Origin of the sequence: Azotobacter bryophylli (assembly GCF_042643485.1) — a bacterium.
In the GTDB taxonomy this organism is placed as follows: Bacteria; Pseudomonadota; Gammaproteobacteria; order Pseudomonadales; family Pseudomonadaceae; genus Azotobacter; species Azotobacter bryophylli.
In genome coordinates, this window is the sequence record NZ_JBHRSJ010000029.1 from 61036 (window position 1) to 116487 (window position 55452).

Sequence of the window (55452 nt, forward strand, 5' to 3'; positions counted from 1 at the left end):
TGCTGTTCGAACCGGGGCGCTCCCTGGTGGCCAACGCCGGCGTGCTGCTGACCCGCGTGGAGTACCTCAAGCACACCGAGCACAAGGACTTCGCCATCGTCGATGCGGCGATGAACGACCTGATCCGCCCGGCCCTGTACCAGGCCTGGATGGACATAGTGCCGGTGACTCCGCACGGCGGCGAAGTCTGCAGCTACGACGTGGTCGGACCGATCTGCGAGACCGGCGACTTCCTCGCCAAGGACCGCGAACTGGCCCTGGTCGAGGGCGACCTGCTGGCGGTGCGCTCGGCCGGTGCCTACGGCTTCGTCATGAGTTCCAACTACAACACCCGCGGCCGCGCCGCCGAGGTGCTGGTGGACGGCGAGCAGGCTCATCTGGTGCGCCGCCGGGAGACCCTCGAAGAACTCTATGCCGGCGAAAGCCTGCTGCCGGAGTGAGCCCATGCTGCTGCGCTTTACCAAGATGCACGGCCTCGGCAACGACTTCATGGTCCTCGACCTGGTCACCCAGCACGCGCACATCCAGCCCAAGCACGCCCGCCAGTGGGGCGACCGGCATACCGGGGTCGGCTTCGATCAGTTGCTGATCGTCGAACCGCCGAGCAACCCGGACGTGGACTTCCGCTACCGCATCTTCAATGCCGACGGCTCGGAGGTGGAGCAGTGCGGCAACGGTGCGCGCTGCTTCGCCCGTTTCGTGCTGGACAAGCGGCTGACCACCAAGAAGCTCATCCGGGTGGAAACCAAGAGCGGCATCATCGAACTGGACGTCCGCCCGGACGGCCAGATCTGCGTCGACATGGGCCCGCCGCGGCTGGAGCCGAAGGACATCCCCTTCCAGGCCGAAGCGGCGTCGCTGAGCTACCCGGTCTCGGTCGACGGTCGCCAGGTCGAGCTGGCCGCGGTCTCCATGGGCAACCCCCATGCGGTGCTGCGGGTCGACGACCTGGACAGCGCGCCGGTGCACGAGCTGGGGCCCAAGCTGGAGCACCATCCGCGCTTCCCGCAACGGGTCAACGTCGGCTTCCTCCAGGTCATCGACCGCCAGCGCGCCCGGTTGCGGGTCTGGGAGCGTGGCGCCGGCGAGACCCAGGCCTGCGGCACCGGCGCCTGCGCCGCCGCGGTGGCCGCCATCCGCCAGGGCTGGATGGATTCGCCGGTACAACTCGAACTGCCGGGCGGCCGCCTGTCCATTTCCTGGGCAGGTCCCGGCCAGCCGGTTATGATGACCGGGCCTGCCGTGCGCGTATTCGAAGGACAGATTCGCCTATGAACGGGTATCCGCCATGACCGACAAGACCTCTGCGCCAGCGCGTATCGATGCCGAGGCGGTGGCCGCCTATCTGGAAGCGAACCCGGAATTCTTTGTCGGCCGCGACGAACTGCTCGGCGAGCTCCACGTCCCGCACGAGACGGGAGCGGCGGTTTCGCTGGTGGAGCGGCAGATCAGGCTGCTGCGCGAGCGCAACCTCGATCTGCGCACACGCCTGTCGCAGCTGATGGACGTGGCCCGCGACAACGATCGCCTGTTCGACAAGACCCGCCGCCTGGTGCTCGACCTGCTCGACGCGCAGAGCGTCGAGGAAGTGGTCGGCCTGGTCGAGGACAGCCTGCGCCATGAGTTCAAGGTTCCCTTCGTCAGCCTGACCCTGTTCGGCGAGCACGCCAGCCCGGTCGGCCGCTGGGTCAGAGTCAGCGAGGCTCATCAGGCCATCGGCGGGCTGCTGGCGCGCAACAAGACCCTCTGCGGCGTCCTGCGCAGCCACGAGCTGGCCTTCCTGTTCGGCGAGGAACAGCAGCAGCTGATCGGCTCGGCCGCGGTGGCGGCCCTCGACCATCAGGGCCTGCACGGCGTGCTGGCGATCGGCAGCCCCGACCCGCAGCACTACAAGAGCAGCCTCGGCACCCTGTTCCTCGGCCATATCGCCGATGTCCTCGCCCGCCTGCTGCCGCGCCTGACACCCCCGCTGCGAACGGTGAGATAGCGATTGCGCCCGCTCGGAAGCGGGACGACCAGCCGTCCGATCCGGGCGCCCGGCTCCGCCGCGCAGGCATATCGGGTATGCGGGCCTGCTGCGACCCGGCCCTAGGAGTGATCCCCATGCAAGCCGACCTCGAAGCCTTCCTCGAACACCTGCGCAGTGAACGCCAGATGTCGGCGCACACCCTCGACGGCTACCGGCGCGACCTGTCCAAGGTGCTCGCCTGGTGCGAGCAGGAGCAGCTCGCCGCCTGGGCGGCGCTGGACACTGCGCGCCTGCGCCGGCTGGTCGCCCGCCTGCACCAGCAGGGCCAGTCCGGCCGCAGCCTCGCCCGCCTGCTCTCGGCGGTTCGCGGTCTCTACCGCTACCTGCTGCGCGAAGGGCGCTGCCGGCACGATCCGGCCGCCGGCCTGAGTCCGCCCAAGGGCGAGCGCCGGCTGCCGCGCGCCCTCGACGCCGACCGCACCCAGCAGTTGCTGGACGGGGCGGTCGAGGACGACTTCATCGCCCGCCGCGACCACGCCATCCTCGAACTCATCTATTCCTCCGGACTGCGCCTCGCCGAGCTGGTCGGGCTGGATCTCGACCGGCTCGACCTGCCCGCAGGACTGGTGCGGGTGCACGGCAAGGGCAACAAGGTGCGCGAACTGCCGGTGGGCCGTAAGGCCCGCGAGGCCCTGGCCGCCTGGTTGCCGCTGCGCGCGCTGACGCGGCCGGCCGACGGCGCGCTGTTCGTCAGCCGCCAGGGTCGCCGCATCGGACCGCGCGCGGTGCAGCTGCGAGTGCGTGAGGCCGGCGTGCGGGAGCTCGGCCAGCACCTGCACCCGCACATGCTGCGCCATAGCTTCGCCAGCCACGTCCTCGAGTCCTCCCAGGATCTGCGGGCGGTGCAGGAGCTACTCGGCCATGCCGACATCGCCACCACGCAGATCTACACCCACCTGGACTTCCAGCATCTGGCGGCCGTCTACGACCAAGCCCACCCGCGAGCGCGCCGCAACAAGAGCAGTGACGCATGAGCATTCGACTGATCACCTTCGACCTGGACGACACCCTCTGGGACGTCGCGCCGACCCTCGAGAGCGCGGAGGCGGCCCTGCGCGACTGGCTGGCGCGCAACGCCCCGCTCCTAGGCGGCGTTCCGGTCGAACATCTGTGGACGATCCGCAGCCGGCTGCTGGACGGGGAGCCGGCGCTGAAGCACCGCATCAGCGAACTGCGCCGCCGCGTCCTGTTCACAGCCCTGCAGGAGGCCGGCTACGCCGAGCCCGAAGCGCGGGAAATGGCCGAACAGGCGTTCCAGACCTTCCTCGCCGCGCGCCATGAGGTACAGATCTTTCCCGAGGTGCAGCCGACCCTCGAGGTCCTCGCCAACCGCTACCTCCTCGGCGTGCTGACCAACGGCAACGCCGACGTGCGCCGTCTGGGCCTGGCCGACTACTTCCGCTTCGCCCTCTGCGCCGAGGAACTGGGCATCGGCAAGCCGGACCCGCACCCCTTCCGCGAGGCGCTCAGGCTCGGCGGGGTGCCGGCCGAACAGGCGGTGCACATCGGCGACCACCCCGGCGACGACATCCAGGGCGCCCAGCGTGCCGGCCTGCGCGCGGTCTGGTTCAACCCCGGCGGCAAGCCCTGGAGCCACGAGGGCCGTCCCGATGCCGAAATCCGCAGTCTGGCCGAACTGCCAGCTCTGCTCGCCGGCTGGCGGGACTGAAGCGCAGGCGATGGACCTCGATGCTCCGGGGCACCCGGCGGGTACCGGCAGGTCCGACCGCCACTACCACCACTACCGGATGCTCCTGCCAACACTCGTCCTCTTCGCCGGGGCCCTCTCCGGCGGCATCCAGGCCCCCGGTCTGCTGGCCGGCATCCTGTTCGTCGGCTGGGTCCTCCCCTTCCGCCGGCGTCTGCCGGAAGGCCTGTGGCTGGCCGGCGTGCTGCTCGCCGGTCTGTCCCTGGCCGCCCATCTGCTACCCGGCTTCACGCCGCTGACGCTGGCCGCGCCACGCCGGATCAGTCCCGACGCGGCGCCCTATGCCGTGCGCCTGCACTGGGACAAGCTGCTGCTCGGCGCGATGCTGCTGGCCTGGTGGTGGACGGCGCGGCGCAGAGCGCCCGCGCGACCGCTGCGGGCCTGGGGCTGTGCGCTGGCGACGCTGGCGGCCGTGCCGGCTCTGGCTTTCGCCTTGGGACTGGTGGCCTGGCAGCCGAAATGGCCGCCGGAGTTGCTCCCCTGGCTGGCGGTCAATCTCGCCGGCACGGTGCTCGCCGAGGAGCTGCTGTTCCGCGGTCTGCTCCAGGGCATCCTGGTGAACCGCTGCGGCGTGCCCGGAGGAATCGCCCTGGGCGCCGCCCTGTTCGGCCTGGCGCACGCTCCGTTCGGCCCGGCATTCGCTCTGGTCGCCGGCGCGGCGGGTCTGGGTTATGGCTGGGTGATGCAGCTGTCCGGCCGTCTGGGCGCGACCGTCCTGCTGCACGCAGCGGTCAACCTGTCGCACTTCCTACTGTTGAGCTATCCGCTGTGCCTGGGCTGAAGGCATGAAAAAGGCGACCCGGGATCGCTCCAGGGTCGCCTTCTTGCACCGCCATCGATCAGGAATCAGATGGGGCGGCTACCGTACTTGCTATCCGGCTTCTTCGGCGGGTCGGCGACCACGTTGGGCTCGACTTCCTGCACCTTGCCGCCACGGGCGAGAAACTCCGCCATGGCGCGCTCCAGGGCTTCGCGCTCCCGCTGCTTGGCCTCGATGCTCGGCATTTCCTCCTCGCTGACGACGGCCTTGGACTTCTTGCCCGAAGCTACCGCCCGATCGCTGCCGTCGTCTTCATCGGCATCGCCTTCATCGGCGGCCTCGAGCTCCTCGCCCTCGTCCTCGTCGCCTGCTTCCAGTTCTTCTTGTTCCAGTTCTTCATCGCTCATGTTCGACCCTCACGACTTGCACACAGCAGGTTGGTTGTAGCCACGACAGCGGTCGCACTCGGGTCGACCGCCGCCAGATAAATCAGATCGCCTGGCCATGCAGGGTGGCCAGTACGCGACGGGCACCGCCATGTTCGCGGTGCTCGCCGAGGTAGATCCCTTGCCAGACGCCCAGGGCCAGGGTCCCGTCTCGCACCGGCAGACTCAGCTGGCAACCCAGCAGGCTGGCCTTGAAGTGCGCGGGCAGATCGTCGGGCCCCTCGTAGTCGTGCTCGTAGCCCTTCTCGCCCTGGGGGACCAGGCGGTTGAAGAAGCGCTCGAAGTCCCGACGCACCGCCCCGTCGGCATTTTCGTTGACCGTCAACGAAGCAGACGTGTGCTGCAGCCAGAGGTGTAACAGACCCACGCGACAAGTCGACAGTTCCGGCAGGGCTGCGAGCAGCTCCTCGGTCACCAGATGGAAGCCGCGCGGGCGCGGACGCAAGGTAATGGTCGTCTGTTTCCACATGATTATCACCAACCCGAGAAACTACCCCACTAGACGATAGGGCAAGCTCTGGCATGGGTTCAGGGCAGCGTTCGGCAGAGACCGGCTGCGCCTCGTGCCCCCCATTCGCGGACGATCGAGCTGCGCCGGATACGGGGCCTTGATGGTTGCGCGGGGAATTCTAGCGCGGCGCCAGAAAAAGCAAAGGGCGCCGTGAGCGCCCTTTGCGGATTTTGCCTGCGGCCGCGAAACCGGTAGCCCACGGCGGTAATGTCGGGATGCGCCGGGAGTCCCTTCAGCGCATACCCGGCTCACTCAGAGGCTGTAGCCCCGCTCGTTGTGCAGCGAGAGGTCGAGACCGACGGTTTCTTCCTCTTCGCCGACGCGCAGGCCCATCACCAGGTCGATGACCTTGAGGATCACGAAGGTGGCGATGGCGGTGTAGCCGACGGTGAAGATCACACCCTTGAACTGGACCCAGACCTGGGCGGCGATGTCTTCCACCTGACCGAAGCCACCCATGGCCGGTGCGGCGAACACGCCGGTCAGCAGGGCGCCGACGATACCACCGACGCCGTGCACGCCGAAGGCGTCCAGGGAGTCGTCGTAGCCGAGCGAGCGCTTCAGGCTGGTGGCGCAGAAGAAGCAGACCACGCCGGAAACCAGGCCGATCACGATGGCGCCCATCGGGCCGGCGGTGCCGGCCGCCGGAGTGATTGCGACCAGGCCGGCGACCACGCCCGAAGCGATACCCAGCGCGCTCGGCTTGCCGTGAGTGACCCACTCGGCGAACATCCAGCCCATGGCTGCGGCAGCGGTAGCGATCTGGGTGACCAGCATGGCCATGCCCGCCGTGCCGTTGGCGGCGACCGCCGAACCGGCGTTGAAGCCGAACCAGCCGATCCACAGCATGGCGGCACCGACCAGGGTGTAGCCGAGGTTATGCGGAGCCATGGCCACGCTCGGATAGCCCTTGCGCTTGCCCAGCACCAGGCAGGCGACCAGACCCGCGACGCCCGCGTTGATGTGGACCACGGTGCCACCGGCGAAGTCCAGCACGCCCCAGTCCCACATCAGACCGCCGACACCGGCCCAGACCATGTGGGCGATCGGCGCGTAGACCAGGACGAACCAGACCGCCATGAAGACCAACAGGGCCGAGAACTTCATGCGCTCGGCGAAGGCGCCGACGATCAGCGCCGGCGTGATGATGGCGAAGGTCATCTGGAAAGTGATGAAGACGCTTTCCGGGAAGGCACCGACCAGGCTGTCGGTGGTCAGTCCCTTGAGGAAGGCCTTGGACAGACCGCCGATGAAGGAATTGAAGTTCACCACCCCAGCCTCCATGCCGGTGGTGTCGAACGCCAGGCTGTAGCCGAAGATGACCCAGAGCAGGCTGATCAGACCGGTGATGGCGAAGCATTGCATCATCACCGAGAGAACGTTTTTCGAGCGCACCATGCCGCCGTAGAACAAGGCCAGGCCGGGAACGGTCATGAAGAGGACCAGCGCCGTCGAGGTGAGCATCCAAGCGGTATCGCCGGAGTTCAGCGTCGCTTCCTGGGCGCTGGCCAGGGTAGGCAAGAACAGGGATGTGAGGGCTGCTAGCCCTGCGCTTTTCCGCAGAGTCATAAAGGGGAATCTCCTGGGGCGAGGGGATCGGGGGCTTAGATCGCGTCTGTGCCGGTTTCGCCGGTACGGATGCGGATGGCCTGTTCCAGGTTGACGACGAAGATCTTGCCGTCGCCGATCTTGCCGGTGTTGGCAGCCTTGCTGATGGCCTCGATGACGCGATCCAGCTGGTCATCGGCGATGGCCACCTCGATCTTCACCTTGGGCAGGAAATCCACGACGTATTCGGCGCCGCGGTACAGTTCGGTATGGCCCTTTTGCCGGCCGAAACCCTTGACTTCGGTGACGGTAATGCCTTGCACCCCGATCTCCGACAGAGACTCACGTACGTCGTCCAGCTTGAACGGCTTGATGATGGCAGTGACTAGCTTCATGAAAACTCTCTCCGTGTAAGGTGGACTTGCCCCAGGTAATACCCCGGCTGCAAGTCTAAGCGCAGTGTCTGGCTTTTGAAACGCGCCGACGGCTCAAGGCCAGCCTTTTCGACAGCACCCGGCTATACGGCAAAGCTCCCATGCCTCGCCTAGGCAGCGGGCGACAAGAAGGAGCAACCTCATCCTCGCCCAAGCAGGAATCTTGCCAAAACTGCCTTATCCGCTACTCCAACCCGGTTTTCGCCCAGCGACAGCCATGAATCCGCAGAGAACTGCCAGCAAAAAGCCTCGACTTCCCGATATCCCATATATTTCATATTGTTATTTGCCCATTCGAGGACAGGTTCGCTGCCGGCCCACGCCCGCCACCTCCCAAGCACAATGCCAGCACGACGCGCCATTTGAGTGCAGCAACCGATCGGCTTCTGTTCAAAAACTGTGCACCCGTTCGACAGCGGCAAGGGGGACCATGCGTGCTAAACTGCCCGCCGATTGTTTCCGGAATCGCACCATGCTGCCGCCCAAAGCCCTGTTCGATACGCTCACCTCTCACGCCTCGCGCCTGTTCAACGGCGAAACGCCGCTGCCCCCCCGCGAATTCGAAGCGCAGTTCAAAGCCCTGCTGCAGAGCGCCTTCAGCCGGCTCGATCTGGTCAGCCGGGAAGAGTTCGACAGCCAGATGGTCGTCCTAGCCCGCACTCGCGCTCGCCTGGAAGCCCTCGAGGCCAAGGTGGCCGAACTGGAAGCCCGTCTGTCCCCCGAGCCCCAAACGCCGCCCAGCGAATAACCCCGCGGACGGCATGCGATCAAGGAGAGATCCATGTCCCTGGCCATCGTCCACAGCCGCGCCCAGGTAGGCGTCGAGGCGCCCGCCGTCACGGTGGAGGCACACCTGGCCAACGGCTTGCCGGCGCTGACCCTGGTCGGACTGCCGGAAACCGCGGTGAAGGAGAGCAAGGACCGGGTGCGCAGCGCCATCCTCACCTCCGGCTTCGACTTCCCGGCCCGGCGCATCACCCTCAACCTCGCCCCCGCCGACCTACCTAAGGACGGCGGGCGCTTCGATCTGGCCATCGCCCTCGGCATCCTCGCCGCCAGCGGCCAGTTGCCGGCCGAAAGCCTGGGCGCCCTGGAATGTCTGGGCGAGCTGGCCCTCTCCGGCAACCTGCGCCCGGTGCAGGGCGTCCTCCCGGCGGCACTGGCCGCCCGCGAGGCCGGACGCACCCTGGTGGTACCGCGGGCCAATGCCGAGGAGGCCAGCCTGGCCTCCGGACTGACCGTGCTGGCCGTAGACCACCTGCTGGAGCTGGCCGCCCACCTCAACGGCCAGAGCCCGCTTTCGCCCTACCAGGCCCAGGGCCTGCTGCGCCAGGCGCTCCCCTACCCCGACCTCGCCGAAGTGCAGGGCCAGGCCGCGGCCAAGCGCGCCCTGCTGGTGGCCGCGGCTGGCTGCCACAATCTTCTGTTCAGCGGCCCTCCCGGCACCGGCAAGACATTGCTGGCCAGCCGTCTGCCCGGCCTGCTGCCGCCGCTGGACGAACGCGAAGCCCTGGAAGTGGCGGCGATCCACTCGGTGGCCAGCCACGCGCCGCTCACAGCCTGGCCCCAGCGCCCGTTCCGCCAGCCGCACCACAGCGCTTCGGGGCCGGCCCTGGTCGGCGGCGGCAGCCGGCCGCGGCCCGGCGAGATCACCCTGGCCCACCAGGGTGTGCTCTTCCTCGACGAGTTGCCGGAATTCGACCGCAAGGTTCTGGAGGTCCTGCGCGAGCCCCTGGAAAGCGGCGAGATCGTCATCGCCCGGGCCAGCGACAAGGTGCGCTTTCCGGCGCGCTTCCAGCTGGTGGCGGCGATGAACCCCTGTCCCTGCGGTTACCTGGGCGACCCCAGCGGGCGCTGCCGCTGCACGCCCGAGCAGATCCAGCGCTACCGGGCGAAACTGTCCGGCCCGCTGCTGGATCGCATCGACCTGCACCTGAGCGTCGGCCGCGAGCCCACCGCCCTCGGCGCACCACGATTGGACGGCCCGGACACCGCCACGGCCGCCGCCGAGGTGGCCGTGGCGCGCGACCGGCAGATCAGGCGCCAGGGTTGTGCCAATGCCTTCCTCGACCTGCCCGGCCTGCACCAGCATTGCGCACTGACCGACGAAGACCGCCAGTGGCTGGAACGTGCCTGCGAGCGCCTCGGCCTGTCGCTGCGTGCCGCCCATCGCATCCTCAAGGTGGCCCGCACCCTGGCCGATCTCGAGGCGGCCGATGGCATCGGTCGCGGGCACCTGGCCGAGGCCCTGCAATACCGCGCCAGCACGGGCTGAGCGGGAAGCATCGCATCAGCGGTCAAGGCAGACAGCCAAACGCCTGATAAAATGCCGGGCTTTCCCCTTCCCAGCGAATCGCCCATGTCCCGACTCAATCCCCGGCAACAGGAAGCCGTGAACTACGTCGGCGGCCCGCTGCTGGTGCTCGCCGGCGCCGGCTCCGGCAAGACCAGCGTGATCACCCGCAAGATCGCCTACCTGATCCAGCAGTGCGGCATTCGTGCCCAGCACATCGTCGCCATGACCTTCACCAACAAGGCCGCGCGCGAGATGAAGGAGCGCGTCGGCCACCTGCTGCGCGGCGCCGAGGGCAAGGGGCTGACGGTTTCCACCTTCCACAACCTGGGCCTCAACATCATCCGCAAGGAGCATGCGCGGCTCGGCTACAAGCCCGGCTTCTCGATCTTCGACGAGGGCGACATCAAGGCGCTGCTCACCGACATCATGCAGAAGGAGTACTCGGGCGACGACGGCGTCGACGAGATCAAGAACTACATCGGCGCCTGGAAGAACGACCTGATCCTGCCCGAGGAAGCCCTGGAGAAGGCCCGCACGCCCAAGGAGCAGACCGCCGCCATCGTCTACCTGCACTACCAGCGCACCCTCAAGGCCTATAACGCGGTGGACTTCGACGACCTGATCCTGCTACCGGTGAAGCTGTTCCAGGAACACCCGGACGTGCTGCAGAAGTGGCAGAACCGCATCCGCTACCTGCTGGTCGACGAGTATCAGGACACCAACGCCAGCCAGTACCTGCTGGTCAAGCTCCTGGTCGGCACGCGCAACCAGTTCACCGTGGTCGGCGACGACGACCAGTCGATCTACGCCTGGCGCGGCGCGCGGCCGGAGAACCTGATGCTGCTGAAGGAGGATTACCCCTCGCTGAAGGTGGTGATGCTCGAGCAGAACTACCGCTCCACCAGCCGCATCCTCAAGTGCGCCAACGTGCTGATCGCCAACAACCCCCACGCCTTCGAGAAGCAGCTGTGGAGCGAGATGGGCCATGGCGACGAGATCCGCGTGATCCGCTGCCGCAACGAGGACGCCGAGGCCGAGCGGGTGGCCATGGAGATCCTCACCCTGCACCTGAAGACCGGCCGCCCCTACAGCGACTTCGCCATCCTCTACCGCGGCAACTACCAGGCCAAGCTGATGGAGCTGAAACTGCAGCACCACCAGATCCCCTATCGCCTCTCCGGCGGCACCAGCTTCTTCGCCCGTCAGGAGGTGAAGGACCTGATGAGCTACTTCCGCCTGCTGGTCAACCCGGACGACGACAACGCCTTCCTCCGCGTGATCAACGTGCCGCGCCGGGAGATCGGCTCGGCGACCCTGGAGAAGCTCGGCAACTACGCCAGCGAACGGAAGACCTCCATGTACCAAGCGGCCGGCGAACTCGGCCTCGGCGAGCATCTGGACAGCCGCTTCACCGAACGTCTGGCGCGCTTCACCCGCTGGATGGACGGCGTGCGCCAGCAGTGCGCGCAGAACGATCCGATCGCCGCCCTGCGCAGCATGGTGATGGACATCGACTACGAGAACTGGCTCAAGCAGAACGCCTCCAGCGACAAGGTCGCCGACGCGCGCATGGGCAACGTCTGGTTCCTCATCGACGCCCTGAAGAACACCCTCGAGAAAGACGAAGATGGCGAGATGACCATCGAGGAGGCCATCGGCAAGCTGGTCCTGCGCGACATGCTCGAGCGTCAGCAGGAAGAGGAGGAAGGTGCCGAGGGCGTGCAGATGCTCACCCTGCACGCCTCCAAGGGCCTGGAATTCCCCCACGTGTTCATCATCGGCGTGGAGGAGGAAATCCTCCCCCACCGCTCCAGCATCGAGGCCGACACCATCGAGGAGGAACGCCGCCTGGCCTACGTCGGCATCACCCGCGCGCGGGAGAACCTGGTGCTGACCTTCGCCGCCAAGCGCAAGCAGTACGGCGAGGTGATCGACTGCTCGCCGAGCCGCTTCCTCGACGAACTGCCCCCGGAAGACCTGGTCTGGGAAGGCCAGGAGGACGCTCCGGCGGAGGTGAAGACGGCCCGCGGCAAGAGCGCGCTGGCGGATATCCGGGCGATGCTCAAGCGCTGAACCGCATCCTCGAGCCGCCGGGCCGGCCGCGGATGCGCAGAGCCCCCGGTTCCCGACTATGCTGCTCTGAGAAGCCGGATCGGCCGGGAAGCGCGCGAAGGGAGGCGAAGATGGACGCAGACGGATTACTGGCCGCCGGGCTGTTGGCGGCAGGCATCGGGCTCGGCGCCACGCCGGGCGCCGCGGCCGAGCAGGAGGTGACCGCGCAGCAGGTGGTGTCCGCGATGGAGAAGGCCTTCGGCGTCACCCCGGGCGAGCGCCGCAACCACATCAAGGGCACCTGTGCCGCCGGCCGCTTCGTCGGCCTTCCCGCCGCGACCGCCTATAGCCGCTCGGCGCTGTTCTCCGGGCAACCGGTGCCGGTGGTCGCCCGCTTCTCGCTGGCCGGCGGCAATCCCAGGGCGCCGGACACGGCCAGGACCCCGCGCGGCATGGCCCTGGAGTTCCGCCTGGACGGCGGGGCGCTGCAGCACATGACCATGATCAACACCCCGGTGTTCGGCGCCGCGCAGCCGAAGACCTTCCTCGACCAGCTGCTCGCCATGCAGCCCGACCCGGCCACCGGCAAGCCCGATCCCGAGAAGCTCAAGGCCTTCCGCGCCAGCCACCCGGACAGCCTGGCCCAGGCGAAATTCCTCGAGGAGCACAATCCGCCGGCGAGCTTCGCCAACAGCAGCTATTTCGGCCTGCACACCTTCAGGTTCGTCGATCGGGATGGCCGGACCACACCGGTGCGCTGGCGCTTCGTGCCACAGGACGGGGAGCATCCGCTCTCCGACGAGGAGCTGAAGACCCTGCCGGCGGACTTCCTCGAACGGCGTCTGATCGAGCGCACCCGGCAGGGACCGCTGCGCTGGGACATGGTGCTGACCATCGGCCGGCCCGAAGACCCGCAGAACGATCCGAGCCGGACCTGGCCGGAAGACCGGCAGCAGGTGAAGGTCGGCACCCTGACCATCGACTCGGCGACGCCGCAGAAAGACGCCACCTGCGAGAAGATCAACTACGACCCGCTGGTGATGGCCGACGGCATCGCCCCGAGCGACGATCCGGTCCTGCACTTCCGTTCGCCGTCCTACGCCATTTCCTTCGCCAAACGCGCGGCCGGGCAGTGAGCGGGCGTTTTGAACACGGCGGCACGCTGCGGCAGAATGCCAGGCTTCGCCCGTCCGAGGTCAGCGTCATGGAGCAACTGAAGCAGAAGATCCGCGAGCAAGGCGTCGTGCTCTCGGACCAGGTCCTGAAGGTGGACGCCTTCCTCAATCACCAGATCGATCCCGTGCTGATGCAGCAGATCGGCCGGGAATTCGCCCGCCGCTTCCGCGATCAGCGCATCGACAAGATCGTCACCATCGAGGCCTCCGGCATCGCCCCGGCGCTGATGACCGCCCTGGAACTGGGCGTGCCGGTGATCTTCGCCCGCAAGCACCGCTCGCTGACCCTGACCGACAACCTGCTGAGCGCTTCGGTCTATTCCTTCACCAAGCAGGTGGAGAGCACCGTCGCCATTTCCGGCAGCCATCTCGCCGCCGGCGACCGGGTGCTGGTCATCGACGACTTCCTGGCCAACGGCCAGGCTGCCCTGGGGCTGGCCTCCATCATCCGCCAGGCCGGCGCGGAGATCGTCGGTATCGGCATCGTCATCGAGAAGTCCTTCCAGCCCGGACGGCAGGAGCTGGAGAAACGCGGCTATCGGGTCGAATCCCTGGCGCGCATCCAGGCGCTGCGGGACGGTCAGGTGAGTTTTCTGTAAATCCGCCTCGGCAATGGCGCCAGAAACGACGAAGCCGCCCGTGGGCGGCTTCGCTGATCACAGTCTCGATCAGAGACCGGACATCTTCTTGATGGCGCCTTTCAGCTCGTCTTCCGAGCAGTCGGCGCAGGTGCCTTTTGGCGGCATGGCGTTGCGGCCATTGACGGCGCTCTTCAGCAGCGCGTCCAGACCGCCGCGCTCGCTGGCGCGGGCCTTCCAAGCGGCGCTGTCGCCGACTTTCGGCGCATTCAGCAGGCCGGTGCCGTGGCAGGCGCCGCAGTACTTGGCAACGATTTCATCGCCGCCACGCGCAGCGCCGCCGGCGGCAGCCGCGGAGACGGCACCGACGCCCTTGCACTCCTGACCGGCGATACAGACTTCGCCGACCGGCTTCAGGCGTTCCGCGATTTCTTCGTTGGTCGCGGCCTGGGCGCTTACCGCCCACAGAGCCAACATAGCGACTGGTGCCGCAAACAGCTTGTTGATCAGGTTCACCCTTACCCCCTCATCGTGGCTAGTACGCCCGCTGGCATGGTATTCGCGAGCGGCGGCAGTATACCCCCTAGGCTGGCAGTCTGAAATAACTTGCAAGAATGCCCGGCCCGGAGCTGCGCGCCCGGCCTTGCAAAACTCCCGCTCACATGTTCGCCGGGGTGGTGGCGCTGATCAGGCGGGCCTGCAGATCGAACGGGTTGCGGAAACGGTGCGGTTTGCTGCTTTCGAAGTAATAGCTGTCGCCGCTTTCCAGAATGTAGGTCTGGCTGCCGATGCTGAGCTCCAGACGCCCCTCGATGAGGATGCCGGCCTCCTCGCCCTCGTGGACGAGCATTTCCTCGCCGGTGTCGGCGCCGGGCGGATAGGTCTCGGACAGGAAGGTCAGGTTGCGCCCCGGATGCGCCTTGCCGATCAGCTTCATGACCACCGGTCCGCTGGAGAGATCGCTCAGCTCGTCGGCCCGGTAGACCACCTGGGCGGCGTTCTCCGGCTCCAGATCGAGGGAGAAGAACTCCATCAGCGACATGGGGATGCCGCCGAGGACCTTCTTCAGGGAACTGATCGAGGGGCTGACGCTGTTCTTCTCGATCATCGAGATGGTGCTGTTGGTAACGCCCGCGCGCTTGGCGAGTTCGCGCTGGGAAAGGCCTTTGAGCTTGCGGATGGATTGCAGGCGAACGCCGACGTCCAAGGCGGGAGTCCTCTCGGGTGACTGTGCGGGCTGTGGTTCGGCGTATGATGGCAACAGCGTTCATTATTTACAACGCTCTGCCGAAAATTCTGCCCATGCGGGAGGCGAAGCGGACTCGCCTCCCGGAGCCGCCTCAGGCCTGGGCGGCGATGACCGACATCTCCACCAGCGCCTGCGACGAATACAGCCGGGCTTCGACGCAGGCCCGGGCCGGGGCGCAGCCGGCGGGCAGCCAGGCGTCCCAGACCACGTTCATGCCGGCGTAGTCGGCAGCCATGTCCTTCAGGTAGATGGTCACCGAGAGCAGCCGCGACTTGTCGCTGCCGGCCTCGGCCAGCAGGCGCTCGACGTTGGCCAGGGTCTGTCGGGTCTGCTCCTCGATATCCCCACTGTAGTCATCCGCCAGTTGCCCGGCCAGGTGGACGGTGCCGTTGTGGATGACGATTTCACTGTAGCGGGTTGCGCTGTGCAGACGCCGGATGGACATGCGAGGGGTTCTCCTGGGAATTGCCGTGGCGGGAAAGGCATGGCTCAGGGAGCGTCCCGCGGCTTTCGCCCGCCAGGTCGGCCCCAGCAGGCCATGATCGGGCCACAGTGTACCGCGCCCGGGTGGCCGACAGGGGCGGCCGATCGGCGGGAGGTGGCGCGGCGCACGCAGACGACCGCCCGGGAGCGTGCTGCCTGCGCCTCATCCCGGCCTCAGTGGGCCGGCGCCGGCTGGATCGGCCCGGAGTCGGAGCGGGACTTGCCGTAACGGGAGATATCCAGACCGGCCGGGCTGATCTGCGGGCGCTTTTTCGCCATCAGGTCGGCCAGCAGGCGACCGGAACCGCAGGCCATGGTCCAGCCCAGGGTGCCGTGTCCGGTGTTGAGGAACAGGTTGCGGTAGCGGGTCGGCCCGACGATCGGAGTGCCGTCCGGCGTCGCCGGGCGCAGGCCGGTCCAGAATTCCGCCTCCTGCAGCCGTCCGCCGTGCGGGTAGAGATCGTTCACCACCAGCTCCAGGGTCTCGCGCCGGCGCGGCTTGAGCGACAGGTCGAAACCGGAGATCTCGGCCATGCCGCCGACGCGGATGCGCTGGTCGAAACGGGTGATGGCGACCTTGTAGGTCTCGTCGAGGATGGTGGAAGTCGGCGCCATCGCCGGATCGCTGATGGGAATGGTCAGGGAGTAGCCCTTCAGCGGGTAGATCGGCGCCTTGATGCCCAGCGGCCGCAGCAATTGCGGCGAGTAGCTGCCGAGGGCCAGCACGTAGTGGTCGGCGGTCTCCAGCCGGCCGTCGATCCACACGCCGTTGATGCGTTCGCCGACCGCATCCAGCCGCTCGATGGTCCGGCCGAAGCGAAACTCGACGCCGAGCCCCTGGGCCAATTCCGCCAGCCGGTTGGTGAACAGATGGCAGTCGCCGGTCTCGTCGTTGGGCAGGCGCAGAGCGCCGACCAGCTTGTCGACGGTGCCGGCCAGGGCCGGCTCGACGCGGACGATACCGGCGCGGTCGAGCAGTTCATAGGGCACCCCCGAGCGCTCGAGGACGGCGATGTCCTTGGCGGCGGCATCCAGTTGCGCCTGGGTGCGGAACAACTGGGTGGTGCCCAGTTGGCGCCCCTCGTAATCAAGATCGGTCTCGGCGCGCAGCTCGTCGAGGCAGTCGCGACTGTATTCGGACAGACGCACCATGCGTTCCTTGTTCAGCGCATAGCGGGCGGCGGTGCAGTTGGCGAGCATTTGCGCCAGCCACAGGTACTGGCGGGTATCGGCGGTGGGTCTGATGGCCAGCGGCGCATGCCGCTGCAGCAGCCACTTGAGCGCCTTCAGCGGCACACCGGGCGCCGCCCAGGGCGAGGCGTAACCGGGCGAGATCTGGCCGGCGTTGGCGAAGCTGGTCTCCCTGGCCGGGCCGTCCGCGCGGTCGACCACGACCACCTCGAAGCCGGCACGAGCCAGATAGTAGGCACTGGTCGTACCGATCACCCCACTGCCGAGCACCAGAACACGCATGATGGTTCCTCCCTGAGGAAAGACGGAAAAATGCCGTATGACCGCAGTATATGAATTGGAAACCAGCGGATTTCACTATTTAACAGGCTATATTTGGCGAGAATTTCTGGCCCCAAAGGCTTTCACGGAGGAGTATCCACCATGCGAACCCAGCACCAGAGCCGGCGCGAGCTGGACCGGATCGACCGCAGCATCCTGCGCATCCTGCAGGAGGACGGACGCATCTCCTTCACCGAACTGGGCGAGCGCATCGGCCTGTCCACCACGCCCTGCACCGAGCGGGTCCGCCGCCTGGAGCGCGAGGGCATCATCATGGGCTATTCGGCACGACTGAACCCCCAGCACCTCGAGGCCAAGCTGCTGGTGTTCGTCGAGATCAGCCTGGCCTACAAGTCCGGGGATATCTTCGAGGAGTTCCGCCGCGCCGTGCTCAAGCTGCCCCAGGTGCTGGAATGCCATCTGGTTTCCGGCGACTTCGACTACCTGGTCAAGGCGCGCATCTCGGAGATGGCCTCCTACCGCAAGCTGCTCGGCGACATCCTGCTCAAACTGCCCCACGTGCGCGAGTCGAAGAGCTACATCGTCATGGAAGAGGTGAAGGAGAGCCTCAAGCTGCCGATTCCCGAGTGAGGCTCCGATGCCGCTACCGCCTCATCCTGCCGAGCCGCCACGACCAGACGGGCGGCGGATTGCCCGGCGGCCGGAAGGCAAGTACTCCGACGAAGGAGACGGGACCGACCGCCCCGCTTCCCCCTACAGCTTGATCCAGGTGGCTTTCAGCTCGGTGTACTTGTCGAAGGCGTGCAGCGACTTGTCGCGGCCGTTGCCGGACTGCTTGAAGCCGCCGAAAGGCGCGGTCATGTCGCCGCCGTCGTACTGGTTGACCCAGACGCTGCCGGCGCGCAGGGCACGGGCGGTCCTGTGAGCCTTGGACAGGTCGCGGGTCCAGAGCGCCGCGGCCAGACCGTAGGTCGTGTCGTTGGCGATGCGGATGGCCTCCTCCACCGTGTCGAAGGCTATCACCGAGAGCACCGGGCCGAAGATCTCCTCGCGGGCGATCTTCATGGCGTTGCCCACCCCGTCGAACAGGGTCGGCTCGACGTAGGTGCCGCCGGTCTCCTCGAGGATGCGCTTGCCGCCGGTCAGCAGCCTGGCGCCTTCGGCCCGGCCGGCCTCGATGTAGCCGAGCACGGTGTTGAGCTGCTGGCTGTCGACCAAGGCGCCGACGTTGGTTTCCGGGTCCAGCGGATGCCCCGGTTTCCAGCGCTTGAGGGCCTCCAGCACCAGCGGCAGGAATTCGTCCTTGATCGAGCGCTCGACCAGGAGGCGCGAGCCGGCGGTGCAGACCTCGCCCTGGTTGAAGGCGATAGCGCCGGCCGCGGCCTCGGCGGCGGCGGCGAGGTCCGGCGCGTCGGCGAAGACGATGTTCGGGCTCTTGCCGCCGGCCTCCAGCCAGACCCGCTTCATGTTCGACTCGCCAGCGTAGACCATCAGTTGCTTGGCGGTGCGGGTGGAACCGGTGAACACCAGGCAGTCGACGTCCATGTGCAGCGCCAGTGCCTTGCCGACCGTGTGGCCGTAGCCCGGTAGCACGTTGAGCACGCCGGCGGGGACCCCCGCCTCCAGTGCCAGGGCGGCGACGCGGATGGCGGTCAGCGGTGACTTCTCCGAGGGCTTGAGGATCACCGAGTTGCCGCTGGCCAGGGCCGGCCCCAGCTTCCAGCAGGCCATCAGCAGCGGGAAGTTCCACGGCACGATGGCCGCCACCACGCCGACCGGTTCGCGGGTGACCAGACCCAGCTCGTCGTGGGCGGTCGCCGCCACCTCGTCGTAGATCTTGTCGATCGCCTCGCCGTTCCAGCGGATCGCCCGCGCGGCGGCCGGGATGTCGATCCGCAGTGCGTCGCTGATCGGCTTGCCCATATCCAGGGTTTCCAGCAGGGCCAGCTCCTCGCGGTGCGCCTCCAGCAGCTCGGCGAAGCGGATCAGCACCGCCTTGCGCTTGACCGGCGCCAGCCGCGACCAGACGCCCGACTCGAAGGTCTGCCGCGCCACTGCCACCGCCAGATCGGCGTCGGCCGCATCGCAGCTGGCCACTTTCCCGAGCAGACGCCCGTCGATCGGGCTCAGGCAGTCGAAGGTGGCTCCGGAGACGGCCGCCCAGTACTTGCCATCGATGAAGGCGCGCCCTTCGACGGCCAGGCTCCTGGCTCGCTGTTCCCAGTCGGCGCGGGTTGGAGTGCTCATGCGGTCATCCTCTGATCAGTCAAGCGGTCCGGCCACCCTAAACCAGGGGACGGGGGCTTTCAACACGGAGGAAAACGGCCGCTCTTGCGCCGGACATAAAAAAACCCGCCGGGCTGGCGGGTTTCTTTCGACAAGGGCCGGACCAATTACTTGATCTTGGCTTCCTTGTAGATCACGTGCTTGCGCACAACCGGATCGTACTTCTTGATCTCGATCTTGTCGGGAGTGGTGCGCTTGTTCTTGTCGGTGGTGTAGAAGTGGCCAGTACCGGCGCTGGACACCAAACGGATCAGTTCACGCATGATTTACTCCTTAAACCTTCTCGCCGCGAGCACGCAGCTCGGCCAGCACTACGTCGATGCCACGCTTGTCGATGACACGCATGCCCTTGGCGGAAACGCGCAGACGCACGAAACGCTTCTCGGACTCGACCCAGAAACGATGGTACTGCAGGTTCGGCAGGAAACGACGACGGGTTTTGTTGTGTGCGTGGGAAATGTTGTTCCCGGTCACCGGACCCTTACCGGTCACTTGACAGACTCTCGACATGCCTCAGCCCTCTAAACCACATGCCCAACCCGGCATGGGTTGGCCGCTTATCTTTCAGTCATTTGGCGCTATTGCGCCGTTTCTTCGGGGTCTTACCGACCTTCGCCGCAGACGCGGGAAGCGGGCCCCTAGAAAAGAGCGCTGCTTTATATCAGAACCCCCCCTGCGAGGCAAGAATTGCAGCATGCGCGCCGGACTCTGCCACTCGGCCCGCTGCATGCCGGCCAAGGCCCGCTCGCAGGACAACCGTTGGTCGGCGCGGCGCGTTGTCGACCCGGGCGCCTTCGTCTAGGGTAGCAAGCTTCTGCGGACGGAGGCCGGACCGCCGCCATCCAGGAGTCACGCATGCGCCTTGCCCTTCTACCGTTGCTGTTCGCCCCGCTGCTGGCTCAGGCCGCCGCCCTCGTCGCCTGCACCGAGGCCAGCCCGGAGGGCTTCGATGTGGTCCGCTACAACGCCCTGACCACCACCAACGCCTCCGCCGACGTCCTGATGAACCGTCTGGTCGAGTTCGATGCCCAGAGCGACCGGCTGCAACCCGGTTTGGCGCAGAGCTGGCAGATTTCCGCGGACGGTCTCACCTACGATTTCCACCTGCGCGACGGCGTCGCCTTCCACCGCACACCCTGGTTCACACCCAGCCGCCCGCTCAGTGCCGAGGACGTGCTGTTCAGCTTCCGGCGCATGCTCGATCCCACCCATCCCTGGCATGCAACTTCGCCCAGCGGCTATCCGCATGCCCAGTCGCTGCAACTGGACGAGCTGGTCGCCAAGGTCGAGGCCGTGGGTCCCCGGCAGGTGCGCTTCACCCTGAAGCGGCCGGATGCCACCTTCCTCGCCACACTGAGCATGGGCTTCACCTCGATCTATTCCGCCGAGTACGCCGCCCAGCTGCAGGCCGCCAGCACCCCGGAGCGGCTCGACAGCCAGCCGGTAGGCACCGGCCCCTTCGTGCTCAAGCGCTATCAGAAGGATGCAGTGGTCCGCTACACCGCCCACCCGGACTACTTCGCCGGCAGGCCGGCGCTGGATGCCCTGATCTTCGCCATTACCCCGGATGCCAATGTGCGCCTGCAGCGCCTGCGCCGCCGCGAATGCCAGATCGCCCTGTCGCCCAAACCCCAGGACGTGGTCGCCGCGCGCAGCGATCCGACGCTCAAGGCGGTGACCACGCCAGCCTTCATGACCGCCTTCGTCGCCCTCAACAGCCAGCATCCGCCGCTGGACAGGCCCGAGGTGCGCCAGGCGATCAATCTCGCCTTCGACAAGGCCAGCTACCTGAAGGCGGTATTCGAGGATAGTGCCCAGCCGGCCGACGGCCCGCTGCCGCCGAACGCCTGGGGCTATGCGAAGGGTCTGCCCAGCTATCCCCACGATCCGGCCTTGGCCCGCGAGCTGCTGAACCGGGCGGGACTGCCGCACGGCTTCCAGACCACCATCTGGACCCGCGCCTCAGGCAGCCTGCTCAACCCCAACCCCGGCCTCGGCGCGCAACTGCTGCAGGCTGACCTGGCCAGGGTCGGTATCCGGGCCGAGATCCGCGTGATCGAATGGGGCGAGCTGATCCGCCGCGCCAAGGCCGGCGAGCACGACCTGCTGTTCATGGGCTGGGCCGGCGACAACGGCGACCCGGACAACTTCCTCAGCCCGCAATTCGCCTGCGCCTCGCTGCGTTCCGGGCTGAATTTCGCCCGCTACTGCGACCCGCGGCTCGACCGCCTGATCGCCGAGGGCAGACGCCGTAGCGATCCGGACGAACGCCTCCGGCTATATAAGGAGGCGCAACAGCTGATCCACGAACAGGCCCTGTGGCTGCCGCTGGCTCATCCGACCGCCGCGGCCCTGACCCGCACCAACGTCGAGGGCTACCGGGCCAACCCGTTCGGGCGGCAGGACTTCAGCCAGGTGCGGATCGAGGACCGCTGAGCTCAGATCCAGCCCTGCTCGGCCATGGACAGCGGCTCGCCGTCGCCGACGATGAAGTGATCGAGTACGCGCACGTCGATCAGCGCCAGGGCTTCCTTCAGACGCTGGGTCAGGCTGCGGTCGGCCTGACTCGGCTCGGCGACGCCGGAGGGATGGTTGTGGGTCAGGATCAGCGCCGCGGCGTTGTGCGCCAGGGCGCGCTTGACCACCTGCCGCGGGTAGACGCTGGCGCCGTCGACAGTGCCCTGGAACAACGCTTCGAAAGCCAGCACCCGGTGCTTGGAATCGAGGAACAGGCAGCCAAAGATCTCATGGGGCTCGTGACGCAGGCGCGCCTTCAGATAGTCGCGCACCGCCTGCGGGCTTTCCAGCGCCGAGTCGCGGCGCAGGCGCTCGGCCAGGTGACGACGGGACATCTCCAGCACCGCCTGCAACTGGGCGAACTTGGCCGGCCCCAGCCCGAGACGCCGGCTGAAGGAGGGCAGATCGGCCTCCAGCAGCGCGCGCAGGCTGCCGAAGTCGTTCAGCAGATGGCGGGCCAGGTCCACCGCACTCTGCCCGACCACGCCGGTACGCAGGAAGATCGCCAGCAGCTCGGCATCGGTCAGCGCCGCGGCGCCCTGATCTAGCAGTTTTTCCCGCGGCCGCTCCGCCGCCGGCCAGTCACGAATGCTCATGTCTCCTCCCTGTCGAGCCGTCCGCTGTTCCACTGCGGGCGCTGTGCTATCTTAGCCGATCCCTTTCGACCGGCCGTGACGAGGAGCACGATCAGGCCGGTGATCCACACCATAAAAAAACAAGGCGGACCTATGCAGCGGCTGTATCGGAAACGCATCGTCCTGGGCGTCGGCGGCGGGATTGCCGCCTACAAGAGCGCGGAGCTGATCCGTCGCCTGCGCGACCAGGGTGCGGAAGTCCAGGTGGTGATGACCCAGGCCGGGCGCGAGTTCATCACGCCCCTGACCCTGCAGGCCCTGTCCGGCCACCCGGTACATCTCGATCTGCTCGACCCCGCCGCCGAAGCGGCCATGGGCCATATCGAGCTGGCCCGCTGGGCCGACCTGGTGCTGATCGCCCCGGCCACCGCCGACCTGATGGCGCGCCTGGCCCAGGGCATCGCCAACGATCTCCTGACTACCCTGGCGCTCGCCACCGACGCCCCGCTGGCCCTGGCGCCGGCGATGAACCAGGCCATGTGGCGCGACCCGGCAACCCAGGCCAACGCCCGCCTGCTGGCCGAGCGCGGCCTGAGTCTGTTCGGCCCCGCCGAAGGCAGCCAGGCCTGCGGCGATGTAGGCCCGGGACGGATGCTGGAGCCCGGCGAGATCGCCGAGCGGGTCGCCGGCTGCTTCCAGGGCGGCCGCCTGACCGGCCGCCACGTGCTGATCACTGCCGGCCCGACCCAGGAAAACATCGACCCGGTGCGTTACATCACCAACCACAGCTCCGGCAAGATGGGCTTCGCCCTGGCCGAGGCCGCCGCCGAGGCCGGCGCCCGCGTCACCCTGGTCAGCGGCCCGGTGCACCTGCCGACGCCGGATCGGGTCGACCGCATCGACGTGGTCAGCGCCCGCGACATGCTCGCCGCCTGCGAGGCGGCGATGCCCTGCGACCTCCTCATCGCTGCCGCCGCGGTGGCCGATTACCGTCCCGAGGTGGTCGCCCCGCAGAAGCTCAAGAAGGACCCGAGCAGCGGCGACGGACTGCTCCTGCAACTGGTGCGCAACCCGGACATCCTCGCCACCCTGGCGCAGCGTCCGGACCGCCCGTTCAGCGTCGGCTTCGCCGCCGAGACCGAGAACCTGCTGGAATACGCCACGCGCAAGCTCAAGGCGAAGAACCTCGATCTCATCGTCGCCAACGACGTGGCCAACCCCGGCATCGGCTTCAACAGCGAGGAGAATGCGGTCACCGTGATCGACCGCGCCCAGCAGGAGATCCGTTTCGCCCAGACCAGCAAGGGCAAAATCGCCCGTCAGCTGATCGCCTTCATCGCCGACCATATGGACCAAGCCTGATTTCCCATGCATAGCCTGCAAGCCAAGATCCTCGACCCCCGCCTGGGCAGCGACTTCCCGCTGCCCACCTACGCCACCGCCGGTTCCGCCGGCCTCGACCTGCGCGCCATGCTCCAGGAAGACCTGACCCTCGAGCCCGGCCAGACTGCCCTAATCTCCACCGGACTGGCGATCCACATTGCCGATCCCGGGCTGGCCGCGCTGATCCTTCCGCGCTCCGGACTCGGCCACAAGCACGGCATCGTCCTCGGCAATCTGGTCGGCCTGATCGACTCGGACTACCAGGGCGAACTCATGGTCTCCTGCTGGAATCGCGGCCAGAGCGCGTTCCGCATTTCGGTCGGCGAGCGCATCGCCCAACTGGTGCTGGTGCCGGTGGTCCAGGCGCATTTCGAGCTGGTCGACAGCTTCGACGAGAGTCAGCGCGGCGCCGGCGGTTTCGGTCATTCGGGCAGCCACTGATGGCGGAACTCTGCGCCGGCTCGCCCCTCAAACTAGCTGGCCTGGCCGGATGACGATGGCCAGGCCGGACCTTCTCCCCACGTCGGTCGCCCGCCGTTCCAGTTCAAACGACTTGCTCGACATGGATATCCTCGACGTAGACCGGACCGATGCCGGTCTGGACATATCGGAGCGCTACCCTGCATGAATAGCTTCCAGAAAGCCCCCCACCTGCCCGCCAGCATCTTCCGGGCATACGACATCCGCGGCGTGGTCGGCGACAGCCTGACCCCGGAAACCGCCTACTGGATCGGCCGTGCCATCGGCTCGGAAAGCCTCGCCAAGGGCGAGCCGAACGTCTCCGTCGGACGCGACGGTCGTCTGTCCGGCCCCTCGCTGGTCGAGCAGTTGATCCTCGGCCTGCGCGACAGCGGCTGCCAGGTCAGCGACGTCGGCATGGTACCGACCCCGGTGCTCTACTACGCCGCCAACATCCTCGACGGCAAATCCGGCGTGCAGCTCACCGGCAGCCACAACCCGCCGGACTACAATGGCTTCAAGATCGTCATCGCCGGCGACACCCTGGCCAACGAGCAGATCCAGGCTCTGCGCGAGCGCATCGAGAACAACGACCTGCCCGAGGGCGAGGGTCGCGTCGAGCAGGTCGACGTGCTGGAACGCTACTTCCAGCAGGTCAGCGGCGACATCCGCCTGGCACGCAAGCTGAAAGTAGTGGTCGACTGCGGCAACGGGGTCGCCGGCGTGATCGCCCCGCGCCTGCTCGAAGCCATCGGCTGTGAAGTGATCCCAATGTTCTGCGAAGTCGACGGACACTTCCCCAACCACCATCCGGACCCGGGCAAGCCGGAGAACCTGAAGGACCTGATCGCCCGGGTCGCCAGCGAGAAGGCCGACCTGGGCCTGGCCTTCGACGGCGACGGCGACCGCGTCGGCGTGGTGACCAACAGCGGCGCCATCATCTATCCCGACCAGCTCCTGATGCTCTTCGCCAAGGACGTGGCCTCGCGCAACCCCGGCGCCGAGATCATCTTCGACGTCAAGTGCACCCGCCGCCTGACTCCGCTGATCAAGGCCAGCGGCGGCCGTCCGCTGATGTGGAAGACCGGCCACTCGCTGATCAAGAAGAAGATGAAGGAGTCCGGCGCCCTGCTCGCCGGCGAGATGAGCGGACACGTGTTCTTCAAGGAGCGCTGGTTCGGCTTCGACGACGGCATCTACAGCGCCGCACGCCTGCTGGAGATCCTCGCCAAGGATTCGCGCAATGCCGACCAGGTGTTCGCCGATTTCCCGGTCGACCTCTCCACCCCGGAGATCAACATCAAGGTCACCGAAGAGAGCAAGTTCAGCATCATCGAGGCCCTGCAGCGCGACTCCCAATGGGGCGCAGGCGCCGAGGTGAGCACCCTGGACGGCGTGCGCGTCGACTATCCGAAGGGCTGGGGCCTGGTACGCGCCTCCAACACCACCCCCGTACTGGTGCTGCGCTTCGAGGCCGAGAGCGCCGAGGAACTGCAACGCATCCAGGAAGTGTTCCGTGCACAGCTTTATACTGTCGCGCCGGATCTGAAGCTGCCGTTCTAACCCACGCAGCCAGCCGAGGCCGATTCCCGCCCGCCGCGGGGATCGGCCTTTCGCCATCTGGATGGCACCCGATCATCGCTACGCCCGCGGGGCGTCGACGCATTCACCCAGTTTTTGTTCAGCGGAGTTCAGCATGACCCTCAGCCGTGATGCCGCCACCCAAGTCGCCCAGGTTCTCTCCGAGGCGCTGCCCTACATCCGCCGCTTCGTCGGCAAGACCCTGGTGATCAAGTACGGCGGCAACGCCATGGAGAGCGACGAGCTGAAGACCGGCTTCGCCCGCGACATCGTGCTGATGAAGGCGGTCGGCATCAACCCGGTGGTGGTGCACGGCGGCGGCCCGCAGATCGGCGACCTGCTCAAGCGTCTGAACATCGAGAGCCGCTTCGTCGACGGCATGCGCGTCACCGATGCGCAGACCATGGACGTGGTGGAGATGGTCCTCGGCGGCCAGGTCAACAAGGACATCGTCAACCTGATCAACCGTCAGGGCGGCAGCGCTATCGGACTGACCGGCAAGGACGCGGGGCTGATCCGCGCGAAGAAGCTCAAGGTCACCCGCCAGACCCCGGAAATGACCAAGCCGGAAATCATCGACATCGGCCTGGTCGGCGAGGTGGAAAGCGTCAACACCGGTCTGCTGAACATGCTGGTGCAGGGCGACTTCATCCCGGTGATCGCACCGATCGGCGTCGGCGCCGAGGGCGAGTCCTACAACATCAACGCCGACCTGGTTGCCGGCAAGGTGGCCGAAGCGCTCCAGGCCGAGAAGCTGATGCTGCTGACCAACATCGCCGGCCTGATGGACAAGGAAGGCAAGGTGCTCACCGGCCTGTCCACCGAGCAGGTCGACGCACTGATCGCCGACGGCACCATCTACGGCGGCATGCTGCCGAAGATCCGCTGCGCCCTCGACGCGGTGCAGGGCGGGGTGACCAGCGCCCATATCATCGATGGCCGCGTACCGAACGCCGTACTGCTGGAAATCTTCACCGACACCGGCGTCGGCACCCTGATCACCAATCGCCAGGACTGAATCGGCCTGGGCGAAAGATCCACGAAAAAGGGGAGCCATGGCTCCCCTTCTTTATGCCTGCGAGCGGCGGTCAGATGCCGTAGCGGGCGCGATACGCCTCCACCGCAGGCAGATGGCGCTTGAGCTCGTCGCTGTCGGCCAGGTATTCCAGCACGTCGGCTAGGGAGACAATGCTGACCACCGGCATGCCGAAGTCGCGCTCGACTTCCTGGATCGCCGACAGCTCGCCCTGACCGCGCTCCTGGCGGTTCAACGCGATCAGCACGCCGGCCGCCTGCGCGCCCTGGGTCTGGATGATCTGCATCACCTCGCGGATCGCGGTACCGGCGGTGATCACGTCGTCGACGATCAGCGCCCTTCCCTTCAACGGCGCGCCGACCAGTGTGCCGCCCTCGCCGTGATCCTTGGCCTCCTTGCGGTTGAAGCACCAGGGCAGGTCGCGGCCATGTTGCTCGGCCAGGGCCACGGCGGTCGCCGCGGCCAGCGGAATGCCCTTGTAGGCCGGCCCGAACAGCACGTCGAAGTCGATGCCGCTGTCGACCACCGCCGCAGCGTAGAAGCGTCCCAGTCGTGCCAGGGCCAGGCCGCTGTTGAACAGCCCGGCGTTGAAGAAATAGGGGCTGGTACGGCCGGACTTGAGGGTGAACTCACCGAAGCGCAGCACTCCGCGCTCGATGGCAAACTGAATGAATTCGCGCTGGTACGCCTGCATGAAAAGCCCCGGAATGCAAGGTTTTAGCTAAATGTGATGACCTCGGGTATCATACCTGCAGTTTTTTTTGGGGACCATGTATGCGGATCATCAGCGTAAACGTCAATGGTATTCAGGCTGCTGCGGAGCGCGGTTTGCCCAGCTGGCTCCAAGCTCAGAATGCCGACGTGATCTGCCTGCAGGATACCCGCGCCTCAGCCTTCGAACTCGACGACCCGACCTACCAGCTGGATGGCTACTTCCTCTATGCCAGCGATGCGGAAGTCCCCGGCCAGGGTGGCGTGGCGCTCTATTCGCGGCTGCAACCCAAGGCGGTCATCAGCGGCCTCGGTTTCGAAACGGCCGACCGCTATGGGCGTTACCTGCAAGCGGATTTCGACAAGGTCAGTATCGCCACCCTGCTGCTGCCTTCCGGCCAGGGCGGCGACGAGAATCTGAACCAGAAGTTCAAGTTCATGGACGATTTCGCCCATTATCTGGACAAGCAGCGTCGCAAGCGCCGCGAGTACATCTACTGTGGTTCGCTGTTCGTCGCCCATCAGAAGCTGGACGTGAAGAACTGGCGCGACTGCCAGCAGATGCCGGGCTTCCTGCCGCCGGAGCGCGCCTGGCTCGACGAGATCACCGGCAATATGGGCTATGTGGACGCCCTGCGCGAGATCAGCCGTGAGGGCGACCTGTACAGCTGGTGGCCGGACAGCGAGCAGGCGGAGATGCTCAACCTGGGCTGGCGCTTCGATTACCAGCTGCTCACCCCGGGCATGCGCCGCTGCGTGCGCAATGCGCGGTTGCCTCGGCAGCCGCGTTTCTCCCAACACGCTCCGCTGATCGTCGACTACGACTGGACGCTGAGCCTGTAACGGGCGAGCAGAAAAAAGCCGGCGATGCCGGCTTTTTTCGTTTTGGGCCATGAGCCGCGCCTGGATAGCCCAGCGATCACTTCACCAGACGGATGCACAGGGGATAGCGATAGGCCTCGCCGGCGTTGGCCCGGATGCCGGCGATGACCACCAGCACCAGCGCCACCAGACTGGCCAGCGCCATCAGCGGAAAGCCGATGAACACCCAGGCCAGCACGCCGCAGACCATCATGGCGATACTGTAGGTGATCTGGAAATTCAACGCCTCCTTGCCCTGCTGATCGACGAAGGGGTCCATGTCCTTCTTCAATTGCCAGACGATCAGCGGGCCCAGCACGTTGCCGATCAGCGGAGCGAAGAACCAGCAGAAGGACGCGTAATGGCAGAGCATTGCCCAGCGCTGAGCCTGCGGGCCGGGCAAAGGTACGAGCGCCTGTGGATTCATGACCGCCTCCGCCTCGCCGCGTTCGTCAGTCGGCCAGCACGGCGCGCTGCAGCTCGAACAGCTCGCGCACGCCGCGGGAGGCCAAGGCGAGCATGGCGTTCAGCTCTTCCGGCTGGAACGGCTCGCCTTCGGCAGTGCCCTGCACCTCGATGAAACCACCGGCATCGGTCATCACCACGTTAAGGTCGGTCTCGGCGGCCGAATCCTCCGGATAATCCAGGTCCAGCACCGGCTCGCCTTGGTAGATGCCCACGGAGACCGCGGCGACCATCTGCTTCAGCGGGTCGCCCTTCAGCCCGCCGCGCTTCTTGAGCACGCTCAGGGCGTCGACCAGCGCCACCATGGAGCCGGTGATCGATGCCGTGCGGGTACCGCCGTCCGCCTGGATCACGTCGCAATCGACGTACAGCGTGTTCTCGCCGAGCTTGCTCATATCCAGGGCGGCACGCAGGGAGCGGCCGATCAGGCGCTGGATCTCCAGGGTCCGTCCGCCCTGCTTGCCGCGGCTGGCCTCGCGCTGGGTGCGCTCGCCGGTGGCCCTGGGCAGCATGCCGTATTCGGCGGTCAACCAGCCCTTGCCCTGCCCCTTGAGGAAGCGCGGCACGCCGGACTCGACGCTGACCGTGCAGATCACCTTGGTGTCGCCGAACTCCACCAGCACCGAGCCCTCGGCATGCTTGGTGTAGTTGCGGGTAATACGGATCGGACGCAACTGATCGGCGGCACGGCCACTGGGACGCTTCATCGGGATCTACCTGTAGGGAACAAAATTATCCGGCCATTATAGGGCCCCCGCCGCCGCTCGGACATGCCGATTGGGCCTCGCCGACACACTGCGCTACAATCCTGCGCCTTTCGTTGAGACTTTCCGAGAGGTAGACACCATGGTGCACAGCATGACCGCCTTTGCCCGCGCCGAGCGGGCGGGGGCCCACGGCACCCTGAGCTGGGAGCTGCGCTCGGTCAACCACCGCTATCTGGAGCCGCACCTGCGTCTGCCGGAATCCTTCCGCGACCTGGAGAGCGCCGTTCGCGAGGCCCTGCGCCAGAACCTGTCGCGCGGCAAGGTGGAATGCACCCTGCGCTTCGACGAAGCCAACGCCGGCAAGCCCCTGCAGATCGACCGCGAGCGCACCACCCAGCTGGTCGCTGTCGCCGAGAGCGTCGCGGCGCTGATCCGCCAACCGGCGCCGATCAACCCGCTCGAAGTGCTCGCCTGGCCCGGCGTACTGGTTGCCGATGTGGCAGACCCGCAGGCGCTGAACGCCGAAGCCCTGGGCCTGTTCAACGAGGCGCTGACGCAGCTCAAGGCCGGACGAGCCCGGGAAGGCGCGGAGCTGGCACGACTGCTCGAGGAGCGCCTGGACGCCATGCTCTCGGAAGTCGCCGCCCTGCGCCAGTTGGTGCCGCAGATGCTCGCCGCGCAGCGGCAGAAGATTCTCGAGCGCTTCCGCGAGCTGCAGGCAGAGCTCGACCCGCAGCGCCTGGAGCAGGAACTGGTGCTGCTGGCACAGAAGAGCGACGTGGCCGAAGAACTCGATCGCCTCTGCACCCACATCGCCGAGGTTCGCCGCGTGCTGAATGCCAGCGGCGCCGCCGGCCGCCGCCTGGACTTCCTGATGCAGGAACTCAACCGCGAAGCCAACACTCTAGGCTCCAAGGCCTTCGACCCCCGTTCGACGCAGACAGCGGTCAACCTCAAGGTGCTGATCGAGCAGATGCGCGAACAGGTACAGAACATCGAATAAGCAACCGCCCATCCACTTCACCACCGCGCACTCGCTTTCAGGAAAGCCCCCATGTCCGCCACCGGCACCCTCTACATCATTTCCGCGCCTTCCGGCGCTGGCAAGACCAGCCTGGTCAAGGCCCTGATCGACGCCATGCCACAGGTGCGGGTATCGGTGTCCCACACCACCCGCCCCATGCGCCCGGGCGAGGTCGAGGGGGTCAACTACCACTTCGTGGAGCGCGAGCAGTTCATCCTGATGCTGGAGCGTAGCGAATTCCTCGAGCACGCCGAGGTGTTCGGCAATCTCTACGGCACCTCCCAGCGCTGGATGGAGCAGACCCTGGCCGAAGGCTTCGACCTGATCCTGGAGATCGACTGGCAAGGTGCCCAGCAGGTCCGCCGGCTGATGCCGCAGGCGCAATCCATCTTCATCCTGCCGCCGAGCCAGGAAGCCCTTCGCCAGCGCCTGACCAACCGCGGCCAGGACAGCGACGAGATCATCGAGCGGCGCATGCGCGAAGCCGTCAACGAGATGAGCCACTACCTGGAGTACGACTTCCTGGTGATCAACGACGACTTCGCCCACGCTCTGGAAGATCTCAAGTCGATCTTCCGGGCCAACCAGCTGCAGCAGAAGACCCAGCAGCTCCGCCATACCCATCTGCTGCGGGAGCTGCTGGCCTGAAGATCGCCCGCGGGGCGCGAGGCCCCCTAGCCAATTCGCGCTTCCCTTAGCGATGGCGTTTTTTTAGACTATCCAGTCCGCTCGCCCATCCCGGCACCGTAATTCCTATCGTTCACGAGGAACACCATGGCCCGCGTTACCGTTGAAGATTGTCTGGAAAATGTGGATAACCGTTTCGAACTGGTCATGCTCGCCAGCAAGCGCGCCCGCCAGCTGGCAACCGGCGGCAAGGAGCCGAAGGTAGCCTGGGAGAACGACAAGCCGACCGTCGTCGCCCTGCGCGAGATCGCAGACGGCCTGGTCGACGCTAACGTCATCGCCCAGGACGACATCGTTGCCGAAGAGCCTCTGTTCGCCGCCTTCGAGGAAGAGTCCAACGAGGCGCTGTAATTGATGCAAGGTCAAGGTCGCACGGTCGAGGAAGCGCCCTGTCGCCGGGGGGGATCTCCTTGGCCAGCATAGAGACCCTCGCCGACCGCCTGCTGACCTATCTCGCTCCGGACCAGGTCAATCTGGTCCGCCGCGCGTACTACTACGCCGAACAGGCCCACGACGGCCAACGCCGCCGCAGCGGCGAACCCTACGTCACCCACCCGCTGGCCGTCGCCAACATCCTCGCCGAAATGCACATGGACCATCAGAGCCTGATGGCCGCCATGCTGCACGACGTGATCGAGGATACCGGCATTCCCAAGCAGGCGCTGGTGGCGCAGTTCGGCGAGACGGTCGCCGAACTGGTCGACGGGGTCAGCAAGCTGACCCAGATGAAGTTCGAGAACAAGGCCGAGGCCCAGGCCGAGAACTTCCAGAAGATGGCCATGGCCATGGCCCGAGACATCCGGGTGATCCTGGTCAAGCTGGCCGACCGTCTGCACAACATGCGCACGCTCGATGCGATGCCGCACGAGAAGAGCCGACGCATCGCCAAGGAAACCCTGGAGATCTACGCGCCCATCGCCAACCGCCTGGGCATGCACACCATGCGCGTGGAGTTCGAGGACCTCGGCTTCAAGGCCATGTACCCGATGCGCTCGGAGCGCATCCGCCAGGCGGTGCGCAGGGCCCGCGGCAACCGCAAGGAAATCGTCGCCAAGATCGAGCAGTCGCTGATCGCCTGCCTCGAACGCGAGGGCCTGGAGGGCGACGTCAAGGGCCGCGAGAAACACCTCTACAGCATCTACAGCAAGATGCGCGGCAAGCGCCGGGCGTTCAACGAGATCATGGACGTCTATGCCTTCCGCATCGTGGTCGACAAGGTCGACACCTGCTACCGCGTGCTCGGCGCCGTGCATAATCTCTACAAGCCGCTGCCGGGCCGTTTCAAGGACTACATCGCGATTCCTAAGGCCAACGGCTACCAGTCGCTGCACACCACGCTGTTCGGCATGCATGGCGTGCCCATCGAGATCCAGATCCGCACCCGCGAGATGGAGGAGCTGGCCAACAACGGCATCGCCGCCCACTGGCTGTACAAGTCCAGCGACGACCCGGCCAAGGCCAGCCACGCCCGTGCCCGGCAATGGGTCAAGGGCGTGCTGGAGCTGCAGCAGCGCGCCGGCAACTCGCTGGAATTCATCGAGAGCGTGAAGATCGACCTGTTCCCCGACGAGGTCTACGTGTTCACGCCCAAGGGCCGCATCATGGAGATGCCGAAAGGCTCCACCGCGGTCGACTTCGCCTATGCGGTGCACACCGACGTCGGTAACGCCTGCATCGCCTGCCGTATCAACCGCCGCCTGGCGCCGCTGTCGCAGCCGCTGGAAAGCGGCTCCACGGTGGAGATCGTCACCGCGCCCGGCGCACGACCGAACCCGGCCTGGCTGACCTTCGTCGTCACCGGCAAGGCGCGCACCCATATCCGCCACGCCCTCAAGCAGCAGCGCCGCTCGGAATCCATCAGCCTCGGCGAGCGCCTGCTGAGCAAGGCCCTGGCCGGCCTGGACGCCCAGCTGGAGAACATCCCGGCCGAGCGCATCCAGCAGATCCTCGACGAGTACCACCAGGATGTCTTCGAGGATCTCCTGGAGGACGTCGGCCTCGGCAACCGCATGGCCTACGTGGTCGCCCGCCGTCTGGTGGCCAGCGACGACGAACAGATCCCCCACGCCGAAGGGCCGCTGGCGATCCGCGGCACCGAGGGCCTGGTGCTGAGTTACGCCAAGTGCTGCACGCCGATCCCCGGCGACCCCATCGTCGGCCACCTGTCGGCGGGCAAGGGCATGGTCGTGCACCTGGAGAACTGCCGGAACATCAGCGAGTTCCGCAACAACCCGGAAAAATGCATCCCCCTCTCCTGGGCCAAGGATGTCAGCGGGGAGTTCAACGTCGAACTGCGCGTCGAACTGGAGCACCAGCGCGGCCTGATCGCCCTGCTCGCCGGCAGCGTGAACGCCGCCGACGGCAACATCGAGAAGATCAGCATGGACGAGCGCGACGGACGCACCAGCGTCGTCCAACTGGTGGTCAGCGTGAAGGACCGCATCCATCTGGCCCAGGTGATCAAGAAACTGCGCACCCTCAAGGGCATCATCCGCATCACGCGGGTCAAAGCCTGATCGACCGACCGGTTCGGCTCGCCCGCAATCCATAGCCGTCGTTCCAACAAGGAGCCCCCATGAGCAAGACCGCGATCCACAGCGACAAGGCCCCCGCCGCCATCGGCACCTATTCCCAGGCGATCAAGGCCGGCAACACCGTCTACCTGTCCGGGCAGATCCCCCTGGATCCCAAGAGCATGGAACTGGTGGAAGGCTTCGAAGCCCAGGCCGTGCAGGTGTTCGAGAACCTCAAGGCGGTCGCCGAGGCGGCCGGCGGCTCGCTCAAGGACATCGTCAAGCTGAACATCTTCCTCACCGACCTGGCTCATTTCGCCAAGGTCAACGAAGTCATGGGCCGCTACTTCGAGCAGCCCTATCCGGCCCGCGCCGCCATCGGCGTGGCCGCCCTGCCGCGCGGCGCCCAGGTCGAGATGGACGGCATCCTGGTCCTCGAGTGATTCCCTGCGGGCCGCCCGGCGCGGCCCGCTTCTCCAGCCCCGGCTACCCCCTTTCCTCGCCCCACCACTGCCCGACCAACCATGGCAGTGTTGCCACCGGCTCCCGGTAGCGGACGGACAATTCAAGAAGGAACATGATGGGGCTGGCCCGGCGCGCCGGGCCAGCCAGGCTCAGGTGCGCGAGCCAGCCAGGGCCTCGGCGGCGCCGCTGGCGACGACCGGGCGCAAGGCGGGCAGGTGTTGCTCTTCTTCCCGGGCCTGCTGCATGGCCCGCTGCCGGCGTTCTTCGCTGCGACGGATGAAGAACCAGGCGAGGAAAGTGAACAGAGAGACCGCCAGCAGGATCAGGCTGGCGACGGCGTTGATTTCCGGCTTCACCCCCAGGCGCACGGCGGCGAACACCTCGATGGGCAGGGTGGTCGAGCCTGGGCCGGACACGAAGCTGGCCAGCACCAGGTCGTCCAGCGACAAGGCGAAGGCCATCATGGCACCGGCCACCAGCGACGGCGCGATCATCGGCATGGTGATCAGCAGGAACACCTTCCACGGCCGAGCGCCCAAGTCCATCGCCGCCTCCTCGATGGACAGGTCCAGTTCGCGCAGGCGCGAGGACACCACCACCGCCACGTAGGAGGTGCAGAAGGTGGTGTGGGCGATCCAGATGGTCAGGAGGCCGCGTTCGGCCGGCCAGCCGATCAGTTGGGCCATGGCCACGAACAGCAGGAGCAGGGACAGGCCGGTGATCACGTCCGGCATCACCAGCGGCGCGGTGACCATCCCACCGAACAGGGTACGACCGCGAAAGCGCGGGATGCGGGTCAGCACGAAAGCCGCCAGGGTGCCCAGCGCCACCGCGGAGATAGCGGTGTAGAAGGCGATCTCCAGCGAGCGCAGGACCGCGCCCATCAGCTTCTGGTTGTCGAGCAGGCCGGCGTACCACTTCACCGACCAGCCGCCCCAGACGGTCACCAGGCGCGAGTCGTTGAAGGAGTAGATGACCAGGATGACCATCGGCAGGTAGATGAACAGCAGCCCGGCCCACAGCATCAGTTTGGAGAAGCGCGGGTTTCTCATGCCTTGCCCTCCATTTCCCTGGCCTGGTTACGGTTGAAGAACAGGATCGGCAGGATCAGGATCGCCAGCATCACCACCGCCAACGCCGCGGCCACCGGCCAGTCGCGGTTGTTGAAGAATTCCTGCCAGAGCACCCGGCCGATCATCAGGGTTTCCGGACCGCCGAGCAGTTCGGGGATGACGAATTCGCCGACCACCGGGATGAACACCAGCATGCAGCCGGCGATGATGCCGTTCTTCGACAGCGGCACGGTGATCTTCCAGAAGCTGGTGACGTTGTGCGCGCCGAGATCGGCGGCCGCCTCCAGCAGGCTCGGGTCGTGCTTCACCAGGTTGGCGTAGATCGGCAGGATCATGAACGGCAGGTAGGAATAGACCACCCCGATGTACACCGCGATATCGGTGTTGAGGATGTGCAGGGGCTCGTCGATCAGGCCGAGGCCCTGCAGCATGCCGTTGAGCAGGCCGTTGTTGCTGAGGATGCCCATCCAGGCGTAGACGCGGATCAGGATCGCGGTCCAGGTCGGCATCATGATCAGCAACAGATAGACGGTCTGCATCTCTTTGCGCGCATGGGCGATGGCGTAGGCCATGGGATAGCCGATCAGCAGGCACAGCAGGGTGCTGAAGAAGGCGATCCTGAGCGAGCCGAGATAGGCCGACAGGTACAGTTCGTCCTCGCCGAGGAACAGGTAGTTGCCCAGGTTGAGCAGCACTTCCAGATGCTGGTCGGCGTAGCGGAACAGCTCGGTGTAGGGCGGGATCGCCACGTCGGTTTCGGCGAAGCTGATCTTCAGGACGATGGCGAACGGCAGCAGGAAGAACAGCAGCAGCCAGAAGAAGGGCACGCCGATCACCAGATGGCGACCGCCGGGAAGCAGTTTGCGCAGCGTGTTCATGAATGCAGCACCACCCCGCTGTCGTCATACCAGGAGATGTAGACCTGATCGTCCCAGGTCGGCCGTTTGACATGGCGCTCCGAGTTGGCCATGAAGGCCTGCACGATCAGGCCCGACGGCAGCTCGACGTAGTACAGCGAATGACCGCCCAGGTAGGCGATGTCGTGCACCTTGCCGGTCGCCCAGTTGTAGTCGGGATGCTCCAATTCGGGCCTGTCGACGCTGATCTGCATCTTTTCAGGACGAAGCGCGTAGGTGATGTGTCTCTCCTCGGCGCGGGTGGAGATGCCGTGACCGATGTAGATCGGCCGCTCCAGTTGCGGGCAGGCGGCCATCGCGTGGTCGGCGTCGTCCTGGATTAGCTCGCCTTCGAACAGGTTGACGTTGCCGATGAACTCGCAGACCAACCGGCTGTTCGGCGTCTCGTAGATGTCCACCGGGCTGCCGACCTGGGCGATCCAGCCCTGATGCATGATGGCGATGCGCTCGGCCATGGTCATCGCCTCCTCCTGATCGTGGGTCACCATCACGCAGGTCACGCCGACCCGCTGGATGATTTCCACCAGCTCCAGCTGCATCTGCGAGCGCAGCTTCTTGTCCAGCGCCCCCATGGGTTCGTCGAGCAGCAGCAGCTTGGGTCGCTTGGCCAGCGAGCGGGCCAGGGCCACGCGCTGGCGCTGGCCGCCGGACAGCTGGTGCGGCTTGCGCTTGGCGTACTGGGTCATCTGCACCAGCTTGAGCATCTCGGCGACGCGCTCGGCGATCTCGTCCTTGGGCAGACGGTCCTGCTTGAGGCCGAAGGCGATGTTCTGCTCCACCGTCATGTGCGGGAACAGCGCATAGGATTGGAACATCATGTTGATCGGCCGCTCGTAGGGCGGCAGGTCGGTGATGTCGCGGCCTTCCAGATAGATGCGGCCCTCGGTCGGCCGCTCGAAACCGGCCAGCATGCGCAGCAGGGTCGATTTGCCACAGCCGGAGCCGCCGAGCAGGGCGAAGATCTCGCCTTTCTGGATGGTCAGGTTGACGTCGTCCACCGCCACCATCTCGTCGAATTTCTTGGTGACCCGCTCCAGCTTGAGCAGGACCTCCCTGCTCTGACTGTCGCCGGTCAGAACCTTCTTGTAGGCGCTGGAGACAATGGCCATGCGCGAACTCCCACTGAAAATTTGGCCGATATTGACGCCCTACCCATCCTCCCCGGCACGTCTGACGGCCTGGAAGACGACGTATCTGGACAAGTGGAACAAGCGGACGCAGGGCCGCGCCCCCGGCAATGTGGCTGCATCCCTGGCCTGACCGTGCGGACTGCGGCAGTCGGGATCGAGATCGAGCGCATGGGAAGGCTCCTCCAGTGCCGGTCCGCGCGGTATCTGCCGAGCGAAGGCCGCTATTTATGGGAAAAACCTCGAAAGATCAACAGGCAGGATGCAGCAGGCGAAAACTTGGGGAATGAGGGAAGCCTCGAACCTTCGGATTCCCCTCCGGGCGCTATCGGAGGGGCACTCCAGCGGCTGGTCGCCGGAGTGCTTCCGCCATCAATGGCCGGACTTGATCTTGGTCCAGCTGCGGGTCATGGCACGCTGCACCTTGGGGTCCAGATCCGGGAAGGTGTAGAGCTTCTTCATCACGTCCTGGCTCGGGTAGATGCCCGGGTCGGTGCGGATGTCCTCGGCCACCAGCGGAGTGGCGGCGGCGTTGCCGTTCGGGAAGCGCACGTAGTCGGTGATCGAAGCCATGACTTCCGGCTTCAGCAGGTAGTTGAGGAAGACATGGGCGTTATCCACGTTCTTCGCATCGGCCGGGATGGCCAGCATGTCGAAGAAGCTGCCGGCACCCTCCTTCGGAATCTTGTAGCCGACCTTCACGCCGTTCTTGGCCTCTTCGGCGCGGGTTTTGGCCTGGTAGATATCGCCGGAATAACCGATGGCGACGCAGGTGTTGCCGTTGGCCAGGTCGGAGATGTACTTGGAGGAGTGGAAGTAGGCCACGCTCGGGCGGATCTTCATGAACAGCTCCTCGGCCTTCTTCAGCTCTTCGGGCTTGCTGCTGTCCGGAGCGTAGCCCAGGTAATGCAGCGCGGCCGGCAGGATCTCGGTCGGCGAGTCGAGGAAGGAGACGCCGCAGGACTTCAGCTTCTCGATGTTCTCCGGCTTGAACACCAGGTCCCAGGAATCGACCGGAGCGTTGTCGCCGAGCACGGCCTTGACCTTGTCGACGTTGTAGCCGATGCCGATGGTGCCCCACATGTAGGGGATCGCGTACTGGTTGCCCGGATCGCTAGGATCCAGGGCCTTGAGCAGGTTCTTGTCGAGGTTGTTCCAGTTGGTCAGCTTGCTCTTGTCCAGCTTCTGGAACACGCCGGCCTTGATCTGCTTGGCCAGGAAGGGGTTCGACGGTACCACCACGTCGTAGCCGGAGCTGCCGGCCAGCAGTTTGGCTTCCAGCACCTCATTGCTGTCGAAGACGTCGTAGACGACCTTGATCCCGGTTTCCTTGGTGAAGTTCTCCAGGGTGTCCTCGGCGATGTAGTCCGACCAGTTGTAGACATGCAGCACCTTGTCCTCGGCCTGGGCCGCACCCGCCAGGAGTCCGGCTAGGGACAGCGCGAGAAGGGACTTGCCAAATCTTTTCATGCGTACAGCTCCTGTTGTGTCTTTTGTTTACCCGACTGGCGAGCGTCCTGCCCTTCTCGTGGGCTGGACGCACACTGCTGCGCAGTCTGACAAGGCCGGTCGTCTATTTCCATGCACTCGCGCGAGCGAAGGCGCAGGATAGACGCCTCCTCAGCCGAGCACGGCACTCGCGGTCAGGTCCAGACACTTGTGCGCCTTGGCGATCAACTCGTCGATCTCCACCGGATCGATCACCAGCGGCGGCGCGATGATCATGGTGTCGCCCACGGCCCGCATCACCAGTCCGTTGTCGAAGCAGAACTCGCGACAGCGCATGCCGACCGCCTGTTCGGCGGGGAAGCGCTCGCGGCTGTGCTTGTTCTTGACCAGTTCGAGCGCCGCGACCATACCGACACCGCGGGTTTCCCCCACCAACGGATGCTCGGCCAGTTGCCGCCAGCGATGCTGCAAATACGGTGCCGTTTCGCTCTTAACGCGCTCGACGATGCCCTCCTCGCGCAGGATGCGGATGTTCTCCAGGGCCACCGCCGCCGCCACCGGATGCCCGGAATAGGTGAAGCCGTGGTAGAACTCGCCGCCCTGGTTGAGCACCTCGACCACCTCGTCGCGGACCACTACGCCCCCCATGGGCACGTAGCCGGAGGTCAGGCCCTTGGCGATCGACATCAGATCCGGCTTCAGGCCGTAATGCTGGCTGCCGAACCACTCGCCGGTGCGACCGAACCCGCAGATGACCTCATCGGCGGCGAACAGGATGTCGTACTTGTCGAGGATCTCGCGGATCTTCGGCCAGTAGGTCTCCGGCGGGACTATCACCCCACCGGCGCCCTGGACCGGCTCGGCGATGAAGGCGGCGACGTTCTCCTCGCCGAGATCGAGAATCTTGCTCTCCAGCTGTTCGGCGACCCGGGTGCCGAACTCATCGGGGTCCAGGTCGCCGCCCTCGCCGAACCAGTAGGGCTGGTCGATGTGCTCGATGCCGGGGATCGGCAGGTCGCCCTGGCCGTGCAGCCCCTTCATCCCGCCCAGGCTGGCGCCGGCAACGGTCGAACCGTGGTAGGCGTTCCAGCGGCCGATCACCACCTTCTTGCTCGGCTTGCCCTTGACCGCCCAGTAGTGCCGCACCATGCGCAGCACGGTGTCATTGGCCTCCGAGCCGGAGCCGGTGAAGAACACGTGGTTCATGCCCTCGGGCGCCAGCTCGGCGATGGCCTTGGCCAGCTCCAGGGCCGGCGGATGGGCGGTCTGGAAGAACAGATTGTAGTAAGGCAGCTCGCGCATCTGCCGGGCCGCCGCCTCGGCCAGCTCCTCGCGGCCGTAGCCGACGTTGACGCACCAAAGGCCGGCCATGCCGTCGAGGATGCGGTTGCCCTCGCTGTCCCACAGGTGCACGCCGGAAGCGCGGGTGATGATCCGCGGGCCCTTCTCGTTGAGCTGCTTGTAATCGGTGAACGGCGGCAAATGGTGGTCGCGCCCCAGATCCTGCCACTGCCGGGTCTGCGGATTGCTGCTGGCTTTCTTCATGGATTGGTACCTCCGACAACGGGAACCCGAAAGACGGGCCGTAAGGGATTCCGACGGACCGCGTCCGCCTGGGACGCCCGAACCGGCGGCAGCGGGCGTTCAGGATCGGGAGCCGATCACCCGCTTGTAGTTCTCGCTCTCTGCGCGCCCGAGCGACGAGGCTGGCAGCGACAGATCGGTCTCGCTGCGGCGATGCCGCTCGGATCGCCGATCGGGCAGTTCACCTCGACGCTCGGCCGTCAGCGCCGGCCCGCCCGCTGCCGGCAGGCGTCGCCGAAGGCCTGGAACAGCCGCAGATAATGGGGATTGGCCTGGAACTGCCACTCCGGGTGCCATTGCACGCCGAGGGCGAAGCTCTGCGCATCGATCACCGAGAGCGCCTCGATCAGCCCGTCCGGCGCCAGCCCCTCGATGCGCAACCCCGGACCGAGGCGCTCGACGCCCTGGCCGTGCACCGAGTTGACCTGGATCTCCCGCGGCAGGCCGAGGCTGGCGAGCAGACCGCCGGGCTGCACGTGCAGGGTGTGACGCGGGCCGTACTGAACCTCCAGGGCGTCCTCCTCGCTCTCCCGGTGGTCCATGAACGGCCCGGCCTCGTGCACCTTCTGGTGCAGGCTGCCGCCGAAGGCCACGTTCATCTCCTGGAAGCCGAGGCAGATGCCGAACAGCGGCACGCCGGCGGCCACCGCGGCGCGGATCAAGGGCAGCGTGGTGCGGTCGCGCGCCGGGTCGTGCAGGGTTCCCGGCGCACTGGCCGGCCCCTGGTAATGGTGCGGTTCGACGTTCGACGGCGAGCCGGTGAACAGCAGGCCGTCGAGGCGCTGGATGAGCTCCGCCTGGTCGATCAGTTCGCCCAGGGCGGGGATGACCAGCGGCAGACCGCCCGCGCCCTCGGCAACGGCGCGCAGGTACTTGTCACCGGCGACATGGTAGGAATGCAGGCCGATCTGCTTGGTGCAGGCGATCACGCCGATCAATGGCTGACGGAACATGCAGGCGTCTTCCTTGTATCCACTAGGTAGATGGCCCGAGCTTAGTCTTGTTCATTTTTTTAGACAACCGCCGGAAATCAGGCGCCAGCAGGAGGCCTTCCAGAGCACGCGAACAGCGTTCCCGACCGCCCCAAAACGCCGCAGAAAAAGGCACGAGAGCCCCAATGAAGGGCAAAACGGGCCTGCCTTGACAGCGCCACGGCTTTGGGGTTGACTCAACACCAAGTCATCGGATGATTGATATTTTTAACATGTAAGGTGTTGCATCATGTCGGTCCTTCCGCGCGCCGTTCAGCTCAACGAGGCGAACGCGTTCCTCAAGGAACACCCCGAGATCCTGTTCATCGATCTGCTCATCGCCGACATGAACGGCGTGGTGCGAGGCAAGCGCATCGAGCGCACCAGCCTGCACAAGGTCTACGAGCAGGGCATCAACCTCCCCGCCTCGCTGTTCGCCCTGGACATCAACGGCGCCACCGTGGAAAGCACCGGCCTGGGCCTGGACATCGGCGACGCCGACCGCAACTGCTTCCCCATCCCCAACACCCTGAGCAAGGAACCCTGGCAGAAGCGCCCCACCGCGCAGCTCTTGATGACCATGCACGAGCGCGACGGCACGCCCTTCTTCGCCGATCCGCGGGAAGTGCTGCGCCGGGTGGTGGAGAGGTTCGACGCCATGGGCCTGACCGTCTGCGCCGCCTTCGAGCTGGAGTTCTACCTGATCGACCAGGAGAACGTGAACGGCCGGCCGCAGCCGCCGCGCTCGCCGATTTCCGGCAAGCGTCCGCACTCCACCCAGGTCTACCTGATCGACGACCTCGACGAATACGTCGACTGCCTGCAGGACATCCTCGAGGGCGCCAAGGAACAGGGCATCCCGGCCGACGCCATCGTCAAGGAGAGCGCCCCGGCGCAATTCGAGGTCAACCTGCACCACGTCGCCGACCCGATCAAGGCCTGCGACTACGCCGTGCTGCTCAAGCGCCTGGTCAAGAACATCGCCTACGACCACGAGATGGACACCACCTTCATGGCCAAGCCCTACCCCGGCCAGGCCGGCAACGGGCTGCACGTGCACATCTCGATCCTCGACCGCGAGGGCCGCAACATCTTCGCCGGAGATGATCCCCAGCAGAACGCCGATCTGCGCCATGCCATCGGCGGTGTGCTGGAGACCATGCCGGCGTCGATGGCCTTCCTCTGCCCCAACGTCAACTCCTACCGCCGCTTCGGCGCCCAGTTCTACGTGCCCAACGCGCCGAGCTGGGGCCTGGACAACCGCACCGTGGCCCTGCGCGTGCCGACCGGCAGCGCCGATGCGATACGCATCGAGCACCGGGTGGCCGGCGCCGACGCCAACCCCTACCTGGTGATGGCCGCCCTGCTGGCCGGCGTGCACCACGGCCTCAGCCACCGGGTCGAGCCGGGCGAGCCGATTGAGGGCAACTCCTACGAGAAGGTCGAGCCCAGCCTGCCGAACAACCTTCGCGACGCCCTGCGCAAGCTGGACGACAGCGAGATCCTGGCCGAATACATCAGCCCGGACTACATCGATATCTTCGTCGCCTGCAAGGAAAGCGAGCTGGAGGAGTTCGAGCACTCGATCTCGGACCTGGAGTACAACTGGTACCTGCACACGGTCTGATCGACCGGCCGGAAAGCCGCTGGGCGATCCGGTCAATGTCCCTTTCCCCTTGCATTTGACCCGGGCGGCATCCTCTGCCAGCTTGATGGATTCCGCCCATGCGTCGTCACGAGGTCGCCATGTCTCGCATCGTCACCGTCGCCGCCACCCAGATGGCCTGTTCCTGGGATCGCGCCGCCAACATCGCCAAGGCCGAGAAACTGGTGCGCGAGGCCGCCGCCAGGGGCGCGCAGATCATCCTGATCCAGGAACTGTTCGAAACCCCCTACTTCTGCCAGAAACCGAACCCGGAATACCTGCAGCTGGCCACCACGGTCGAGGAAAACCCCGCAATCCGCCATTTCCGCAAGATCGCCGCCGAGCTCCAAGTGGTGCTGCCGATCAGCTTCTTCGAGCTGGCCGGGCGGGCGCGCTTCAACAGCATCGCCATCATCGACGCCGACGGCCGGGTGCTCGGCACCTACCGCAAGAGCCACATCCCCGACGGCCCCGGCTACCACGAGAAGTACTACTTCAACCCCGGCGACACCGGCTTCAAGGTCTGGCAGACCCGCTACGCCAAAATCGGCGTGGCCATCTGCTGGGACCAGTGGTTCCCGGAGAGCGCGCGCAGCATGGCGCTGCAGGGCGCCGAACTGCTGTTCTATCCGACCGCCATCGGCAGCGAGCCGCACGACCCGACCATCACCTCCCGCGACCACTGGCAGCGGGTGCAGCAGGGCCATGCCGGCGCCAACCTGATGCCGCTGATCGCCAGCAACCGCATCGGCCGCGAGGAGCAGGAGGACTACCACATCGACTTCTACGGTTCGTCGTTCATCGCCGACCCGTTCGGCGCCAAGGTGGAGGAGCTGAACGAGACCGAGGAAGGCGTGCTGGTGCACAGCTTCGACCTCGACCGTCTGGAGCACATCCGCAGCGCCTGGGGCGTGTTCCGCGACCGCCGGCCGAACCTCTACGGGCCGCTCAAGACCCTGGACGGCGCGCTGGAGTCCTGACGCCGATCCGCCCCGCGGCGAAGCTGCCGCTGCGGGGCAATCCCGCAGAAGCCTGCAATACTCAAGACGAGCCGACCGATTCGTCGTCCTTTCGCAACCACCTGGTGACAGCCCGATGACCACCCTCACCTCGACTCCCCGTGCCGATGGCTTTCGCATGCCCGCCGAGTGGGAACCGCACAGCCAGACCTGGATGCTCTGGCCGGAACGGCCGGACAACTGGCGCCTGGGCGGCAAGCCGGCGCAGGCCGCCTTCGCCGCGGTAGCCCGTGCCATCGCCCGCTTCGAGCCGGTCAGCGTCGGCGTCAGCGCCGGGCAGTACGAGAACGCCTGCGCCCGCCTCGACCATCCGAACATCCGCGTGATCGAACTCGGCAGCGACGACGCCTGGGTGCGCGACAGCGGTCCGACCTTCGTGGTCGACGGCCGCGGCGAGGTGCGCGGGGTGGACTGGACCTTCAATGCCTGGGGCGGCTTCGACGGTGGCCTCTACTGGCCGTGGAAGCGCGACGACCAGGTGGCGGGCAAGATCCTCGGCATCGAGCGCTGCGCCCGCTATCGCACCGAAGGCTTCGTGCTGGAAGGTGGCGCCATCCACGTGGACGGCGAAGGCACCCTGCTGACCACCGAGGAATGCCTGCTCAACCGCAACCGCAATCCGCAGCTGTCGCGGCACGAGATCGAGGTCGTGCTCGCCGAACATCTGTCCGTCGACAAGGTGATCTGGCTGCCCCAGGGCCTGTACAACGACGAGACCGACGGCCATGTGGACAACTTCTGCTGCTTCGTCCGCCCCGGCGAGGTGCTGCTGGCCTGGACCGACGATCCGCAGGACCCGAACTATCCGCGCTGCCAGGCGGCCCTCCGGGTGCTGGAGCAGAGCCGCGACGCCCGGGGCAACGCCCTCACCGTGCACAAGATGCCGATTCCCGGCCCGCTGTACGCCAGCGAGGAGGAATGCGCCGGCGTGGATGCCATCGCCGGCAGCCAGCCGCGCGATCCGTCCCAGCGCCTGGCCGGCTCCTACGTGAACTTCCTGATCGTCAACGGCGGCATCATCGCGCCCCGCTTCGACGATCCGCGGGATGCCGAGGCGGAAAGAATCCTGCGCCAGCTGTTCCCCGAGCGCGAGGTGGTCATGCTGCCGGGCCGGGAGATTCTCCTCGGCGGCGGCAACATTCACTGCATCACCCAGCAGCAGCCGGCGCCGCATCTGCATCCGGAATCCTGGAAGCAGGTGCTGGAGTGCGGGGCCTGAGTCGCTAGGAGACGACGGCCCCTCTCTCTGCCCGGGGCTCGACGGATTCGCTGCAGAACAGCTCATAGAGCGTGGCGATTACCGCTAGGGCGTGGGAGCTGCTGATCCGGTAATGGATCTGCTTGCCGTCGCGGCGGGTTTCCACCAGCCCCTCGCGGCGCAATACCCCGAGCTGCTGGGACAGGGTCGGCTGCCTGATGCCCAACAGCGCTTCCAGTTCGCCGACGTTGCGCTCGCCGTGGGACAGCTGGCAGAGCAACATCAGGCGATCCCGGTTGGCCAGCGTCTTCAGCAACTGCTGGGCCCGGTCGGCGGAATGGCGAAGGCGCTGGATGTCGATGGACACGTCGGTTTCACTCATGGCGGAGGCTCGGTCGGGCTGAGCGTAACCCGATGGTGGAGGGTCTGATTGATCGGCAGGGCATCCTGCCATTGCCCGGCGGAATTTTCCAAGGGGCAGCGCGCCAGGCGATGCACGGAGTCGCAGCCTCGCCATGAGGCCGGCGCACCCGCGCTGCCGTACCGGGGTCAGGCCTGCACGATGCGGTCCTTGCCCTGGCGCTTGGCCTGGTACATCGCCTCGTCGGCGCGGGCATACAGGGCGCTCAGGCTGGTGTCATCGGGACGGAGGCTGACCAGCCCCTGGCTGACGGTGATGCGGAACGGCCGGTCTTCGGCATTGAACACCAGGCGCCGGATGGAGCGCTGAAGGCGCTCGGCGATCTGCAACGCCTCCTCCGGGCGGCAGTAGGGAAAGAGCGCGGCGAACTCCTCGCCACCGATCCGCCCGAACAGATCGCCGCGCCGCAGTAGACTGGCACCGCAGCGGGCCAGTTGGCACAGCACCTGGTCGCCGACCTGATGACCATGGTTGTCGTTGATGCGCTTGAAGTCGTCCACGTCCAGCAACAGGAAGGCCAGCGGGAAGCCGCCCTGGCGGGCCAGTTGGAACTGGCTCTGGGCGCATTCGAAGAAATGCCGGCGGTTGCTGCTCTGGGTCAGCGCGTCGGTGGTCGCGAGCATCTGCAACTCGCTCTCGAAGCGCTTCTTCTCGGTGATGTCCTCGGCGATGCCGACGACGATCGAACGGCCTTGCCCGTCCCCCTCGTTGCAGAAGCACTTGTCGCTCAACCAGCGCAGTTGGCCGTCGCCACGGACGATGCGGTATTCGCGCTGCTCGATGGCGCCCTTCTCCAGAACCTCGGCGAGGCCGGCGAGAGCCTGTTCGCGGTCGTCCGGATGGATGCTCTGCTGCCATTCGGCGAAGCTCTCCAGAACGGCGGAGGCAGGCCGCCCGAAGATCCGTTCGTAAGCCGGGCTGACGTAGATCAGCCGCTGCGCCCGCCAATCGAACACCCAGAGCACGACGTTGAGACTGGCCATCAGCAGGTCGAACAGCTGCTCGCGGGCCTGCAGCCGGGCCAGCTCGGCGAGTGCCTGGCGGGGTATGGACGGTTTGTCGTCCGGGGACGACGGGATGGCTGGCGGGGCGGCCTCTACGGCCTTGCCGACGGGATGTTCATCCTTAGCCTTAGCGATCATGACTGCATCCGCTCCTTCGATTGAAGCCCTGTCCCCTGCACCTCGGGCGGGCACGGCTCATCAGATCGGTTGCGGCCCCTAAAGTTCGAAGGCGCGCTGCTCAGGCGAGCAGCGGCGCCGGACGCAGCGAATAGGTTCTCAGTTGGGCGGCGAAATCGTGCAGGGACTGGATACCGCTGGACTCGGCCTCCTGGATCCAGTCCTTGATGGCGACCAGCATGTCGTGCCCGTTGGCGCTGGTCCTGGCCCAGATCTGCTGCAGCGCCAGGCGCCGCTCGTAGATCACCCGGAGCGCCTGGCTCTGCTCCAGCAGGGACTGGATGCGCGCCCGCTGGGATGCCTCCAGCAGGCTGGTTTCGCGTGCCAGCAGCCCCTTGGCGCGACGGAACAGATGACGCACCGAGACGTCCGCCCGGACGAACTCCTGCTGGACCAGCGGCGCGATCACCAGCTTGCGGTACTGGGCCATGACCTGGAAGCGGTTGTTGAGGATCGCCATGGCGGTGTCCATGTCCAGATGCCCCTTGCTCGCCACCCGGTGGGCGATCGGCGCGACGCGCTTGACCTTGGCCAGTCCCAGCCAGCCGAACAGACGGATCCAGGCCCAGCCCAGGTCGAACTCCCACTTGCGCACCGATAGCTTGGCCGAGTTCGGGTAGGTGTGGTGGTTGTTGTGCAGCTCCTCCCCGGCGATCAGCAGGCCCCAGGGCAGCAGGTTGGTCGAGGCGTCCCGGCATTCGAAGTTGCGGTAGCCGATCGCGTGCCCCAGGCCGTTGACCACGCCGGCGGCCCACAGGGGAATCCACAGCATCTGGAGCCCCCAGACGGTGAGGCCGAGCGCGCCGAACAGGCTCAGGTCGAGCAGCGCCATGAGGGCGATACCGGCATTGGGAAAGCGGGCGTAGAGGCGGCGCTCGATCCAGTCGTCAGGACAGTTCTTGCCGTAGAGGCGCAGGGTTTCCGGATTCTTCGCCTCGCTCCGGTACAATTCGGCCCCCCTGCGCAGAACGGTGAGCAGGCCCTTGTGCCGAGGGCTGTGGGGGTCGTCGACGGTTTCGCACTTGGCGTGGTGCTTGCGGTGGACGGCCGTCCACTCGCGGGTGTTCATGGCCGTGGTCAGCCACAGCCAGAAACGGAAGAAATGCTCAAGGACGGGATTTAGCTCGAGGGCTCTATGCGCCGAATAGCGATGCAAATAGATAGTGACACTGACTATAGTGACATGCGTCAATACCAAGATGACCAAAATCAGCTGCCAAGGCGCGAGATCGAGCAAACCGTTGTACCACATGGGGTAATCGCCTCATGGACGTAGTCTGATTCACTTCTCATTGATTATTGGCCCGACCGGCCATAACGCCAGTCGACTTTTTAACCACTGTTTCCCGCAGTACACCTGTCCTGTTAGCCGTCATGGAACCCGGTGTTAGATGAAAGCACGCCTCCTCCAGTGGGTCTGCCTAGCCTATGCGACTCTCGCCCTCCTATGGATAGGTCTGGATAGCCTGCTGCTGTCCCTGCCCGAGGATAACGAGCGCCTTTGGCCCTTGCTGCTGCTCAAAGATGCCGGCTTCATCGTGCTGACCACCCTGCTGCTGTACCTGCTCGGCCGCCGTCGGCTGGCCGAACAGAACGCCAGTTACACCAGCCTGCGCCAGGCCGCGGCGGTCTTCGACAGCGCCCAGGAGGGCGTGCTGATGACCGACGCCAAGCAGCGGATCCTCTACATCAACCCGGCCTTCACCCGCATCACCGGCTACAGCGAGAACGAGGTGCTGGGCAAGACGCCGGTCATGTTCAAGTCGGGCCGGCACGACGCGCGCTTCTACCAGAGCCTCTACCAGACCCTGCAAAAGCACGGCGAATGGAGCGGCGAGATCTGGAACCGGCGCAAGACCGGCGAGGTGTATCCCCAGTGGCAGAGCATCCGCGCCATTCGCGACCGGGAGGGGGAGCTCAGCCACTACGTCGCGGTGTTCTCCGACCTGTCGATGCTGCGGCGCTCACAGGCCGAGCTCGACCACCTGGCCCACTACGACCCGCTGACCGGCCTGCCCAACCGCCTGCTGTTCAACGAGCGCATCCAGCAGGGGCTCGAACGGGCTCGGGCGGAGAAGGACCAGGGCGCGATCCTGCTGCTCGACCTCGACCATTTCAAGCACATCAACGAGAGCCTCGGCCACCGCCTGGGCGACCAGCTGCTCAAGGCCATCAGCCAGCGCCTCATCTACAACGTGGTGCGCCAGGGCATGACCCTCGCCCGCCTCGGCGGCGACGAGTTCGGGCTGGTCAGCGAGAGCTGCCTGCCGCAGCAGGCGGCGACCCTGGCGGTCCAGATCATCGAAGCGCTGAACCAGCCCTTCCAGCTGGGCAAGCACGACCTGATGATCGGCGTCAGCATCGGCGTCAGCCTGTTCCCCAACGACGCTCAGAGCGTCGAGCAGCTGCTGCGCAACGCCGACTCCGCGCTGAACAAGGCCAAGCACAGCGGACGCGCCACCTACGCCTTCTATACCCAGGAGCTGACCCTCTACGCCCAGCAGCGCGTCGAGCTGGCCATCTCCCTGCGCCAGGCCCTGCTGAAGGAAGAGCTGCGCGCCCATTACCAGCCGATCCACGACCTCGACAGCGGCAGGCTGATCGGCTTCGAATCCCTGGTGCGCTGGCAGCATCCCGAGCGCGGCCTGGTGCCGCCGGGGGAGTTCATCCCCATCGCCGAGGAAAACGGCCTGATCAGCGACATCGACCTGTGGATGCTGGAGCAGGCCTGCCTGCAGATGCGCGCCTGGCTGGAAAGCGGCTGCCGTCTGAAGTTCGTCGCGGTGAACATCTCCAGCCGCCTGTTCAACCGCGGCATCCTCGATCTGCGCGTGGCCGAGATCCTCGCCCGAACCGGGCTGCCGGCGCAGTACCTGGAACTGGAGATCACCGAGAGCACGGTGATGAGGGAGCCGGAAGTCGCCCTCGAGCAATTGCAGCGCCTGCGCGAGCTGGGTATCCGCCTGGCCATCGACGACTTCGGCACCGGCCACTCCTCGCTGCTGCGCCTCAAGCGCATGCCGGTGCACAAGCTGAAGATCGACCAGGGCTTCGTCGCCGGCCTGCCGGCCGACAGCGAGGATGCGGCCATCACCCGCTCGGTCATCATGCTGGCCCACAGCCTGGGTCTGACCGTTCTCGCCGAAGGCATCGAAAGGCCCGAGCAGATGGATTTCCTCAAGCGCAACCGGTGCGACCTGGGCCAGGGCTATCTGTTCGGCAAGCCCCTGCCGGTCGAGCAACTGGCACAGGCGCTGGAAGAGATCCGCGAGACCGATACCTGCAGCAGGTGATCCTTCGCACCAGTGGGGCCGCGGCGGCCTGCCAATGCGGCAGCCCCCCGCGCCCCCTCAGGCGGCTCAGATGCCGCCGAGGCAGAGATACTTGATCTCCAGATACTCGTCGATGCCGTATTTCGAGCCCTCGCGGCCCAGGCCCGAGGCCTTGATGCCGCCGAAGGGCGCCACCTCGTTGGAGATCAGCCCGGTGTTGACGCCGACCATGCCGTACTCCAGCGCCTCGGCCACGCGGAACACCCGGGACAGATCGCGGGCGTAGAAGTAGGAAGCCAGGCCGTACTCGGTGTCATTGGCCAGCGCGATCACCTCGGCCTCGTCGCGGAAGCGGAACAGCGGGGCCAGCGGGCCGAAGGTCTCCTCGCGGGCCACCGCGGCGTCGCGCGGCACGTCGGTGAGGATGGTCGGCTCGAAGAAGGTCCCGCCCAGGGCATGCGGCCGGCCGCCGGCGAGTAGGGTCGCGCCCTTGGCCAGGGCGTCGTCGATGTGTTCCTGGACCTTGGCCACGGCCTGGGTGTCGATCAGCGGGCCGGTGGTCACGCCGGCTTCCAGGCCGTTGCCGATCTTCAGCCGCTCCACCGCCGCCTTGAGCTTGGCGGCGAAGGCGTCGTAGACCCCTTCCTGCACGTACAGGCGGTTGGCGCAGACGCAGGTCTGGCCGTTGTTGCGGTACTTGGAGATCAAGGCCCCTTCCACCGCGGCATCCAGGTCGGCGTCGTCGAAGACGATGAAGGGCGCGTTGCCGCCCAGCTCCAGGGAAACCTTCTTGATGTCCCGCGCGCACTCGGCCATCAGCTGGCGGCCGATCTCGGTGGAGCCGGTGAAGGACAGCTTGCGCACGACCGGGTTGGAGGTCAGCTCGCCGCCCACCTCGCCGGCCGAGCCGGTGACCACGTTCAGCACCCCGGCGGGAATCCCCGCGCGCTCGGCCAGTTCGGCCAGGGCCAGGGCCGAGAACGGCGTCTGGCTGGCCGGCTTCAGCACCATCGTGCAGCCGGCGGCCAGGGCCGGGCCGGCCTTGCGGGTGATCATGGCGCTGGGGAAGTTCCACGGGGTGATGGCGGCGCAGACGCCGATCGGCTGCTTGATGACGATCAGGCGCTTGTCGCTCTGGTGGCCGGGGATGGTGTCGCCGTAGACGCGCTTGGCCTCCTCGGCGAACCACTCGAGGAAGGAGGCGGCGTAGGCGATCTCGCCCTGGGCCTCGGCCAGCGGCTTGCCCTGCTCCAGGGTCATCAGCCGGGCCAGGTCGTCCTGGTGCTCGAGCATCAGCTCGAACCAGCGGCGCAGCTTCTGCGCGCGGGCCTTGGCGGTCAGCGCGCGCCAGGCCGGCAGGGCCCGCTCGGCGGCCTCGACGGCGCGGCGGGTCTCGGCCGCGCCCAGCTTCGGCACACTGCCGAGGACTTCGCCAGTGGCCGGGTTGTTGACCGGGAGGGTCTGAGCACCATCGGCATCCTGCCAGCTACCGTCGATATAGGCCTGTTGGCGGAACAGCCGGGCGTCTTTCAGTTGCATTGCAGCCTCCTAAGCAGCCGTACGGGCATTGCTTCGATTGGGAATACGGTCGAGCTGGCTCGTTCCCGGACGCGGGACGGCATTTCCTCTTGCCCGGACACTACCCGGAAGCCTGCCGGGGCAGCGGAACCGCTCTAGTACAAGCATTCGGCTTGCACTGATCGCTATATGGCGGGGAGTATAGCCCTCTCCGGACGGCCGTCGGGGCCGTGCGGACTCAGGAAAACAAAGGAGTTACCGTGAAAGCATTGATGACAGGCGCCCTCGGCGCCGCCATGCTGCTGGCCAGCGTGACCAGCCAGGCGCAGATGAAGCCCGAGGACCAGGTCCATTACCGCCAGGCCGGCTACAGCTTCATGTCCTGGAACATGGGCAAGATCAAGGCCCAGGTCGTCGAGGGCAGCGTGCCCTACAACAAGGAGCAGGTCGCCAATGCGGCCAACGCCATCGCCGCCATCGCCAACTCCGGCATGGGCGCCCTCTACAGCCCTGAAACCACCCAGGAGAAGATGGGCAAGGAGAATACCGACCTCAAGGCGTCCTTCTTCGAGAACCCCGATGAAGCCCGCAAGGTCGGCAGCACCTTCGTCGCCGCCGCCAACCAGCTGGCCAGCGAAGCGGCCACCGGCGACCAGGCACGCATCAAGGCCGCCTTCGGCGAAGTCGGCAAGGCCTGCAAGTCCTGCCACGAGAAGTTCCGCGCCGAATGAGTGATTGGCCGGTCGGCTGCCGCCGGCCGGCCCGCTCTCACCAATCGAGCTGCGGCGCAGCCGGCGCCGGCGGGGGCGCCACCCAGCCCTCGGCCGACTGCGCCAGCCAGATCACCAGCACGGCGAAAGCCAGCGCGACCAGCGCCGCGCCCCACGAACCGCCACGGGCTTCGACCTGCTCGGCGTACTCCCGCGAATGGCGGCCATTGACCATCGCCCGCACCAGCGGCCGGCGCAGGACCAGGCCGTAGTAGGCGATCGCCAGCAGATGCAGGGCGATCATCCCCAGCAACAGCCACTTGGCCTGACGGTGCAGACCGGTCAGCCAGGCGCTGGTCTCGGCCTCCAGCAGCCGATAGAGCGGCCCCTGGAAGGCGATATCGTCGCTCGCCGGCAACCCGCTCAGGGTCTGGAACCCCACCAGCCCGAGCAGGGCGAGCACCGACAGGGAACCCAGCGGACTGTGCCCCGCCCCCCGCCACTGCCCGCGCAGATAGGCCCCCACGCTCAGCGGCGCGGCGAGGATGCGCGACCAGCGCGCATAGGTCGATCCCAGCACGCCCCAAACCAGACGGAACACCAGCAACCCGAGGATCAGCAGGCCCAGCCGGCCGTGCCAGACCATCAGATTGCCACCCACCCAGCCGGTGGCGACGGCCGCCGCGACGCTGAGCGCCAGCGACCAGTGAAACAGGCGCAGCGGCGCATCCCAGACCCTGATACTGTCCGACATCTACTACTGACTCCATCGATAGGGGAAACCCGCCGAAGATACCCAGCGACTCCCGAAGGGTAACAGCCACCCGCCCGTTCGCGACACCCTGGCGGCTTCCCCCGCACACCTGCGCCGAGAGCCAACCCGTCTGTGCCGGCAGCCTATGGAGGGGGCCCGGGAGAAAGTCATCGCATCGGCATGGACGCCCGCTGACGAGATGCGTATGATTGCGCCCCGCAACGCATCCGTAGCTCAGCTGGATAGAGTACTGCCCTCCGAAGGCAGGGGTCGTGGGTTCGAATCCCGCCGGATGCGCCATATAAATCAAGGGCTTAGGTGAAAACCTAGGCCCTTTTTATTTGGGCTGTGTCCAAAATGTGTCCATTCTGTGCCCAGCCTAACAAGGGAGCGAATGGCGCCCTCCCGATCTCGACCACTAGCCACGGATAGAGTTGTAGGTGGTCACAGCTGCCAATGGCGCCCTGCTCCCACTCACTCAGGCTTGTCTACAACGCGCTTGAGCAAGTCTTCCAGTTCGCAGCCCAGGAAATCGCACAGCAGATCGATGTGATCCGTCGACGTGTTGTAGCCAGGGGTATTGGCGATACGAGATAGAGTGGCCCTGGAAATCCCCGTCGCGTCACTCACCTCCTGCAGCGTGATCCGTCGCTTCTCCCTGAAGGACTTCTCGTCCAGCTGCTGCTTGAACATCACTCGAATCATGGCCAGAGCCTGCTCTAGATAGGTCGCTCATTTTGCATTCGCCTCAAATTTGAGTCAAAAACAGCTTGAAATGCACAAACGAGACGTTATGATCACTTTCGAGCCGATAAGCTCAAATATGATTTATTTGAATCTAGGAAAAGGCAATGAGTGAAACCTACTTGACCACCGATGAGCTCTCCCAACGCATCAAATACGATCCACGAACCATCCGTAACCGCTTGAAGGACTCCGTCCTGCTAGAAGGGACTCACTATTTCCGTCCGTTTGGCGGTAGGAAAATCCTGTTCATCTGGGAAACCATCGAGCGCGACATGATTAAGTTCTCCCGCGAGAACGGCTTTGGAATCCCCATGGCAAACGGAGGAATTTGCCATGGGTAAGGTCGTCGCCCGCAAAGAGACCGGACGCCTGTTCTTCGATTTCCGCTATCTAGGCAAGCGCTGCCGGGAACAGACCGCCCTGCCGGACACTCCAGCCAACCGTAAAAAGCTGGAGAAGATCCTCGAACGCATCGAGGCCGAAATCACCCTCGGCACCTTCGATTACGGCAAATACTTTCCACAGAGCGATCGCGTACACGAGTTCGGCCTGTTGCAAGCAGGTTTTGCTGTGACGAAAACACCGCAGTTCAAGGACTTCGCCGAACTCTGGCTCGAAGAAAAGAGAATGGAATGGCGTGAAACCCACTCCAGAACGGTGAGGCTTACGCTCGACAAATATCTATTGCCGGAGTTCGGTAGGCAGGAAGTCAGCGCCATCACCAAGGCAGATGTTCTGGCCTTTCGCTCGACACTCGGCAAAGTTTCCGGGCAGAAAGGCAAGACACTGTCGGCGACGCGAATCAACCACATCATGACGCCATTGCGCATGATCCTTAATGAGGCGGCTGACCGCTTCGAGTTTACATCCCCCTATCTCAACATCAAGTCCCTGAAGGTACCCAAGACCGATGTGGAACCCTTCACCCTGCAGGAGGTGGTCCAGATTCTCGGAGCTGTCCGTGAGGACTTCCGGCCGTACTACCAGGTTCGTTTCTTTACCGGAATGCGAACGGCAGAAATCGATGGCCTGCAATGGAAGTACGTCGACTTCGAGCGCAGGCAGATCCTGATTCGTGAAACCTGGGTTGGTGGAAAGCTCGATTATACGAAGAACGATGGCTCGCAGCGCGAAATCGAGATGTCGGAACCGGTGTACCAGGCACTGCTTGAACAGCGAAAGAGAACGGGCTCAGGTCAATTCGTGTTCGGTACTCGCGAGGGAACTCCATACGAATACCGCAATATCAGTAACCGTGTCTGGTATCCATTGTTGCGCCATCTGGGACTGCGTGAGCGACGGCCCTATCAAAGCAGGCATACCGCAGCGACCCTCTGGCTAGCTGCGGGTGAAAATCCGGAGTGGATCGCTCGCCAGATGGGGCACACGACCACAGAAATGCTCTTCCGTGTCTACTCGCGTTACGTTCCCAATCTGACCCGTCGCGACGGTAGTGCGTTCAACAATCTGATCAAAGCCAATCTTCAGGGCTGAGGGATACGACCATGAAACTGATCAAGAATGACAACATCATCAGCTTGCACCCCTCGATGGAGGTTCGCGAGCAGCAGTACCTGAAGCACCTGGCGTCAGCCCTCAGCCATTACCTGGAAAATCCGCAGGGCCACGAGCTGGTGTGCCTGCTGGGCTCCGGTTACGAGAAAAACAATCGTCAGGCACTGGATACCTGGGTGGCGTACCACCGCCATGAGATCTTCGAGAAGCGTTTGGAGGGGCAGAGCCCCCTGGACTACCTGATCGACAAGATCGAGCAGCTCATCCGTTGCTGAGAGAGAAGGGGCCGCAAGGCCCCTTCTCTTTTTTGGGGGCAACGGAAGGCCCCATGAGGAGGGG

57 protein-coding genes, 1 tRNA gene and 1 pseudogene are annotated in these 55452 nt (G+C 65.9%); 32 read left to right on the top strand and 27 right to left on the bottom strand.

The features are described from left to right. The 6 genes from ACFOJE_RS13295 to ACFOJE_RS13320 form a co-directional block, all read left to right on the top strand. The coding region (locus tag ACFOJE_RS13295; protein WP_377814861.1) for a diaminopimelate decarboxylase family protein at nt 1-440 on the top strand (440 nt) is incomplete at its 5' end. A 4-nt stretch (nt 441-444) separates the two neighbouring features. Beyond that, complete coding sequence (gene dapF / locus ACFOJE_RS13300; RefSeq protein ID WP_377814862.1) at nt 445-1275, top strand: diaminopimelate epimerase; 831 nt, start codon at nt 445-447, stop codon at nt 1273-1275. A gap of 13 nt (nt 1276-1288) precedes the next feature. Then, entirely contained in the window at nt 1289-1987 is a 699-nt protein-coding gene (locus tag ACFOJE_RS13305) for a DUF484 family protein (protein WP_377814863.1), read from the top strand. A gap of 116 nt (nt 1988-2103) precedes the next feature. Continuing rightward, complete coding sequence (gene xerC / locus ACFOJE_RS13310) at nt 2104-3003, top strand: tyrosine recombinase XerC (protein WP_377814864.1); 900 nt, start codon at nt 2104-2106, stop codon at nt 3001-3003. Continuing rightward, entirely contained in the window at nt 3000-3698 is a 699-nt protein-coding gene (locus ACFOJE_RS13315) for an HAD family hydrolase (protein ID WP_377814865.1), read from the top strand. Before xerC ends, ACFOJE_RS13315 begins: the two co-directional genes overlap by 4 nt. A gap of 79 nt (nt 3699-3777) precedes the next feature. Continuing rightward, complete coding sequence (locus tag ACFOJE_RS13320; RefSeq protein WP_377815049.1) at nt 3778-4518, top strand: CPBP family intramembrane glutamic endopeptidase; 741 nt, start codon at nt 3778-3780, stop codon at nt 4516-4518. 65 nt (nt 4519-4583) lie between these two features. Here the strand turns inward: ACFOJE_RS13320 and sutA are convergent, their stop codons facing one another. The 4 genes from sutA to glnK all read right to left on the bottom strand — a co-directional run bounded on the left by sutA (nt 4584) and on the right by glnK (nt 7397). Beyond that, complete coding sequence (sutA, locus tag ACFOJE_RS13325; RefSeq protein ID WP_377814866.1) at nt 4584-4904, bottom strand: transcriptional regulator SutA; 321 nt, start codon at nt 4902-4904, stop codon at nt 4584-4586. Nucleotides 4905-4986: 82 nt separating this feature from the next. Then, entirely contained in the window at nt 4987-5412 is a 426-nt protein-coding gene (locus ACFOJE_RS13330; protein WP_377814867.1) for a secondary thiamine-phosphate synthase enzyme YjbQ, read from the bottom strand. A 294-nt stretch (nt 5413-5706) separates the two neighbouring features. Continuing rightward, nucleotides 5707-7023: an ammonium transporter gene (locus ACFOJE_RS13335; protein WP_377814868.1), complete on the bottom strand. Its 1317-nt coding sequence runs from the start codon at nt 7021-7023 to the stop codon at nt 5707-5709. Between the two features lie 35 nt (nt 7024-7058). Continuing rightward, complete coding sequence (gene glnK / locus ACFOJE_RS13340) at nt 7059-7397, bottom strand: P-II family nitrogen regulator (protein ID WP_377814870.1); 339 nt, start codon at nt 7395-7397, stop codon at nt 7059-7061. Nucleotides 7398-7908: 511 nt separating this feature from the next. On the opposite strand from glnK, the gene ACFOJE_RS13345 reads away from it, so the two are divergent. The 5 genes from ACFOJE_RS13345 (at nt 7909) to ACFOJE_RS13365 (ending at nt 13558) form a co-directional block, all read left to right on the top strand. Continuing rightward, a complete protein-coding gene (locus ACFOJE_RS13345) occupies nt 7909-8184 on the top strand; it encodes an accessory factor UbiK family protein (protein ID WP_377814871.1) in 276 nt (91 codons plus the stop codon). Between the two features lie 33 nt (nt 8185-8217). Then, entirely contained in the window at nt 8218-9711 is a 1494-nt protein-coding gene (locus ACFOJE_RS13350) for a YifB family Mg chelatase-like AAA ATPase (RefSeq protein WP_377814873.1), read from the top strand. A gap of 84 nt (nt 9712-9795) precedes the next feature. Continuing rightward, on the top strand, nt 9796-11805 hold the full coding sequence (gene rep / locus ACFOJE_RS13355; RefSeq protein ID WP_377814874.1) for a DNA helicase Rep: 2010 nt from the start codon (nt 9796-9798) through the stop codon (nt 11803-11805). 110 nt (nt 11806-11915) lie between these two features. Continuing rightward, a complete protein-coding gene (locus tag ACFOJE_RS13360; protein WP_377814875.1) occupies nt 11916-12920 on the top strand; it encodes a catalase family peroxidase in 1005 nt (334 codons plus the stop codon). A gap of 68 nt (nt 12921-12988) precedes the next feature. Continuing rightward, nucleotides 12989-13558 (top strand): xanthine phosphoribosyltransferase, encoded by a 570-nt coding sequence (locus tag ACFOJE_RS13365; protein WP_377814876.1) that lies wholly within the window; start codon nt 12989-12991, stop codon nt 13556-13558. Nucleotides 13559-13627: 69 nt separating this feature from the next. On the opposite strand, the gene ACFOJE_RS13370 is transcribed toward ACFOJE_RS13365, so the two are convergent. The 4 genes from ACFOJE_RS13370 to dadA form a co-directional block, all read right to left on the bottom strand. After that, on the bottom strand, nt 13628-14053 hold the full coding sequence (locus tag ACFOJE_RS13370) for a c-type cytochrome (protein WP_377814877.1): 426 nt from the start codon (nt 14051-14053) through the stop codon (nt 13628-13630). A gap of 142 nt (nt 14054-14195) precedes the next feature. Beyond that, nucleotides 14196-14744, bottom strand: a complete 549-nt coding sequence (locus ACFOJE_RS13375; RefSeq protein ID WP_377814878.1) for a cupin domain-containing protein — start codon at nt 14742-14744, stop codon at nt 14196-14198. Between the two features lie 133 nt (nt 14745-14877). Next, a complete protein-coding gene (locus tag ACFOJE_RS13380; RefSeq protein WP_377814879.1) occupies nt 14878-15231 on the bottom strand; it encodes a RidA family protein in 354 nt (117 codons plus the stop codon). A gap of 212 nt (nt 15232-15443) precedes the next feature. Next, nucleotides 15444-16742: a D-amino acid dehydrogenase gene (gene dadA / locus ACFOJE_RS13385; RefSeq protein ID WP_377814880.1), complete on the bottom strand. Its 1299-nt coding sequence runs from the start codon at nt 16740-16742 to the stop codon at nt 15444-15446. Nucleotides 16743-16883: 141 nt separating this feature from the next. Between dadA and ACFOJE_RS13390 the strand changes: the two genes are divergently transcribed. Further along, the gene (locus ACFOJE_RS13390; RefSeq protein ID WP_377814882.1) at nt 16884-17372 is read left to right on the top strand and encodes an Lrp/AsnC ligand binding domain-containing protein; all 489 of its coding nucleotides are present in this window, start codon (nt 16884-16886) and stop codon (nt 17370-17372) included. A gap of 123 nt (nt 17373-17495) precedes the next feature. Here the strand turns inward: ACFOJE_RS13390 and ACFOJE_RS13395 are convergent, their stop codons facing one another. The 3 genes from ACFOJE_RS13395 to rpmB form a co-directional block, all read right to left on the bottom strand. Beyond that, nucleotides 17496-18989: an aldehyde dehydrogenase gene (locus ACFOJE_RS13395; protein WP_377814884.1), complete on the bottom strand. Its 1494-nt coding sequence runs from the start codon at nt 18987-18989 to the stop codon at nt 17496-17498. A gap of 146 nt (nt 18990-19135) precedes the next feature. After that, the gene (gene rpmG / locus ACFOJE_RS13400; RefSeq protein ID WP_012703270.1) at nt 19136-19291 is read right to left on the bottom strand and encodes a 50S ribosomal protein L33; all 156 of its coding nucleotides are present in this window, start codon (nt 19289-19291) and stop codon (nt 19136-19138) included. Between the two features lie 10 nt (nt 19292-19301). Next, entirely contained in the window at nt 19302-19538 is a 237-nt protein-coding gene (gene rpmB / locus ACFOJE_RS13405) for a 50S ribosomal protein L28 (protein WP_377814885.1), read from the bottom strand. A 345-nt stretch (nt 19539-19883) separates the two neighbouring features. Here rpmB and ACFOJE_RS13410 point away from each other — a divergent pair, with 345 nt between their 5' ends. Continuing rightward, entirely contained in the window at nt 19884-21464 is a 1581-nt protein-coding gene (locus tag ACFOJE_RS13410) for an ABC transporter substrate-binding protein (RefSeq protein ID WP_377814886.1), read from the top strand. A 2-nt stretch (nt 21465-21466) separates the two neighbouring features. Here the strand turns inward: ACFOJE_RS13410 and radC are convergent, their stop codons facing one another. Further along, nucleotides 21467-22141, bottom strand: a complete 675-nt coding sequence (radC, locus tag ACFOJE_RS13415) for a RadC family protein (RefSeq protein ID WP_377814888.1) — start codon at nt 22139-22141, stop codon at nt 21467-21469. 132 nt (nt 22142-22273) lie between these two features. Here radC and coaBC point away from each other — a divergent pair, with 132 nt between their 5' ends. The 4 genes and pseudogenes from coaBC (at nt 22274) to argB (ending at nt 26561) form a co-directional block, all read left to right on the top strand. After that, on the top strand, nt 22274-23482 hold the full coding sequence (gene coaBC, locus ACFOJE_RS13420) for a bifunctional phosphopantothenoylcysteine decarboxylase/phosphopantothenate--cysteine ligase CoaBC (RefSeq protein ID WP_377814889.1): 1209 nt from the start codon (nt 22274-22276) through the stop codon (nt 23480-23482). Nucleotides 23483-23488: 6 nt separating this feature from the next. Continuing rightward, nucleotides 23489-23944: a dUTP diphosphatase gene (gene dut / locus ACFOJE_RS13425; RefSeq protein ID WP_377814890.1), complete on the top strand. Its 456-nt coding sequence runs from the start codon at nt 23489-23491 to the stop codon at nt 23942-23944. Nucleotides 23945-24053: 109 nt separating this feature from the next. After that, nucleotides 24054-25525 (top strand): annotated as a pseudogene (locus tag ACFOJE_RS13430) (phosphomannomutase/phosphoglucomutase); the annotation flags it as partial. Between the two features lie 133 nt (nt 25526-25658). Continuing rightward, complete coding sequence (gene argB / locus ACFOJE_RS13435; protein ID WP_377814891.1) at nt 25659-26561, top strand: acetylglutamate kinase; 903 nt, start codon at nt 25659-25661, stop codon at nt 26559-26561. Between the two features lie 70 nt (nt 26562-26631). On the opposite strand, the gene pyrE is transcribed toward argB, so the two are convergent. Beyond that, nucleotides 26632-27273, bottom strand: a complete 642-nt coding sequence (gene pyrE, locus ACFOJE_RS13440) for an orotate phosphoribosyltransferase (protein ID WP_377814893.1) — start codon at nt 27271-27273, stop codon at nt 26632-26634. Between the two features lie 80 nt (nt 27274-27353). Here pyrE and ACFOJE_RS13445 point away from each other — a divergent pair, with 80 nt between their 5' ends. Beyond that, a complete protein-coding gene (locus tag ACFOJE_RS13445; RefSeq protein ID WP_377814894.1) occupies nt 27354-28133 on the top strand; it encodes an exodeoxyribonuclease III in 780 nt (259 codons plus the stop codon). A 76-nt stretch (nt 28134-28209) separates the two neighbouring features. On the opposite strand, the gene ACFOJE_RS13450 is transcribed toward ACFOJE_RS13445, so the two are convergent. Both ACFOJE_RS13450 and rph read right to left on the bottom strand, forming a co-directional pair. Next, entirely contained in the window at nt 28210-28578 is a 369-nt protein-coding gene (locus tag ACFOJE_RS13450) for a DUF4870 domain-containing protein (RefSeq protein WP_377814895.1), read from the bottom strand. 25 nt (nt 28579-28603) lie between these two features. After that, nucleotides 28604-29323, bottom strand: coding sequence for a ribonuclease PH (gene rph / locus ACFOJE_RS13455; RefSeq protein ID WP_377814896.1), 720 nt, complete (start codon nt 29321-29323; stop codon nt 28604-28606). Between the two features lie 139 nt (nt 29324-29462). Between rph and ACFOJE_RS13460 the strand changes: the two genes are divergently transcribed. From ACFOJE_RS13460 to ACFOJE_RS13480, 5 genes are all read left to right on the top strand, one after another. Further along, entirely contained in the window at nt 29463-30326 is an 864-nt protein-coding gene (locus ACFOJE_RS13460) for a YicC/YloC family endoribonuclease (protein WP_377814897.1), read from the top strand. A gap of 51 nt (nt 30327-30377) precedes the next feature. Next, entirely contained in the window at nt 30378-30995 is a 618-nt protein-coding gene (gene gmk, locus ACFOJE_RS13465) for a guanylate kinase (RefSeq protein ID WP_377814898.1), read from the top strand. Nucleotides 30996-31121: 126 nt separating this feature from the next. Next, entirely contained in the window at nt 31122-31385 is a 264-nt protein-coding gene (gene rpoZ / locus ACFOJE_RS13470) for a DNA-directed RNA polymerase subunit omega (RefSeq protein WP_377814899.1), read from the top strand. A gap of 59 nt (nt 31386-31444) precedes the next feature. Further along, on the top strand, nt 31445-33550 hold the full coding sequence (gene spoT / locus ACFOJE_RS13475) for a bifunctional GTP diphosphokinase/guanosine-3',5'-bis pyrophosphate 3'-pyrophosphohydrolase (protein WP_377814901.1): 2106 nt from the start codon (nt 31445-31447) through the stop codon (nt 33548-33550). Between the two features lie 59 nt (nt 33551-33609). Beyond that, the gene (locus tag ACFOJE_RS13480; RefSeq protein ID WP_377814903.1) at nt 33610-33990 is read left to right on the top strand and encodes a RidA family protein; all 381 of its coding nucleotides are present in this window, start codon (nt 33610-33612) and stop codon (nt 33988-33990) included. Between the two features lie 171 nt (nt 33991-34161). On the opposite strand, the gene ACFOJE_RS13485 is transcribed toward ACFOJE_RS13480, so the two are convergent. The 6 genes from ACFOJE_RS13485 to ACFOJE_RS13510 all read right to left on the bottom strand — a co-directional run bounded on the left by ACFOJE_RS13485 (nt 34162) and on the right by ACFOJE_RS13510 (nt 41115). Continuing rightward, a complete protein-coding gene (locus ACFOJE_RS13485; protein ID WP_377814904.1) occupies nt 34162-35064 on the bottom strand; it encodes an ABC transporter permease subunit in 903 nt (300 codons plus the stop codon). Beyond that, nucleotides 35061-35963 carry an ABC transporter permease subunit gene (locus ACFOJE_RS13490; protein WP_377814906.1) on the bottom strand — a complete coding sequence of 301 codons (903 nt, stop codon included), beginning with the start codon at nt 35961-35963 and terminating at the stop codon, nt 35061-35063. Before ACFOJE_RS13490 ends, ACFOJE_RS13485 begins: the two co-directional genes overlap by 4 nt. Next, a complete protein-coding gene (locus tag ACFOJE_RS13495) occupies nt 35960-37111 on the bottom strand; it encodes an ABC transporter ATP-binding protein (protein ID WP_377814907.1) in 1152 nt (383 codons plus the stop codon). The genes ACFOJE_RS13490 and ACFOJE_RS13495 overlap by 4 nt, the downstream gene beginning before the upstream one ends. Before the next feature lie 390 nt (nt 37112-37501). Continuing rightward, on the bottom strand, nt 37502-38599 hold the full coding sequence (locus tag ACFOJE_RS13500; protein WP_377814908.1) for a polyamine ABC transporter substrate-binding protein: 1098 nt from the start codon (nt 38597-38599) through the stop codon (nt 37502-37504). 150 nt (nt 38600-38749) lie between these two features. Next, nucleotides 38750-40123: an aspartate aminotransferase family protein gene (locus ACFOJE_RS13505; protein ID WP_377814909.1), complete on the bottom strand. Its 1374-nt coding sequence runs from the start codon at nt 40121-40123 to the stop codon at nt 38750-38752. 239 nt (nt 40124-40362) lie between these two features. Next, on the bottom strand, nt 40363-41115 hold the full coding sequence (locus ACFOJE_RS13510; RefSeq protein WP_377814910.1) for a gamma-glutamyl-gamma-aminobutyrate hydrolase family protein: 753 nt from the start codon (nt 41113-41115) through the stop codon (nt 40363-40365). A 268-nt stretch (nt 41116-41383) separates the two neighbouring features. Here ACFOJE_RS13510 and ACFOJE_RS13515 point away from each other — a divergent pair, with 268 nt between their 5' ends. From ACFOJE_RS13515 to aguA, 3 genes are all read left to right on the top strand, one after another. Further along, nucleotides 41384-42760 (top strand): glutamine synthetase family protein, encoded by a 1377-nt coding sequence (locus ACFOJE_RS13515; RefSeq protein WP_377814911.1) that lies wholly within the window; start codon nt 41384-41386, stop codon nt 42758-42760. A gap of 119 nt (nt 42761-42879) precedes the next feature. Next, the gene (gene aguB / locus ACFOJE_RS13520; RefSeq protein WP_377815051.1) at nt 42880-43758 is read left to right on the top strand and encodes an N-carbamoylputrescine amidase; all 879 of its coding nucleotides are present in this window, start codon (nt 42880-42882) and stop codon (nt 43756-43758) included. 115 nt (nt 43759-43873) lie between these two features. Beyond that, nucleotides 43874-45016 (top strand): agmatine deiminase, encoded by a 1143-nt coding sequence (gene aguA, locus ACFOJE_RS13525; RefSeq protein WP_377814912.1) that lies wholly within the window; start codon nt 43874-43876, stop codon nt 45014-45016. Nucleotides 45017-45020: 4 nt separating this feature from the next. Here the strand turns inward: aguA and ACFOJE_RS13530 are convergent, their stop codons facing one another. The 3 genes from ACFOJE_RS13530 to desA form a co-directional block, all read right to left on the bottom strand. Next, the gene (locus tag ACFOJE_RS13530; protein ID WP_377814913.1) at nt 45021-45377 is read right to left on the bottom strand and encodes an ArsR/SmtB family transcription factor; all 357 of its coding nucleotides are present in this window, start codon (nt 45375-45377) and stop codon (nt 45021-45023) included. Nucleotides 45378-45544: 167 nt separating this feature from the next. Continuing rightward, nucleotides 45545-46558, bottom strand: coding sequence for a GGDEF domain-containing protein (locus tag ACFOJE_RS13535; protein ID WP_377814914.1), 1014 nt, complete (start codon nt 46556-46558; stop codon nt 45545-45547). Nucleotides 46559-46658: 100 nt separating this feature from the next. Beyond that, complete coding sequence (gene desA / locus ACFOJE_RS13540) at nt 46659-47849, bottom strand: delta-9 fatty acid desaturase DesA (protein ID WP_377814915.1); 1191 nt, start codon at nt 47847-47849, stop codon at nt 46659-46661. A 139-nt stretch (nt 47850-47988) separates the two neighbouring features. On the opposite strand from desA, the gene ACFOJE_RS13545 reads away from it, so the two are divergent. Next, nucleotides 47989-49890, top strand: coding sequence for a putative bifunctional diguanylate cyclase/phosphodiesterase (locus ACFOJE_RS13545; RefSeq protein WP_377814918.1), 1902 nt, complete (start codon nt 47989-47991; stop codon nt 49888-49890). Between the two features lie 66 nt (nt 49891-49956). Here ACFOJE_RS13545 and gabD read toward each other — a convergent pair whose 3' ends face one another. Next, nucleotides 49957-51408 carry an NADP-dependent succinate-semialdehyde dehydrogenase gene (gene gabD / locus ACFOJE_RS13550; RefSeq protein ID WP_377814919.1) on the bottom strand — a complete coding sequence of 484 codons (1452 nt, stop codon included), beginning with the start codon at nt 51406-51408 and terminating at the stop codon, nt 49957-49959. Between the two features lie 251 nt (nt 51409-51659). On the opposite strand from gabD, the gene ACFOJE_RS13555 reads away from it, so the two are divergent. Continuing rightward, nucleotides 51660-52118 (top strand): c-type cytochrome, encoded by a 459-nt coding sequence (locus ACFOJE_RS13555; protein ID WP_377815052.1) that lies wholly within the window; start codon nt 51660-51662, stop codon nt 52116-52118. A gap of 37 nt (nt 52119-52155) precedes the next feature. Here the strand turns inward: ACFOJE_RS13555 and ACFOJE_RS13560 are convergent, their stop codons facing one another. Further along, entirely contained in the window at nt 52156-52851 is a 696-nt protein-coding gene (locus tag ACFOJE_RS13560; protein ID WP_377814920.1) for a cytochrome b/b6 domain-containing protein, read from the bottom strand. Nucleotides 52852-53074: 223 nt separating this feature from the next. On the opposite strand from ACFOJE_RS13560, the gene ACFOJE_RS13565 reads away from it, so the two are divergent. Next, a tRNA-Arg gene (locus ACFOJE_RS13565) sits at nt 53075-53151 on the top strand. 174 nt (nt 53152-53325) lie between these two features. On the opposite strand, the gene ACFOJE_RS13570 is transcribed toward ACFOJE_RS13565, so the two are convergent. Beyond that, on the bottom strand, nt 53326-53544 hold the full coding sequence (locus ACFOJE_RS13570) for a helix-turn-helix domain-containing protein (protein WP_377814921.1): 219 nt from the start codon (nt 53542-53544) through the stop codon (nt 53326-53328). A gap of 158 nt (nt 53545-53702) precedes the next feature. Here ACFOJE_RS13570 and ACFOJE_RS13575 point away from each other — a divergent pair, with 158 nt between their 5' ends. Genes ACFOJE_RS13575 through ACFOJE_RS13585 form a run of 3 tightly spaced genes read left to right on the top strand, consistent with a single transcriptional unit; the run spans nt 53703 to nt 55388 of the window. Continuing rightward, complete coding sequence (locus ACFOJE_RS13575) at nt 53703-53939, top strand: hypothetical protein (RefSeq protein WP_377814922.1); 237 nt, start codon at nt 53703-53705, stop codon at nt 53937-53939. Beyond that, on the top strand, nt 53932-55092 hold the full coding sequence (locus tag ACFOJE_RS13580) for an Arm DNA-binding domain-containing protein (protein WP_377814924.1): 1161 nt from the start codon (nt 53932-53934) through the stop codon (nt 55090-55092). The genes ACFOJE_RS13575 and ACFOJE_RS13580 overlap by 8 nt, the downstream gene beginning before the upstream one ends. 11 nt (nt 55093-55103) lie before the next feature. After that, complete coding sequence (locus ACFOJE_RS13585; protein WP_377814925.1) at nt 55104-55388, top strand: hypothetical protein; 285 nt, start codon at nt 55104-55106, stop codon at nt 55386-55388. Nucleotides 55389-55452 lie beyond the last annotated feature (64 nt).

Coding starts and splice junctions, on each gene's coding strand:
- dapF (WP_377814862.1), top strand. CDS start 445: ATGCTGCTGCGCTTTACCAAGATGCACGGCCTCGGCAACGACTTCATG.
- ACFOJE_RS13305 (WP_377814863.1), top strand. CDS start 1,289: ATGACCGACAAGACCTCTGCGCCAGCGCGTATCGATGCCGAGGCGGTG.
- xerC (WP_377814864.1), top strand. CDS start 2,104: ATGCAAGCCGACCTCGAAGCCTTCCTCGAACACCTGCGCAGTGAACGC.
- ACFOJE_RS13315 (WP_377814865.1), top strand. CDS start 3,000: ATGAGCATTCGACTGATCACCTTCGACCTGGACGACACCCTCTGGGAC.
- ACFOJE_RS13320 (WP_377815049.1), top strand. CDS start 3,778: ATGCTCCTGCCAACACTCGTCCTCTTCGCCGGGGCCCTCTCCGGCGGC.
- sutA (WP_377814866.1), bottom strand. CDS start 4,904: ATGAGCGATGAAGAACTGGAACAAGAAGAACTGGAAGCAGGCGACGAG.
- ACFOJE_RS13330 (WP_377814867.1), bottom strand. CDS start 5,412: ATGTGGAAACAGACGACCATTACCTTGCGTCCGCGCCCGCGCGGCTTC.
- ACFOJE_RS13335 (WP_377814868.1), bottom strand. CDS start 7,023: ATGACTCTGCGGAAAAGCGCAGGGCTAGCAGCCCTCACATCCCTGTTC.
- glnK (WP_377814870.1), bottom strand. CDS start 7,397: ATGAAGCTAGTCACTGCCATCATCAAGCCGTTCAAGCTGGACGACGTA.
- ACFOJE_RS13345 (WP_377814871.1), top strand. CDS start 7,909: ATGCTGCCGCCCAAAGCCCTGTTCGATACGCTCACCTCTCACGCCTCG.
- ACFOJE_RS13350 (WP_377814873.1), top strand. CDS start 8,218: ATGTCCCTGGCCATCGTCCACAGCCGCGCCCAGGTAGGCGTCGAGGCG.
- rep (WP_377814874.1), top strand. CDS start 9,796: ATGTCCCGACTCAATCCCCGGCAACAGGAAGCCGTGAACTACGTCGGC.
- ACFOJE_RS13360 (WP_377814875.1), top strand. CDS start 11,916: ATGGACGCAGACGGATTACTGGCCGCCGGGCTGTTGGCGGCAGGCATC.
- ACFOJE_RS13365 (WP_377814876.1), top strand. CDS start 12,989: ATGGAGCAACTGAAGCAGAAGATCCGCGAGCAAGGCGTCGTGCTCTCG.
- ACFOJE_RS13380 (WP_377814879.1), bottom strand. CDS start 15,231: ATGTCCATCCGGCGTCTGCACAGCGCAACCCGCTACAGTGAAATCGTC.
- dadA (WP_377814880.1), bottom strand. CDS start 16,742: ATGCGTGTTCTGGTGCTCGGCAGTGGGGTGATCGGTACGACCAGTGCC.
- ACFOJE_RS13390 (WP_377814882.1), top strand. CDS start 16,884: ATGCGAACCCAGCACCAGAGCCGGCGCGAGCTGGACCGGATCGACCGC.
- ACFOJE_RS13395 (WP_377814884.1), bottom strand. CDS start 18,989: ATGAGCACTCCAACCCGCGCCGACTGGGAACAGCGAGCCAGGAGCCTG.
- rpmG (WP_012703270.1), bottom strand. CDS start 19,291: ATGCGTGAACTGATCCGTTTGGTGTCCAGCGCCGGTACTGGCCACTTC.
- rpmB (WP_377814885.1), bottom strand. CDS start 19,538: ATGTCGAGAGTCTGTCAAGTGACCGGTAAGGGTCCGGTGACCGGGAAC.
- ACFOJE_RS13410 (WP_377814886.1), top strand. CDS start 19,884: ATGCGCCTTGCCCTTCTACCGTTGCTGTTCGCCCCGCTGCTGGCTCAG.
- radC (WP_377814888.1), bottom strand. CDS start 22,141: ATGAGCATTCGTGACTGGCCGGCGGCGGAGCGGCCGCGGGAAAAACTG.
- coaBC (WP_377814889.1), top strand. CDS start 22,274: ATGCAGCGGCTGTATCGGAAACGCATCGTCCTGGGCGTCGGCGGCGGG.
- dut (WP_377814890.1), top strand. CDS start 23,489: ATGCATAGCCTGCAAGCCAAGATCCTCGACCCCCGCCTGGGCAGCGAC.
- argB (WP_377814891.1), top strand. CDS start 25,659: ATGACCCTCAGCCGTGATGCCGCCACCCAAGTCGCCCAGGTTCTCTCC.
- pyrE (WP_377814893.1), bottom strand. CDS start 27,273: ATGCAGGCGTACCAGCGCGAATTCATTCAGTTTGCCATCGAGCGCGGA.
- ACFOJE_RS13445 (WP_377814894.1), top strand. CDS start 27,354: ATGCGGATCATCAGCGTAAACGTCAATGGTATTCAGGCTGCTGCGGAG.
- ACFOJE_RS13450 (WP_377814895.1), bottom strand. CDS start 28,578: ATGAATCCACAGGCGCTCGTACCTTTGCCCGGCCCGCAGGCTCAGCGC.
- rph (WP_377814896.1), bottom strand. CDS start 29,323: ATGAAGCGTCCCAGTGGCCGTGCCGCCGATCAGTTGCGTCCGATCCGT.
- ACFOJE_RS13460 (WP_377814897.1), top strand. CDS start 29,463: ATGGTGCACAGCATGACCGCCTTTGCCCGCGCCGAGCGGGCGGGGGCC.
- gmk (WP_377814898.1), top strand. CDS start 30,378: ATGTCCGCCACCGGCACCCTCTACATCATTTCCGCGCCTTCCGGCGCT.
- rpoZ (WP_377814899.1), top strand. CDS start 31,122: ATGGCCCGCGTTACCGTTGAAGATTGTCTGGAAAATGTGGATAACCGT.
- ACFOJE_RS13480 (WP_377814903.1), top strand. CDS start 33,610: ATGAGCAAGACCGCGATCCACAGCGACAAGGCCCCCGCCGCCATCGGC.
- ACFOJE_RS13485 (WP_377814904.1), bottom strand. CDS start 35,064: ATGAGAAACCCGCGCTTCTCCAAACTGATGCTGTGGGCCGGGCTGCTG.
- ACFOJE_RS13490 (WP_377814906.1), bottom strand. CDS start 35,963: ATGAACACGCTGCGCAAACTGCTTCCCGGCGGTCGCCATCTGGTGATC.
- ACFOJE_RS13495 (WP_377814907.1), bottom strand. CDS start 37,111: ATGGCCATTGTCTCCAGCGCCTACAAGAAGGTTCTGACCGGCGACAGT.
- ACFOJE_RS13500 (WP_377814908.1), bottom strand. CDS start 38,599: ATGAAAAGATTTGGCAAGTCCCTTCTCGCGCTGTCCCTAGCCGGACTC.
- ACFOJE_RS13505 (WP_377814909.1), bottom strand. CDS start 40,123: ATGAAGAAAGCCAGCAGCAATCCGCAGACCCGGCAGTGGCAGGATCTG.
- ACFOJE_RS13510 (WP_377814910.1), bottom strand. CDS start 41,115: ATGTTCCGTCAGCCATTGATCGGCGTGATCGCCTGCACCAAGCAGATC.
- ACFOJE_RS13515 (WP_377814911.1), top strand. CDS start 41,384: ATGTCGGTCCTTCCGCGCGCCGTTCAGCTCAACGAGGCGAACGCGTTC.
- aguB (WP_377815051.1), top strand. CDS start 42,880: ATGTCTCGCATCGTCACCGTCGCCGCCACCCAGATGGCCTGTTCCTGG.
- aguA (WP_377814912.1), top strand. CDS start 43,874: ATGACCACCCTCACCTCGACTCCCCGTGCCGATGGCTTTCGCATGCCC.
- ACFOJE_RS13530 (WP_377814913.1), bottom strand. CDS start 45,377: ATGAGTGAAACCGACGTGTCCATCGACATCCAGCGCCTTCGCCATTCC.
- ACFOJE_RS13535 (WP_377814914.1), bottom strand. CDS start 46,558: ATGATCGCTAAGGCTAAGGATGAACATCCCGTCGGCAAGGCCGTAGAG.
- desA (WP_377814915.1), bottom strand. CDS start 47,849: ATGTGGTACAACGGTTTGCTCGATCTCGCGCCTTGGCAGCTGATTTTG.
- ACFOJE_RS13545 (WP_377814918.1), top strand. CDS start 47,989: ATGAAAGCACGCCTCCTCCAGTGGGTCTGCCTAGCCTATGCGACTCTC.
- gabD (WP_377814919.1), bottom strand. CDS start 51,408: ATGCAACTGAAAGACGCCCGGCTGTTCCGCCAACAGGCCTATATCGAC.
- ACFOJE_RS13555 (WP_377815052.1), top strand. CDS start 51,660: ATGACAGGCGCCCTCGGCGCCGCCATGCTGCTGGCCAGCGTGACCAGC.
- ACFOJE_RS13560 (WP_377814920.1), bottom strand. CDS start 52,851: ATGTCGGACAGTATCAGGGTCTGGGATGCGCCGCTGCGCCTGTTTCAC.
- ACFOJE_RS13570 (WP_377814921.1), bottom strand. CDS start 53,544: ATGTTCAAGCAGCAGCTGGACGAGAAGTCCTTCAGGGAGAAGCGACGG.
- ACFOJE_RS13575 (WP_377814922.1), top strand. CDS start 53,703: ATGAGTGAAACCTACTTGACCACCGATGAGCTCTCCCAACGCATCAAA.
- ACFOJE_RS13580 (WP_377814924.1), top strand. CDS start 53,932: ATGGGTAAGGTCGTCGCCCGCAAAGAGACCGGACGCCTGTTCTTCGAT.
- ACFOJE_RS13585 (WP_377814925.1), top strand. CDS start 55,104: ATGAAACTGATCAAGAATGACAACATCATCAGCTTGCACCCCTCGATG.